The organism is Halopseudomonas pachastrellae (genome assembly GCF_900114765.1).
Taxonomy (GTDB): Bacteria; Pseudomonadota; Gammaproteobacteria; order Pseudomonadales; family Pseudomonadaceae; genus Halopseudomonas; species Halopseudomonas pachastrellae.
This window is the reverse complement of sequence record NZ_FOUD01000002.1, coordinates 54278-109528: the sequence shown is the minus strand read 5'-3', so window position 1 is coordinate 109528 and position 55251 is coordinate 54278. Positions and strand designations below refer to the sequence as shown.

Annotated in this window: 57 protein-coding genes and 1 pseudogene (2 of these 58 only partly in view); 33 read left to right on the top strand and 25 right to left on the bottom strand. The window is 61.1% G+C overall.

Annotation, left to right across the window (positions count from 1 at the left end; translation table 11 throughout):
- The 7 genes from BM116_RS02215 to BM116_RS18770 form a co-directional block, all read right to left on the bottom strand.
- Positions 1 to 112, bottom strand: the 5' portion of a protein-coding gene (locus tag BM116_RS02215; RefSeq protein WP_083728455.1) for a hypothetical protein. It extends 71 nt beyond the left edge of the window; 112 of the gene's 183 nt are visible here — the first part of the coding sequence; its start codon is at positions 110 to 112; its stop codon lies beyond the left edge, outside the window.
- Positions 109 to 1248, bottom strand: coding sequence for a PepSY-associated TM helix domain-containing protein (locus BM116_RS02210; protein WP_083728454.1), 1140 nt, complete (start codon positions 1246 to 1248; stop codon positions 109 to 111). Before BM116_RS02210 ends, BM116_RS02215 begins: the two co-directional genes overlap by 4 nt.
- Before the next feature lie 104 nt (positions 1249 to 1352).
- Positions 1353 to 1919, bottom strand: a complete 567-nt coding sequence (efpL, locus tag BM116_RS02205) for an elongation factor P-like protein EfpL (protein ID WP_083728453.1) — start codon at positions 1917 to 1919, stop codon at positions 1353 to 1355.
- 76 nt (positions 1920 to 1995) lie between these two features.
- On the bottom strand, positions 1996 to 5409 hold the full coding sequence (gene mscK, locus BM116_RS02200) for a mechanosensitive channel MscK (RefSeq protein ID WP_083728452.1): 3414 nt from the start codon (positions 5407 to 5409) through the stop codon (positions 1996 to 1998).
- A 176-nt stretch (positions 5410 to 5585) separates the two neighbouring features.
- Entirely contained in the window at positions 5586 to 7388 is a 1803-nt protein-coding gene (locus tag BM116_RS02195) for an acyl-CoA dehydrogenase (protein WP_083728451.1), read from the bottom strand.
- A gap of 87 nt (positions 7389 to 7475) precedes the next feature.
- Positions 7476 to 8453, bottom strand: coding sequence for a serine/threonine protein kinase (locus BM116_RS02190; RefSeq protein WP_083728450.1), 978 nt, complete (start codon positions 8451 to 8453; stop codon positions 7476 to 7478).
- 69 nt (positions 8454 to 8522) lie between these two features.
- Entirely contained in the window at positions 8523 to 9242 is a 720-nt protein-coding gene (locus BM116_RS18770) for a ComFC family protein (protein ID WP_083728449.1), read from the bottom strand.
- Positions 9243 to 9325: 83 nt separating this feature from the next.
- On the opposite strand from BM116_RS18770, the gene bioB reads away from it, so the two are divergent.
- The 8 genes from bioB (at position 9326) to BM116_RS02145 (ending at position 16920) form a co-directional block, all read left to right on the top strand.
- Entirely contained in the window at positions 9326 to 10375 is a 1050-nt protein-coding gene (gene bioB, locus BM116_RS02180) for a biotin synthase BioB (RefSeq protein WP_090474954.1), read from the top strand.
- Between the two features lie 86 nt (positions 10376 to 10461).
- Positions 10462 to 11628: an 8-amino-7-oxononanoate synthase gene (gene bioF / locus BM116_RS02175; RefSeq protein WP_083728447.1), complete on the top strand. Its 1167-nt coding sequence runs from the start codon at positions 10462 to 10464 to the stop codon at positions 11626 to 11628.
- Positions 11621 to 12334 carry an alpha/beta fold hydrolase gene (locus tag BM116_RS02170; RefSeq protein ID WP_083728446.1) on the top strand — a complete coding sequence of 238 codons (714 nt, stop codon included), beginning with the start codon at positions 11621 to 11623 and terminating at the stop codon, positions 12332 to 12334. Before bioF ends, BM116_RS02170 begins: the two co-directional genes overlap by 8 nt.
- Complete coding sequence (bioC, locus tag BM116_RS02165; RefSeq protein WP_083728445.1) at positions 12331 to 13113, top strand: malonyl-ACP O-methyltransferase BioC; 783 nt, start codon at positions 12331 to 12333, stop codon at positions 13111 to 13113. The genes BM116_RS02170 and bioC overlap by 4 nt, the downstream gene beginning before the upstream one ends.
- Positions 13114 to 13123: 10 nt before the next feature.
- On the top strand, positions 13124 to 13804 hold the full coding sequence (gene bioD / locus BM116_RS02160) for a dethiobiotin synthase (RefSeq protein ID WP_083728444.1): 681 nt from the start codon (positions 13124 to 13126) through the stop codon (positions 13802 to 13804).
- A 74-nt stretch (positions 13805 to 13878) separates the two neighbouring features.
- Positions 13879 to 14187: a hypothetical protein gene (locus tag BM116_RS02155; protein ID WP_083728443.1), complete on the top strand. Its 309-nt coding sequence runs from the start codon at positions 13879 to 13881 to the stop codon at positions 14185 to 14187.
- A 20-nt stretch (positions 14188 to 14207) separates the two neighbouring features.
- A complete protein-coding gene (locus tag BM116_RS02150; RefSeq protein ID WP_083728442.1) occupies positions 14208 to 14942 on the top strand; it encodes a putative metalloprotease CJM1_0395 family protein in 735 nt (244 codons plus the stop codon).
- Positions 14943 to 15114: 172 nt separating this feature from the next.
- On the top strand, positions 15115 to 16920 hold the full coding sequence (locus tag BM116_RS02145) for a phenylacyl-CoA dehydrogenase (RefSeq protein ID WP_083728441.1): 1806 nt from the start codon (positions 15115 to 15117) through the stop codon (positions 16918 to 16920).
- 220 nt (positions 16921 to 17140) lie between these two features.
- Here the strand turns inward: BM116_RS02145 and egtB are convergent, their stop codons facing one another.
- The 3 genes from egtB to yjgA form a co-directional block, all read right to left on the bottom strand.
- The gene (gene egtB, locus BM116_RS02140; protein ID WP_083728440.1) at positions 17141 to 18355 is read right to left on the bottom strand and encodes an ergothioneine biosynthesis protein EgtB; all 1215 of its coding nucleotides are present in this window, start codon (positions 18353 to 18355) and stop codon (positions 17141 to 17143) included.
- Positions 18352 to 19332 (bottom strand): L-histidine N(alpha)-methyltransferase, encoded by a 981-nt coding sequence (gene egtD, locus BM116_RS02135; RefSeq protein ID WP_083728439.1) that lies wholly within the window; start codon positions 19330 to 19332, stop codon positions 18352 to 18354. Before egtD ends, egtB begins: the two co-directional genes overlap by 4 nt.
- Positions 19333 to 19439: 107 nt before the next feature.
- Positions 19440 to 19970: a ribosome biogenesis factor YjgA gene (gene yjgA / locus BM116_RS02130; protein WP_083728473.1), complete on the bottom strand. Its 531-nt coding sequence runs from the start codon at positions 19968 to 19970 to the stop codon at positions 19440 to 19442.
- 133 nt (positions 19971 to 20103) lie between these two features.
- Between yjgA and pmbA the strand changes: the two genes are divergently transcribed.
- Positions 20104 to 21459 carry a metalloprotease PmbA gene (gene pmbA, locus BM116_RS02125; protein WP_083728438.1) on the top strand — a complete coding sequence of 452 codons (1356 nt, stop codon included), beginning with the start codon at positions 20104 to 20106 and terminating at the stop codon, positions 21457 to 21459.
- Positions 21460 to 21649: 190 nt separating this feature from the next.
- Here the strand turns inward: pmbA and BM116_RS02120 are convergent, their stop codons facing one another.
- From BM116_RS02120 to BM116_RS02075, 10 genes are all read right to left on the bottom strand, one after another.
- A complete protein-coding gene (locus tag BM116_RS02120; RefSeq protein ID WP_083728969.1) occupies positions 21650 to 21922 on the bottom strand; it encodes an HPr family phosphocarrier protein in 273 nt (90 codons plus the stop codon).
- Complete coding sequence (gene rapZ / locus BM116_RS02115) at positions 21922 to 22776, bottom strand: RNase adapter RapZ (protein ID WP_083728967.1); 855 nt, start codon at positions 22774 to 22776, stop codon at positions 21922 to 21924. Before rapZ ends, BM116_RS02120 begins: the two co-directional genes overlap by 1 nt.
- A gap of 2 nt (positions 22777 to 22778) precedes the next feature.
- On the bottom strand, positions 22779 to 23237 hold the full coding sequence (gene ptsN, locus BM116_RS02110) for a PTS IIA-like nitrogen regulatory protein PtsN (RefSeq protein WP_083728965.1): 459 nt from the start codon (positions 23235 to 23237) through the stop codon (positions 22779 to 22781).
- A gap of 12 nt (positions 23238 to 23249) precedes the next feature.
- Positions 23250 to 23558 carry a ribosome hibernation promoting factor gene (gene hpf, locus BM116_RS02105; RefSeq protein WP_083728964.1) on the bottom strand — a complete coding sequence of 103 codons (309 nt, stop codon included), beginning with the start codon at positions 23556 to 23558 and terminating at the stop codon, positions 23250 to 23252.
- 112 nt (positions 23559 to 23670) lie between these two features.
- Positions 23671 to 25170: an RNA polymerase factor sigma-54 gene (locus BM116_RS02100; RefSeq protein WP_083728962.1), complete on the bottom strand. Its 1500-nt coding sequence runs from the start codon at positions 25168 to 25170 to the stop codon at positions 23671 to 23673.
- 93 nt (positions 25171 to 25263) lie between these two features.
- Positions 25264 to 25989, bottom strand: coding sequence for an LPS export ABC transporter ATP-binding protein (gene lptB / locus BM116_RS02095; RefSeq protein WP_083728960.1), 726 nt, complete (start codon positions 25987 to 25989; stop codon positions 25264 to 25266).
- Positions 25986 to 26546: a lipopolysaccharide transport periplasmic protein LptA gene (gene lptA / locus BM116_RS02090; RefSeq protein ID WP_083728958.1), complete on the bottom strand. Its 561-nt coding sequence runs from the start codon at positions 26544 to 26546 to the stop codon at positions 25986 to 25988. Before lptA ends, lptB begins: the two co-directional genes overlap by 4 nt.
- The gene (gene lptC / locus BM116_RS02085; RefSeq protein WP_169847319.1) at positions 26533 to 27114 is read right to left on the bottom strand and encodes an LPS export ABC transporter periplasmic protein LptC; all 582 of its coding nucleotides are present in this window, start codon (positions 27112 to 27114) and stop codon (positions 26533 to 26535) included. Before lptC ends, lptA begins: the two co-directional genes overlap by 14 nt.
- On the bottom strand, positions 27111 to 27632 hold the full coding sequence (locus BM116_RS02080) for a KdsC family phosphatase (protein ID WP_083728954.1): 522 nt from the start codon (positions 27630 to 27632) through the stop codon (positions 27111 to 27113). Before BM116_RS02080 ends, lptC begins: the two co-directional genes overlap by 4 nt.
- Positions 27633 to 27640: 8 nt before the next feature.
- On the bottom strand, positions 27641 to 28612 hold the full coding sequence (locus tag BM116_RS02075) for a KpsF/GutQ family sugar-phosphate isomerase (RefSeq protein WP_083728952.1): 972 nt from the start codon (positions 28610 to 28612) through the stop codon (positions 27641 to 27643).
- Between the two features lie 216 nt (positions 28613 to 28828).
- Here BM116_RS02075 and BM116_RS02070 point away from each other — a divergent pair, with 216 nt between their 5' ends.
- The 10 genes from BM116_RS02070 (at position 28829) to hisC (ending at position 36653) form a co-directional block, all read left to right on the top strand.
- Positions 28829 to 29647 carry an ATP-binding cassette domain-containing protein gene (locus tag BM116_RS02070; RefSeq protein WP_083728950.1) on the top strand — a complete coding sequence of 273 codons (819 nt, stop codon included), beginning with the start codon at positions 28829 to 28831 and terminating at the stop codon, positions 29645 to 29647.
- Positions 29644 to 30423, top strand: a complete 780-nt coding sequence (gene mlaE / locus BM116_RS02065; protein ID WP_407920296.1) for a lipid asymmetry maintenance ABC transporter permease subunit MlaE — start codon at positions 29644 to 29646, stop codon at positions 30421 to 30423. The genes BM116_RS02070 and mlaE overlap by 4 nt, the downstream gene beginning before the upstream one ends.
- 18 nt (positions 30424 to 30441) lie before the next feature.
- On the top strand, positions 30442 to 30906 hold the full coding sequence (gene mlaD, locus BM116_RS02060; RefSeq protein WP_083728946.1) for an outer membrane lipid asymmetry maintenance protein MlaD: 465 nt from the start codon (positions 30442 to 30444) through the stop codon (positions 30904 to 30906).
- 30 nt (positions 30907 to 30936) lie between these two features.
- A complete protein-coding gene (locus tag BM116_RS02055) occupies positions 30937 to 31578 on the top strand; it encodes an MlaC/ttg2D family ABC transporter substrate-binding protein (protein WP_083728944.1) in 642 nt (213 codons plus the stop codon).
- Entirely contained in the window at positions 31575 to 31892 is a 318-nt protein-coding gene (locus tag BM116_RS02050) for an STAS domain-containing protein (protein ID WP_235846671.1), read from the top strand. The genes BM116_RS02055 and BM116_RS02050 overlap by 4 nt, the downstream gene beginning before the upstream one ends.
- A 51-nt stretch (positions 31893 to 31943) precedes the next feature.
- Complete coding sequence (locus BM116_RS02045) at positions 31944 to 32183, top strand: BolA family protein (RefSeq protein WP_083728942.1); 240 nt, start codon at positions 31944 to 31946, stop codon at positions 32181 to 32183.
- 21 nt (positions 32184 to 32204) lie between these two features.
- Positions 32205 to 33470 carry a UDP-N-acetylglucosamine 1-carboxyvinyltransferase gene (gene murA / locus BM116_RS02040; RefSeq protein ID WP_083728940.1) on the top strand — a complete coding sequence of 422 codons (1266 nt, stop codon included), beginning with the start codon at positions 32205 to 32207 and terminating at the stop codon, positions 33468 to 33470.
- 12 nt (positions 33471 to 33482) lie between these two features.
- Positions 33483 to 34124, top strand: a complete 642-nt coding sequence (gene hisG / locus BM116_RS02035) for an ATP phosphoribosyltransferase (RefSeq protein WP_083728938.1) — start codon at positions 33483 to 33485, stop codon at positions 34122 to 34124.
- 44 nt (positions 34125 to 34168) lie between these two features.
- Complete coding sequence (gene hisD, locus BM116_RS02030) at positions 34169 to 35479, top strand: histidinol dehydrogenase (RefSeq protein ID WP_083728936.1); 1311 nt, start codon at positions 34169 to 34171, stop codon at positions 35477 to 35479.
- 118 nt (positions 35480 to 35597) lie between these two features.
- Positions 35598 to 36653 carry a histidinol-phosphate transaminase gene (gene hisC / locus BM116_RS02025; RefSeq protein ID WP_083728934.1) on the top strand — a complete coding sequence of 352 codons (1056 nt, stop codon included), beginning with the start codon at positions 35598 to 35600 and terminating at the stop codon, positions 36651 to 36653.
- Between the two features lie 18 nt (positions 36654 to 36671).
- On the opposite strand, the gene BM116_RS02020 is transcribed toward hisC, so the two are convergent.
- On the bottom strand, positions 36672 to 37778 hold the full coding sequence (locus tag BM116_RS02020) for a S1C family serine protease (RefSeq protein ID WP_083728932.1): 1107 nt from the start codon (positions 37776 to 37778) through the stop codon (positions 36672 to 36674).
- Positions 37779 to 37959: 181 nt separating this feature from the next.
- On the opposite strand from BM116_RS02020, the gene BM116_RS02015 reads away from it, so the two are divergent.
- The 5 genes from BM116_RS02015 (at position 37960) to tadA (ending at position 42812) form a co-directional block, all read left to right on the top strand.
- Positions 37960 to 38718, top strand: coding sequence for a Nif3-like dinuclear metal center hexameric protein (locus BM116_RS02015; RefSeq protein ID WP_083728930.1), 759 nt, complete (start codon positions 37960 to 37962; stop codon positions 38716 to 38718).
- A 306-nt stretch (positions 38719 to 39024) separates the two neighbouring features.
- Positions 39025 to 39927: a sulfate adenylyltransferase subunit CysD gene (gene cysD, locus BM116_RS02010; RefSeq protein ID WP_083729065.1), complete on the top strand. Its 903-nt coding sequence runs from the start codon at positions 39025 to 39027 to the stop codon at positions 39925 to 39927.
- Between the two features lie 66 nt (positions 39928 to 39993).
- A complete protein-coding gene (locus tag BM116_RS02005; protein ID WP_083729063.1) occupies positions 39994 to 40359 on the top strand; it encodes a four helix bundle protein in 366 nt (121 codons plus the stop codon).
- Positions 40360 to 40423: 64 nt separating this feature from the next.
- Positions 40424 to 42331 (top strand): sulfate adenylyltransferase subunit CysN, encoded by a 1908-nt coding sequence (gene cysN / locus BM116_RS02000; RefSeq protein ID WP_083729061.1) that lies wholly within the window; start codon positions 40424 to 40426, stop codon positions 42329 to 42331.
- Positions 42332 to 42359: 28 nt separating this feature from the next.
- The gene (tadA, locus tag BM116_RS01995; RefSeq protein WP_235846670.1) at positions 42360 to 42812 is read left to right on the top strand and encodes a tRNA adenosine(34) deaminase TadA; all 453 of its coding nucleotides are present in this window, start codon (positions 42360 to 42362) and stop codon (positions 42810 to 42812) included.
- 182 nt (positions 42813 to 42994) lie between these two features.
- Here the strand turns inward: tadA and mltF are convergent, their stop codons facing one another.
- Positions 42995 to 44437 carry a membrane-bound lytic murein transglycosylase MltF gene (mltF, locus tag BM116_RS01990; protein WP_083729067.1) on the bottom strand — a complete coding sequence of 481 codons (1443 nt, stop codon included), beginning with the start codon at positions 44435 to 44437 and terminating at the stop codon, positions 42995 to 42997.
- Between the two features lie 155 nt (positions 44438 to 44592).
- On the opposite strand from mltF, the gene purL reads away from it, so the two are divergent.
- Positions 44593 to 48489: a phosphoribosylformylglycinamidine synthase gene (gene purL / locus BM116_RS01985; RefSeq protein ID WP_083729058.1), complete on the top strand. Its 3897-nt coding sequence runs from the start codon at positions 44593 to 44595 to the stop codon at positions 48487 to 48489.
- 140 nt (positions 48490 to 48629) lie between these two features.
- On the opposite strand, the gene BM116_RS19055 is transcribed toward purL, so the two are convergent.
- Positions 48630 to 48806 carry a hypothetical protein gene (locus tag BM116_RS19055; RefSeq protein WP_175494022.1) on the bottom strand — a complete coding sequence of 59 codons (177 nt, stop codon included), beginning with the start codon at positions 48804 to 48806 and terminating at the stop codon, positions 48630 to 48632.
- Positions 48807 to 49190: 384 nt separating this feature from the next.
- On the opposite strand from BM116_RS19055, the gene BM116_RS01975 reads away from it, so the two are divergent.
- From BM116_RS01975 to BM116_RS01960, 5 genes and pseudogenes are all read left to right on the top strand, one after another.
- Positions 49191 to 50243: an ankyrin repeat domain-containing protein gene (locus BM116_RS01975; RefSeq protein WP_083729056.1), complete on the top strand. Its 1053-nt coding sequence runs from the start codon at positions 49191 to 49193 to the stop codon at positions 50241 to 50243.
- Positions 50244 to 50659: 416 nt separating this feature from the next.
- Positions 50660 to 51007: a DUF3024 domain-containing protein gene (locus tag BM116_RS01970; protein ID WP_083729054.1), complete on the top strand. Its 348-nt coding sequence runs from the start codon at positions 50660 to 50662 to the stop codon at positions 51005 to 51007.
- A gap of 132 nt (positions 51008 to 51139) precedes the next feature.
- Entirely contained in the window at positions 51140 to 51442 is a 303-nt protein-coding gene (locus BM116_RS01965; protein ID WP_083729052.1) for a putative quinol monooxygenase, read from the top strand.
- Positions 51443 to 51894: 452 nt separating this feature from the next.
- Positions 51895 to 52053: pseudogene (locus tag BM116_RS18760) on the top strand (L,D-transpeptidase family protein); the annotation flags it as partial.
- 37 nt (positions 52054 to 52090) lie between these two features.
- The gene (locus BM116_RS01960) at positions 52091 to 52306 is read left to right on the top strand and encodes a TIGR02450 family Trp-rich protein (protein ID WP_083729050.1); all 216 of its coding nucleotides are present in this window, start codon (positions 52091 to 52093) and stop codon (positions 52304 to 52306) included.
- A 21-nt stretch (positions 52307 to 52327) separates the two neighbouring features.
- Here BM116_RS01960 and BM116_RS01955 read toward each other — a convergent pair whose 3' ends face one another.
- A complete protein-coding gene (locus BM116_RS01955; protein WP_083729048.1) occupies positions 52328 to 52765 on the bottom strand; it encodes a DUF3010 family protein in 438 nt (145 codons plus the stop codon).
- 304 nt (positions 52766 to 53069) lie between these two features.
- Here BM116_RS01955 and BM116_RS19290 point away from each other — a divergent pair, with 304 nt between their 5' ends.
- Positions 53070 to 53423 carry a DUF998 domain-containing protein gene (locus BM116_RS19290; protein WP_328586196.1) on the top strand — a complete coding sequence of 118 codons (354 nt, stop codon included), beginning with the start codon at positions 53070 to 53072 and terminating at the stop codon, positions 53421 to 53423.
- A 242-nt stretch (positions 53424 to 53665) separates the two neighbouring features.
- Here the strand turns inward: BM116_RS19290 and BM116_RS01945 are convergent, their stop codons facing one another.
- Positions 53666 to 54070 carry a hypothetical protein gene (locus BM116_RS01945; RefSeq protein ID WP_083729046.1) on the bottom strand — a complete coding sequence of 135 codons (405 nt, stop codon included), beginning with the start codon at positions 54068 to 54070 and terminating at the stop codon, positions 53666 to 53668.
- 212 nt (positions 54071 to 54282) lie between these two features.
- Between BM116_RS01945 and BM116_RS01940 the strand changes: the two genes are divergently transcribed.
- Together BM116_RS01940 and BM116_RS01935 are read left to right on the top strand one after the other, a co-directional pair.
- The gene (locus BM116_RS01940) at positions 54283 to 54963 is read left to right on the top strand and encodes an epoxyqueuosine reductase QueH (RefSeq protein ID WP_083728007.1); all 681 of its coding nucleotides are present in this window, start codon (positions 54283 to 54285) and stop codon (positions 54961 to 54963) included.
- 174 nt (positions 54964 to 55137) lie between these two features.
- Positions 55138 to 55251: the beginning of a DNA ligase gene (locus BM116_RS01935; protein ID WP_083727955.1), read on the top strand. The gene runs 714 nt beyond the window's last position; 114 of the gene's 828 nt are visible here — the first part of the coding sequence; it begins with the start codon at positions 55138 to 55140; its stop codon lies off the right edge, out of view.

Here is a 55251-nt window from a genome sequence, read left to right as displayed (position 1 = left end):
GGTTCAGCAGGCCGTCGCCGACCAGCGCGGCCACCAGCCCAACCACGCTGAGCAGGGCCAGCAGCAGCGGGGCGCGAAAAACCTGCCAGAGCGTTCGGCGCGAGCGGTTCATGGTTGCGCCTCCTGTCCGCCGTTGTTGATCTCCTCTACCCGGCGGGCGGCGCTAGTGCGACGCCCCAGCCACAGATAGAGGCCGGAGATCAGGACCACGATAGTGACGATGTCCAGCAGCGCCCAGATGATTTTCAGCGGCATGCCGCCGTAATCGCCAAAGTGCAGCGGTTGCGACAGCAGCAGGGTCTGCACGTACCAGGGCAGGGCTTCAGGCTCCAGCGCGTGGCCAGCGCTGGCGTCCACCAGCACCGGCTGCAGCAGTCTGGAGGTCAACGGGGTATCGCCGCGAAAGAACACGCCGTAGTGGTGCGGGCTGCTGAACTGGCTGCCGGGCCAGGCGATCAGGCTCAGGTGCATGCCTTCGGCGTTGGCGCTGGCAGTATCCAGCGCCTGTTGTACCGAGCCGATTTGCTCTGGCGCCGGGCGCCCGGCGTAGTCGGCGGTCATTGCCGCCAACTGGCCCTGCTGCCACAGCCCGACCACGATCGGGCTGAGTGTGTTGATTGCGCCGGTCAGCCCCACAACCAAGGCCCAGACCAGCGTGACCACGCCAAGCAGGTTGTGCAGGTCGAGCCACTTCAGGCGGCTGCTGCGCTCACGGCGCACGGTGCCAAAGTCCAGTTTGCGCATAAAGGGAGCGTAGAGCACCACGCCGGAGATAATGGCGACGACAAACAGCAGCCCCATGAACCCGAGAAACAGCATGCCGGGCAGACCGGCGAACAGGTCTACGTGCAACTTGAACATGATGTACAGAAAGCCGCCGGGCGGGCCGGGCTCGTCCAGCAGGTCGCCGGTCCGTGAGTCCAGCACCAGCGTGCGGGCGTCCTCGGCTTTGGCGTCTTGAGCTGGTGCCAGGGACACAAAGGTCTGATGCGGGTGGTCTTCCTCGTCCCAGAACATGAAGCGAATAACCTCGCCGGGCCGAGCGGCCAGCGCGCTCTGGCTGAGCGCATCGAGGCTGGCCATGGGCGTGTCGGCCGGCATGGCCGGGGCTGCTACCTCATCCTCCAGCAGGTGCTCCAGCTCATGGTGGAAGATCAGCGGCAACCCGGTGATGCAGAGCATGAGCAGAAACAGGGTACAGACCAGGCTGGTCCACTTGTGGATCAGAAACCAGAGTTTGACGTTCATGGCGCGGCGCTTGCGGTGCGTGAAAATGAAAATTCGTCGTATTCTGTTTCAGTGTTCAGGCAAGCGCAACCGCTGCAGGCTCATGCAGCGGTGTTTGGGGGCGATTAGGCGCGGGACATGAATTTGCCGGACTCGGTGTTGATGCGCACCACTTCGCCGGTTTCCAGATACTCGGGAATCTGGATTTCCAGGCCGGTGGCAAAGCGTGCGGTCTTGGTGCGGGCGCTGGCGGAGGAGCCCTTGATGGCGGGCGGGGTTTCTTCGATGGCCATTTCTACCACCGCGGGCAGCTCGATGCCGACCAGGTTGCCTTCGACCAGCAGGCCATACAGGCCCTCGATGCCATCGTGCAGGTAGGGCAACTGCTCTTCCAGTTGCTCGGCGTTCAGGGCGAACTGAGCAAAGTCTTCGTTATCCATGAAGGTGTAGCCGTCGGCGTCCAGATAGAGAAACTGCACTGGGCGCTTCTGGAAGTCGATAAAGGTCAGCACGTCGTCGCCGGTAAAGCTCTGGTCGAGCTTCTGCTTGGTCTGTACGTGATTGAAGCGCACCTTGTACAGCGTAGTGCCGCTGCGCGAGGAGGGGCTTTTGACCTCAATCTGACTGACGATATAGGGCTGGCTGTTGATCTGGACGATATGGCCTTTTTTCAGGTCCGCGGCTTTGGGCATGAGAGCACACTCAGGGTTGAAGAGGCGCTATTGTGCCGGGCGTCGCGATTGGCCGGCAAGCGCCGGCTCGCGGCGCTCAGCGCGGTGACAGATCGTCCGGGCCAGCGGCGCCGTCGCCCTGGTCACCGGGGGTGATCGGGTCCTGTGCGGCTGCCGGGCGAGCCGGTTCTGCGGCAACGTTGGCGCTGCCTTTTTCGTCAATGCGATAGCTCTGCACCAGCTTCTCAAGCCCCTTGCTGGTACGCAGGTTGACGTCCAGCTGACGGAAGGCGATCTCGATGCCGTTTTCCTTGAACAGGCGGTCGATCTCGCGGTTGATCTCGTCAATTGCCATATTGCGGTCGGCCAGTTCCTTGACGTGAATGCGCAGCTCATGGTCCAGCGTGCTTTCGGCAAAGTTTAGGAAGAACACCAGCGGTTCCGGGTCCTTGAGTACGCGGGGGTTGTTCTGGGCGATCTGCATCAACAGCTTGCGCACCAGGGCGACATCCGAACCGTAAGCCACGCCCACCTTGATAATCACGCGGGTAATGGTGTCCTGCAGTGACCAGTTGATGATCTGCTCGGTCACGAAGTTCTTGTTCGGGACGATGATTTCCTTGCGGTCAAAGTCGGTTATGGTGGTCGCGCGAATGCGGATGCGGTTGATGGTGCCCGACAGCGGCCCAATGGTGACCACGTCACCAATACGTACCGGGCGCTCGAACAGAATGATCAGGCCGGAGATGAAGTTGGCGAAGATTTCCTGCAAGCCAAAACCCAGACCAACACCGAGCGCGGCGACCAGCCACTGCAGCTTGTCCCAGCTGACGCCAAGGGTTGACAGTGACGACACCAGGCCAAAGCCGACGATCACATAGCTGAGCAGGGTGGTAATGGCGTAGCTGCTGCCCTGGCGTAGCTCCAGGCGCGATAGCACCAGAATCTCCAGCAGACCCGGCAAGTTGCGAGCCAGCGTCAGCGTCAGAATAACCGTCACCAGCGCGCCAAGAATGTCGCCCACGCTGATAGGCACCGCCTCGCCCGCGTTCAGCCCTGAGCCCTCGTAGTGCCAGAGAGTGACGGATTCCAGATAGGAGGTGGCGCTGATCAGGTCAGCCCAGGTGAAGTAGAGCGCGATGACAAACAGGATCAGCAGCGTCAGTTTGGCCAGACGCAGAGACTGCTGGTTGATCTGTTGCAGGTTCATTTCCGGAATCTCGACCGCGACTTCGCTCTCCTGCTGGCCCTCGCGCGCCTGGGCAGCTTCGCGTTTGGCTACGGCGCGCTGATACGCCAGGCGCCGGCCGGCAACGTTCAGGTTACGTACCACGGTGCCTTCTACCAGCATCCACAGCACGATCAGATACAGGCTGTCGATAAAGCGCTCGGCCAGCTTGACGGCGGTGTAGTGGTAGCCCCAGAGCGTCATGCCCGCTAGCGCCAGCGGGGTGAGAATAAGCAGCGCACTGGCCAGATAGTGAACAATGCGCGAGCTATACAGCGGTTGGCTGCGCAGCATGAAACGGCCAAGCAGAAAGGCCAGCGCCGCCATGCCAACCAGCATGCCCGAGCGCCCCAGTGCGTCACTGCCGACATACTCCGGCATGCTGCCGTGCAGGCCCAAGACCAGCACCAGTGGCAACAACACCCAGGCCAGGTTGCGTACCAGCCGGCGCAGCCGGTGCACCAGATCGGCGTCCCAGTGGAAGTGGCGCGTTGCAATGCCGCGGGGGTCAAATACCCGGTACATCAGATGCAGGGCAAACCAGGCCAATGACAGGTTGAACAGGGCACCACTCAGGATCGGCATGCCACGCTCGCTGTCGAGCTGAATAACCAGCGCAATGGCTGCCAGCAGCAGTGGCACGTTGCATACCCGTATGGCGGTCAACAGCAGTGCCAGCGGGGTGTGCCAGGGCGTGTCACGGCGAAAATGACCGACCTCGTCATGCAGCGTGTTGATACGCTGCAACAGCATGGGCCGGCGCCAGAGATGGATCGCCAGCGCGACGAGCCCGACCAGACACCAGATCAGGTGGGTCTTAAGATTATTGAGCAGGTTGCGGGCTTGTTGGGGCAGATCTAGCCGGTTGAACTGATCGGCGGCGCTGGCCGGCAGCTCCAGCAGCCAGGCCTTGTCGATTGGGCGGCTGCTGGCAACCCAGAACAGTTGATCGTCGATGGTACGGCGCAGGTCGCTGCTCAACTGCTGCAGCTGGCGCTGGTTTATCTGCAGGGTGATGCCCAGATTGATCAGGGTGTTGATGTTGTTGTCCAGTTGCCCGACCAGGTTGACTCGCGCGTTGACCATTTGCTCCAGTGCCGGGCGCAGGGTGTCGCGTTGACGTACCGGTAGTTTCAGCAGCAACTCATTTAGGTAGGCGTCAGGGTTGGCCAGGCTTTGGGTGAGCTGGTTGAGTTCAAACTGACGCAGCCGCAGGTCGGCAATCTGATCGGCCAGGTTCTTGTCGGTCTCTACCCGGGGCAGCTCACTTTTCTGCTGGTGCAAAATACGTGAGAGCAGCAGGCTGCCTTCGAGTACTTCAATCTGCTGCTCCAGCGCCTTGTCGATCTGAGTCAGGTGCTCGGTCTGCTGTTTGGTCTCGATATTGTCGCGCGTCAGAATGCCGATCTGACGGGTAGCGTCGAGCAGCTCCTCGCTCAACTGGCGGTTGATGCTGCTCTGGCCCTGCAACACCTTGTTCTGCCCCAGCTCCTCGGGCAGGGTGGCTTCGCTTACTGCCTTCTCCGACGCGGATTGACGTTTGTCGTTGACCACGCTTTGCAGCAGGCGTATCTCGTCCTCAATCCGGCGAATTTGCAGGTTCAGCAGGTTCTTTTGCTGGCTGGCCAGATCCTGCAGTGCGCTGTTGCCTGCCAGACGCTGTCGCATCAGTTCGCTGTCCGCCGTCAGATAGTCGAGCTCGGCTTGTATTAGATCGATGCGCGCGCGGGTTAGCTGGGTTGGCGATTGGCGTTGCAGGCTGCGCAGTTGCTCGTTGAGCTGTTGGCTGCGGCGCTGGTTTTCCGAGACATTGGCCTGAGTGCGCTCGGGACGCGTTTGCGCCGAGATGAGTTGGCCGTTAACGGCGGTCAGCTCATTTTGCCAGGTAAACATCTGACTGACCTGCTCGCTCAGTCGGGTTTCCAGCTGGCCCAGATCCAGGCGCTCCAGCTGCTCACGGCTGGCATTGCCGTCGGCCTTGGACAGGCGATTGAATTCGGCGCGGATGGATTGCGTTTGCCGCGGGGCATCGGCCAGCTGCTCCTGCAGGTCGGCCTGCTCCTGCACGGTCTGCTGGGTCTGCCGCATGAAGCTCAGGGTGTTCTGGTAGGTTTCACTGAGTTCGCGCTTTTCTGCCTCCGGCAGACTGCTGTTATTGACGCTCTCAATGCTGGCGTTGATATCTTCAATGCGCTTGTCGAGGTCCTCGGCTGAGGGCGCCTGCTGGGCCAGCGCCCAAGAGGACAACAGCAGCCAGTACAACAGCACAAAAAAACGCAGCATATGGGTGTTCCTGACAAGGTAGAGAAGGCGCGGCACATCAGCGCTTCCCAAGGTTAGCTTTCCCGGCTGGGATTGGAAAGCCGACCGCGCAGGCGGTTGCGGGTTCCATAAACGCAACAGGCCACCCGAAGGTGGCCTGTTGAGATGCCGCAAGCGGCGGGGCGGTCACGCGCTGATCAGAACCAGCTGTCCTGCATGTCGAAACAGGTCAGGTCGCGGTTTTCCAGCACGTTCAGGTCGTGGTGGCAGGACGGCACTTCCCAGCGCAGGAAGTAGCGGGCGGCCTGCAACTTGCCCTGATAGAACGCGGTGTCGGCTTGGTTGCCGGCAGCCAGGCCCTGCTGCGCCTTGATAGCCTGCTCCAGCCAGCGCCAGCCGATCACCATGTGGCCGAAGGCCTTCAGATACAGCGCGGAGTTGGCCAGTGCTTCGTTGACCCTGCCCTGACCCATGTCGCCCAAGAGGGCCATGGTGACGCTGCCGATGTGCGCGTGCAGCTTTTCCAGCGGCTCACGCAGCTCGTTCAGCTCGCTGTAATCGGCTGCGCGTTTGCAGCAGCTTTGAATGATGCCAGATAGCTGCTTGAGCGCCGCGCCACCGTTCATGGTGACCTTGCGGGCCAGCAGGTCGAGCGACTGAATGCCGTTGGTACCTTCGTGGATCGGGTTCAGGCGGTTGTCGCGGTAGAACTGCTCGACCGGGTACTCACGGGTATAGCCGTGACCGCCGAGGATCTGGATCGCCAGTTCGTTGGCCTTGAGGCAGTAGTCAGACGGCCAGGCTTTAACGATCGGTGTCAGCAGATCAAGCAGCTGCAGTGCGCTCTTGCGCTCTTCTTCGGTGTCCAGCGTCTCGGTGTCGTCGAACAGGCGAGAGGCGTACAGACCCAAGTCAAACGCGCCCTCAACATACGCTTTCTGCGCCAGCAGCATGCGCTTGACGTCGGCGTGCTCGATGATCGAGACCTGCGGCGCGCTGGGGTTCTTGCCGTCGGGCAGACGACCCTGCGGACGCTCGCGGGCGTAGTTCAGTGAGTACAGGTAGCCGGCGTAGCCGAGCATGACCGCGCCCATGCCAACGCCGATACGTGCTTCGTTCATCATCTGGAACATGTACGACAGGCCGTGGTGCGGCTTGCCGACCAGATAGCCGACGCAGTTGTCCTTGTCGCCGAAGTTCAGTGCGGTCGAGGTAGTGCCGCGCCAGCCCATCTTGTGGAACAGGCCGGCCAGAGTCACGTCGTTGCGCTCACCGAGGGAGCCGTCGTCGTTGACCAGGAACTTGGGCACGATAAACAGCGAGATGCCTTTGACGCCGGGCGGCGCGTCGGGCAGCTTGGCCAGCACCATGTGCACGATGTTCTCCGACAGCGGGTGATCGCCAGCGGAGATGAAAATCTTGTTGCCCTTCAGGCGGTAGGTGCCGTCACCGGCCGGTTCGGCCTTGGTGCGGATGTCGGACAGCGAGGAGCCCGCATGCGGTTCCGTCAGCGCCATGGTGCCGAAGAAGCGGCCGTCGATCATCGGCTGCAGGTAGCGCTCTTTCTGCTCTTCGGTGCCGAAGCTTTCGATCAGGTTGGCGGCGCCCATGGTCAGCATCGCGTAGGACGAGGTCCCGGCGTTGGCAGACTGGAAGTGCGCAAAGCAGGCCTGCGACAGCAGGTTGGGCATCTGCATGCCGCCCTGCTCGAAGCTGCGGGTTGCGTTCAGAAAGCCGGCTTCAAGGAAAGCATCAACCGCCGGTTTGACTTCCGGGATCAGCTCTGCCGCGCCGTTGACGTACTTGGGCTCGTTCTCGTCATTCTTGCGGTTGTGCGGGGCAAACAGTTTTTCGGCGATGGTGCGGGCTGTGCCGATGGCCGCGTCAAAGGTTTCGCGGTTGTGATCGGCAAAGCGCGGGCGCTGGGTCAGCGCCTCGGCGTCCAGCACCTCATACAGTTCAAACGCCAGGTTACGTTGGTCAATCAGCAGTTCGGACATGTCGGTCACCTCAGAAGTAATCGCCGGGCAGTGTATTGAGTCGGTTTCACTCAGGGAACGGCCATTGATGCCCTTGATAGGCGCAAATCAGAACAGGCGAAGCGCCGGCTCATCCAATGCGGCGCGTTGCTCGCGCAGGGTCAGGATCTGATCCGCCCAGTAGCGCTCCTGGGCAAACCAGGGGAAGTGCATCGGGAACGCCGGGTCTTCCCAGCGCCGTGCCAGCCAGGCGCTGTAGTGCACCAGACGCAGGCTGCGCAGGGGTTCGATCAGGGCGAGTTCGGTCGGGTTGAAGTCGTGAAACTCGTTGTAACCGTCGATCAGCTCGGACAACTGCGCCTGACGCTGATCGCGCTCGCCGGACAGCATCATCCACAGATCCTGCACTGCCGGGCCCATGCGGCAGTCATCCAGGTCCACCATGTACAGGCTGTCATCGCGCCACAGCAGGTTGCCGACGTGCAGGTCTCCATGCAGGCGGATCTGTTTGGCCGGATGGGCTTCCAGCCGTTCCTTGACGACCTGCAGCAGGTCTTCGGCAACGGAGAAATAGGCCGGTTGCAGACTGCTGGGGACCACCTCGGCGCTGCGCAGGTAATCCACACTGTCACGCCCGAAACTCTGCCAGTCCAGCGTTGGGCGGTGCTTGAACGGATGCATGGAGCCGACCGCGTGCAGGCGGCCGAGCAGGCGGCCAAGCATCAGCAGGTGGTCCGGGTCGTCCAGTTCCGGAGCATGGCCGCCAAAGCGACGAAACAGACTGAAGCGAAAGCCGGCGTGCTCGAACAGGGTCTGGCCGTCGATCTGTTCCGGGGCGATCACCGGAATATCCCGTTCTGCCAGCTCCAGGCTGAAGGTGTGCTCTTCAATGATGGCCGCGTCGCTCCAGCGGCCCGGGCGATAGAACTTGGCGATCAGCGGCTGGGCGTCTTCGATACCAACCTGAAAGACCCGGTTTTCATAGCTGTTCAGCGTCAGGATGCGGGCATCGGACAGGTAGCCAAGCGACTCTACCGCGTCCAGCACGGTGTCGGGGGTGAGGGTGGCAAACGGGTGGCTGGACATGGTGCGGGCTCGATATTGACGATTGAGCCGACAAGGGTAGCAGGAGGTTGGCTGCCGGCGTAGCGCCGATCAGGGCGTGCGCGCCACACACCAGACCTGTACCGAGGCGGCGCCGGCTGCCAGTAAGGTGCGGCTGGCCTCGTCCAGGGTGGCGCCGGTGGTCATGACATCGTCAATCAGCGCCAGGTGCAGGCCCTCCAACTGCGCAGGGTGCGGGCAGGTGAAGGCACCGCGCAGGTTGCGCCGACGGGCGGCGGCGTCCAGCCCCTCCTGGGCTGCGGTCTGACGTGCCCGCAGCAGCAGGCCGGCGCGACAGGGCAGATGCAGCGCGCCGGCCAGATCACGTGTCAGCTCGAACGCCTGGTTGTAGCCGCGCTGTGCCTGCCTTTTCGGGTGCATGGGGACTGGCACCAGTAGTTCAGGTATCAGGGCCTCGGGCTCTGCCAGGTGTTGCTGCAGGTGGTCTGCCAGCAATCGAGCCAGCAGCAAGCCATAACGGTTGTGGCGGCGATATTTGAAGGCGGGAATCAGCGCATCTAACGGAAAGCGGTAGAGCAGCGGCACCACCGCATGACAGAAGGCTGGCGGTGTTGCCAGGCAACGACCGCAGCGGGTGCTGGCGTGTGGCAGCGGCAATGCGCAACGTGCGCAGCAGGCTTGCTGCCAGGGCAGATCAGCCAGGCAGGCGTGACAAATATTGGACTGCGCTTCATCTGGCGCTGCCAGGCAAAGCAGGCAGCTATTCGAGAGGTTGTTTTTTATCCAGTTGTAAACCGGTGTAATTTTCAATGGTTGACAGCCTCCGTGCTGCCGTTATGATTCCCTGCAGACCCTAGGACCGCTACGCGGTTTTCAGACAGATAACAGGGACAATACCCATGATCGCTTCCGTGACCCGCCACGATTGGACCCCGGCCGAGGTGCTGGCGCTGTTCAAGCTGCCGTTCAACGACCTGCTGTTTCAGGCCCAGAGCGTGCATCGCCAGTACTTTGAACCTAACCGTGTGCAGGTCTCCACCCTGCTGTCCATCAAGACCGGTGCCTGCCCGGAGGACTGCAAGTACTGTCCGCAATCGGGCCATTACAACACCGGCCTGGACAAAGAAAAACTGATGGAAGTTGAAAAGGTGCTCCAGGCCGCAGCAGACGCCAAAGCCATCGGTTCTACCCGCTTTTGCATGGGCGCAGCCTGGAAACACCCTTCTGCCAAGGACATGCCTTACGTGCTGAAGATGGTCGAGGGCGTCAAGGCGCTCGGCCTGGAAACCTGCATGACCCTGGGCAAGCTGACCCAGGAGCAGACCGAGGCGCTGGCGCAGGCCGGTCTGGATTACTACAACCACAACCTGGATACCTCGCCCGAGTTCTACGGCAACATCATTACCACCCGCACCTACAGCGAGCGCCTGCAGACGCTGGCCTACGTACGCGACGCCGGTATGAAGATCTGTTCCGGCGGCATTCTCGGCATGGGCGAGTCCGTTGAGGACCGTGCGGGCCTGCTGATTCAGCTGGCCAACTTGCCGGAGCACCCGGAGAGCGTGCCGATCAACATGCTGGTCAAGGTCAAGGGCACGCCCCTGGCTGAAGAAGAGGACGTGGACCCCTTCGACTTTATTCGCATGCTCGCAGTGGCGCGCATCATGATGCCCGAGTCCCATGTGCGCCTGTCCGCCGGCCGCGAACAGATGAACGAACAGATGCAGGCCCTGGCCTTTCTGGCCGGCGCCAACTCCATCTTCTACGGCGAAAAACTGCTGACCACCGGCAACCCGCAGGCGGACAAGGACATGCGCCTTTTTGCACGCCTCGGCATTCAGCCCGAAGCCCGGGAAGAACACGCCGACGAAGTGCACCAGGCGGCTATCGAGCAGGCGCTGATTGAGCAGCGCGATAGCAAACTGTTTTATTCGGCCGTTTAACGACGGCAGCCTCAAGCCATAAGCTGCAAGCCGCACGTTGACCTGCTGTGGCTTGACGCTTGCTGCTTGTCGCTTGGAGCTTTCTGATGTCCTTCAACCTTTCCTCCCGCCTCGCCGAGCGCCGTGCTGCGCACCTGTATCGTCAGCGTCCATTGCTGCAAACGCCGCAGGGCGTTGAGGTGCAGGTGGATGGTGAGCGGTTGCTGAGTTTTTGCAGCAACGACTACCTCGGGTTGGCCAACGACCCGCGTGTCAACGACGCTTTTGTCGAGGGTGTACAGCGTTGGGGCACTGGCGGTGGTGCGTCGCACCTGGTTACCGGTCACAGCGGCGCTCACCATGCGCTGGAAGAGGCGTTGGCCGAGTTCACTGGCCGGCCTCGCGCGCTGCTGTTGTCCAGCGGTTACATGGCCAATATGGGAACAGTAACCGCGCTGGTGGGGCAGGGCGACACTGTCCTGCAGGACCGCCTCAATCACGCCTCGCTGCTTGATGCAGGGCTGCTTGCCGGTGCGCGTTTCTCGCGCTACCTGCACAACGACGCAGACAGCCTGCGCGGCCGGCTGGGCAAGGCGCAGGGCAATACGTTGGTCGTGACGGACGGCGTGTTCAGCATGGATGGCGACCTGGCTGACCTGCCGGCGGTGTGCGCCGAGGCGTCCGGTGCCGGAGCCTGGGTCATGGTTGATGACGCCCATGGCTTTGGTTGCCTGGGTGATCAGGGCGGCGGCATCGTCGAGCACTATGGCCTGTCCATGGAGCAGGTGCCGGTGCTGGTGGGCACTCTCGGCAAGGCATTTGGCACGGCAGGGGCCTTTGTCGCCGGCAGCGAGGAGCTGATCGAAACCCTGATCCAGTTTGCCCGGCCCTACATCTATACCACCAGCCAGCCGCCTGCCGTTGCCCATGCCACGCTTACCAGCCTGCATCTGCTGCGTGAAGAGCGCTGGCGCCGGGAGCACCTTGCTGCGCTGATACGCCGCTTTCGCACAGGCGTCGACGCGCTGGGGCTGGAACTGATGGACAGCCCAACGCCGATCCAGCCGATTGTGGTCGGCAGCAGTGAACGAGCCCTGGCGCTCTCGGCTGCGCTGCGTCAACGCGGCATACTGGTCACCGCGATTCGCCCGCCCACGGTGCCCAAGGGGACCGCGCGTCTGCGGGTGACGCTGAGTGCCACCCATACCGAACAACAGGTTGACCGTCTGCTTGAGGCATTGGCGCAGGCGCAACAGGAGCTGATTCATGAGTAATTTCACCCTGCTGTCTGGCTGGGCGCTGGCGGCGAGCAATCTGCTGCCGCTTCAGCAGGCCCTGCAGGAGCGTTTGCCTGCGCTGAACGTCAAGGTGGCAGAGTTGCCGCCGGATTTGCAGATGTCCACGCTGGAGCCGAACCTCAGTGCCTTGGCCGATGCCCTGCCGGCGGGCTGGCTGGGTGGCTGGTCGCTGGGCGGTGTGTTGGCGGTGCAGCTGCAGCGACGCTATCCCGAGCGGTTTCCGGGCGTAGTGACCATTGCCAGCAATGCCTGCTTCTCGGCGCGCGAGGGTTGGCCTGAGGCGATGGCGCCGGAGACCTTCAAGGGCTTTATCAGCGACGCCCGCGAACAGCCGGAACGCGCACTCAAGCGCTTTGGACTGCTGGTTACCCAGGGCGCCGAGCGTGCGCGCGAGTTGAGTCGGCAACTGGTCTGGAGCGATCTGGACCCGCTGCAGCGGCTCAATCATCTTGCCCTGCTCGGCGTGCTGGATAACCGCGTTGCGTTGCAGCGCTGTCAGCAGCCGGTGCTGCACTGCCTGGCTGGCGCCGATGCTCTGGTGCCGGCTGGCGCGGCGCAGGCACTGGCGCAGCTGAACGAGCAGGCCGAGGTGTGTGTGCTGCCCCAGGCCAGTCACGCGCTGCCGCTGGAGGCGCCCATCTGGCTGGCTGGCGAGATCGGCGACTGGCTGGAGCGGCAATGAGCGCTGTTGCCATCGACAAGCGTGCGGTTGCTGCGTCGTTCAGCCGAGCGTCCAGCACCTATGATCAGGTGGCCGAGCTGCAGCGGCAGGTTGGCAGTAATCTCCTGGCGCGACTGCCTGAGTCGCTGCAGCCGCGCGCGCTGGTTGATCTTGGCTGCGGTACCGGCTTCTTCACGCGGGCGCTGAACGCGCGCTTTGGGCGCGCGGTGCTGGGTCTTGATATCGCCGAGGGCATGTTGCGTTATGCGCGTGCCCAGGGGCCTGAGCAGGCGGCCTGGATCACCGCCGATGCAGAGGCGCTGCCACTGCGAGATAGCTCCCAAGACCTGCTGTTCTCCAGTCTGGCGTTGCAGTGGTGCCCCGATCTTGGTCGCGCCCTGAACGAGGCCCGGCGGGTGCTGAGGCCGGGCGGGTGCATGGCCTTCAATACCTTGGTGGAAGGCACGCTTGGCGAGTTGCGTGGTGCCTGGGAGCAGGTGGACGGCTATATCCACGTCAATCGCTTCATGCCGCTTGCGCAACTGCAGGCTGTGCTGGCAGGCGCCGGCTTTGCGCGCTGGCACTGTGAGGTGGAAGCCCATGTGCTGCATTACCCGCAGCTCAGTGCCCTGACCCATGAGCTCAAGGCGCTCGGTGCCCACAACCTGAATGCAGGCCGTCCGGGCGGCTTGACCGGGCGCGCCCGCCTGAAAGCCCTGACCGCCGCCTATGAAGGCTATCGCCAGGACGCCGGCCTGCCGGCGACCTATCAGGTGGCTCAGATTATTCTGTACAAATAGGTAATTTGTCATGAGCAAGCGCTACTTCATCACCGGTACCGATACCGAGATTGGCAAGACCACAGTTGCCGCCGGCCTGCTGCGCGCCGCGCGCGTGCGCGGACTGACCACTGCGGGCGTCAAGCCGGTGGCCGCAGGTTGCGAGCGCACCCCCGAGGGGCTACGCAATGAAGATGCGCTGGCGCTGCAGGCCGAATGCGAACCACCGCTGGCCTATGACCTGATCAATCCGGTGACACTGGAGGCCGCCATTGCGCCGCATATTGCTGCGCGCGAAGAAAACGTACCGCTGACGGCGCAGGCGCTGGCGGGCGCCTGTCGGCAGGTGTTCGACCGGCAGGCGGATCTGACCCTGGTCGAAGGGGCCGGTGGTTGGTGCGTGCCGCTCAACCACCAGGAACTGCTCAGCGATGTGGCAATCGCGTTGAGACTGCCGGTGGTGCTGGTGGTAGGCATGCGCCTGGGATGCATCAATCACGCGCTGCTCAGCTGCCGCGCGATTGCAGCAGACGGGCTGCAACTGGCCGGCTGGGTGGCCAACCATGTGGACCCGGACATGGGCCGGCAGGCCGAGAACCTGGCCACGTTGCGGCAGCTTATCCAGGCGCCCTGCCTGGGCGTGGTGCCCCGGCTGGCAAAGGCTGACGCAGCAGCCGTGGCAGCCCATCTTGAGGTGTCGCCACTGGTCTGATGCGACCAGCGGTGTTGGGCCGTTTGCCCATTTGTGCTTGAATGACGGGGAACCTAATGTGAGAGGTGGTGCCCATGCCTACCCTTGACCTTATCTCATCCGGTTTGACCTCGGTACGCCAGGGTCAGAACCGCATCAACGCAGCGGCTTCCGATATCGCCAGCGCCGGCCTGCCCGCCGATCCTGCACTTAATGCGGCGCAACCTGCCCAGCCGGCCACCGGTCAGGCTGCTTCCTCTACCGCCGTGGAAACCAATCGCCCGGTCAATCTGGTCGACAGTCTGGTTGAGCTGCAGCAAGGCCGTCAGGAAGCAGAAGTCGGCGCGTCGGTAATCGACACCGCTGACGAGGTGCTTGGCACCCTGCTGGACGTTACTGTCTAGGCCAGCCCCGGACACCTGCCATGGTCAGTGTCGGTAGCAGTCTGCCCCCCGCATACCAGCCTTCGGCGCTGACCACGTTCACTGCCCGCAGTATGTCGATCAGTGAGCAAACGCCCCCCGGCCAGTCGGCCACCCGTTTTCCACCTGTTGACGAGTCGGATTCCGCCGTCGCCCCCGGTACCGAGGGCGAACAGGCGGCTGTCGCGGCCGAGCAAAGCAAGCGTGAGCAGCTGAGCAAGGCAGAAGCCGAGCTGGCGCTGGTCGAGCAGCAGGAGATTTCAGAGTTGGCTGCTCGCGACCGGGAGGTGCGCGCGCACGAGCAGGCGCATGCCGCCGTCGGTGGGCAGCATGCTGGCACTGCCAGCTATACCTACGAGCGGGGGCCCGACGGGCGGCAATATGCCGTGGGTGGCGAGGTGCCTATCTCCACATCGCCTGTTGCCGGTGACCCGCAGGCGACTATCAACAAGATGGAACAGGTGCGCCGCGCCGCGTTGGCGCCGGCTGAGCCATCCTCTGCTGATCGCTCAATTGCTGCCCAGGCAGCGCAGTTGATTGCTCAGGCCCGGGTAGAGCTGGCCACCGCCGAGGCGGAAGACGGTGAGCGGCCTGCTGCTGCGTCTCGGACAGGCGATAAAGACCCGGTAGATGATCAGTCCAGTGCTGAGGGCGAGGGCGTTGCCGTCGCCGACCTTAGTTTGTATCGCAATATTGCTGCTGATTCCGGCACGCCGTCGCTTCAGGCTTCTGCCTGACCACATCCTGCTACTCTCAATTTCAATGATGTCTTGGCATTCATGCCGGGGTTGACAACGCCTCGGCGTAAACGTATGTTTCAAACGTCTGTTTGAATCGGCTGCCGCGCAGCCACCACAACCGCAGCCTCGGCTGCCCGTGCATACTGATAAACACTTGAGGTCCAGTACCATGCCCGAATACAAGGCTCCCCTGCGTGACATTCGCTTCGTCCGCGATGAACTTCTGGGTTATGAAGAACACTATCAGAGCCTGCCCGGCTGCGAAGAAGCCACGCCGGATATGGTCAATGCCATCCTGGAAGAAGGCGCTAAATTCTGCGAGCAGGTGATTGCCCCGCTGAACCGCGTTGGTGATACCGAAGGCTGCACCTGGAGCCCAGAGGGTGTAACGACCCCGACCGGTTTCAAGGAAGCCTACCAGCAGTATGTTGAAGGTGGCTGGCCGAGTCTGGCACACAGCGTTGATCATGGCGGCCAAGGCCTGCCTGAGTCGCTGGGTCTGGCAATCAGCGAGATGGTCGGTCAGGCCAACTGGTCCTGGGGCATGTACCCGGGTCTGTCGCATGGTTGCATGAACACCCTGGATGCCCACGGTACCGATGAGCAGAAACACACCTATCTGCCCAAGCTGGTATCTGGCGAATGGACTGGCACCATGTGCCTGACTGAGCCGCACTGCGGTACCGACCTGGGCATGCTGCGTACCAAGGCTGAGCCGCAGGCGGACGGCACCTACCAGGTATCCGGCACCAAGATTTTCATCTCTTCCGGCGAGCACGACATGTCGGAGAACATCATCCACATCGTGCTGGCGCGCCTGCCCGATGCACCTGCCGGCACCAAGGGCATCTCCCTGTTCATCGTGCCCAAGTTCCTGGTTAACGCCGATGGCGAGAAGGGTGAGCGCAACGGTGTCACCTGTGGTTCGCTCGAGCACAAGATGGGCATCCACGGCAACGCTACCTGCGTGATGAACTTCGACGGCGCCACTGGCTACCTGATCGGTGAGCCGAACAAGGGCCTGAATGCCATGTTCACCTTTATGAACACCGCGCGTCTGGGTACTGCACTGCAGGGCCTGGCACACAGTGAAATCGCTTTCCAGGGCGGTATCCAGTACGCCCGTGAGCGCCTGCAGATGCGTTCGCTGACCGGCAACAAGGCGCCGGAGAAGCCGGCTGATCCGATCATCGTCCATCCGGACGTGCGTCGTATGCTGCTGACCATGAAGGCGTTTACCGAAGGTAACCGCGCCATGGTCTACTTCACTGCCAAGCAGGTCGATATCCTGAAGAACAGCCAGGATGCCGAGCAGAAGAAGCAGGCTGATGCGATGCTGGCGTTCCTGACGCCGATCGCCAAGGCGTTCATGACCGAAGTCGGTTTTGAGGCAGCCAACCACGGCGTACAGATCTATGGCGGCCACGGCTTTATCGCCGAGTGGGGTATGGAGCAGAACGTGCGTGATGCCCGTATCTCCATGCTGTACGAAGGCACCACCGGTATTCAGGCACTCGACCTGCTGGGTCGCAAGGTTCTGATGACTCAGGGCGAAGCGCTGAAAGGCTTCACCAAGATCGTCCACAAGTTCTGCCAGAACAATGAAGGCAACGAAGCCATCGCCGAGTTCGTCGCGCCGCTGGCTGCGCTGAACAAGGAGTGGGGCGAGCTGACTATGAAGATCGGCATGGCCGCGATGAAGGACCGTGAAATGGTCGGCGCCGCGTCTGTGGACTATCTGATGTACAGCGGCTACGCCTGCCTGGCTTACTTCTGGGCTGACATGGCACGTCTTGCTGCCGAGAAGCTGGCCGCTGGTACTGCGGAAGAGGGCTTCTACAAGGCCAAGCTGCAGACCGCCCGCTTCTACTATCAGCGTATTCTGCCGCGCGTTCGCACTCACGTTGAGGCGATCCTGTCCGGCGCAGACAACCTGATGGAAATGGACGCTGACAACTTCGCACTGGGCTACTGATGTAGTCTGGCGTTGTTGCCAGTATCGAGGCCGCCCCGGTAACGGGGCGGCTTTTTTGTGTCTGCTCGCACGCCTTTGTGGTGTCGTGTGCCAAGGCAGAAAAGGGGCTTACTCCACCTTGCAAGGGCGGGGCGCGCTGCAGGGTGGTCATCGCGCAGCGTTGGCCACCGGAGCCTGATGTGTGTTGTATACGTCGAGGCTCAATTAAATAGCGCGTTGTTCAGACGTCGCGCGCCAGACGCAGTCCGCTGAATTGCCACTGTGCAGCCGGGGGAAAAAAGTTGCGGTATGAGGGTCTGCTATGGCCCGCCGGTGTAGCACAGGAACTGCCGCGCAGGACCATCTGGTTGATCATGAATTTGCCGTTGTATTCGCCCACGGCGCCCGCGGCCCGCTGGTAACCGGGGTAGGGCAGATAGGCGCTGTTGGTCCACTGCCAGACCTGGTTGAACAGCCCGGGAAGATCCGGTGCGGTACGCGCTGCGTGTTCCCACTCTGCCTCGGTCGGCAGCCGCGCTCCTGCCCAGCGTGCATAGGCGTCAGCCTCATACAGGCTAAGATGGCACACCGCTGCGTCCAGATTCAGTGGTTGCAGCCCCGCCAGGGTGAAGGCGTGCCAGCGTTGCTCGTGGTCTTGTTGCCAGTACAGCGGTGCCTGCGCCTGCCGTTGGCTTGCCCAGTCCCAGCCGTCGGATAGCCACAGCTCGGGGCGCTGGTATCCGCCGTCGTTGATGAAGGCAATAAAGTCGCCATTGCTGACGTTGCGCTCACCAAGCAGAAAGGGCTCCAGCCAGACCCGGTGGCGTGGGCCCTCATTGTCATAGCTGAAAGGGGCATCGCTTGCGCCGGTGTCGCACAAGCCGCCTGCAAAGCGGCGGTAGGCATACACCTGAGCTGTGCTCGCGCTGGACTGCTGCTCAGGTGCCTCGGCTCGCCAGGCTGGTAGCAGCGGGTTGCAGGCAAAGTGGTGCTTCAGGTCTGTCAGCATCAATTCCTGATGCTGTTGTTCGTGCTGCAGGCCAAGGGTCACCAAGGTTGCAAGGGTGCTGCCCTGGGGGATGTCGGCCAACGCCTGTTGCATGTACTGGTCGACCTGTTTGCGGTAGTGCAGTACCTCGTCCAGTGTGGGGCGCGACAGCAGGCCGCGCTCGGCTCGCAGGTGGCGCTCGCCAACGCCGACGTAGTAGGAGTTGAACAGCACCTTGTAGCTTGGATCGACCACCTTGGGCGGCTGCGGCAATGCGGCGAGTACAAAGGTTTCAAAGAACCAGGTGGTGTGCGCCAGGTGCCACTTCAGCGGGCTGGCGTCTGGCATGGACTGCAGTTGGCAGTCTTCGGCACTGAGTCCGCGTACCAGCTCCAGTGAGTACGCGCGAACCCGCGCGTACTCAAGCTGCAGACGGCTGGCTGCTGGCTGATTGGCTGGCCGGCTCATACCGGCTCTGCCAGAAAAACGCCAAACCAGTCTTGCGGGTCGGCCCAGTAATGGCTGCAATGCAGGCCGCTGGCGGCGAGCAGGGCGCGGAACTCATCCACACTGTATTTGTGCGAGTACTCCGTCACTATGCGCTCTCCGGCGCCAAAGTAGCGGTGGGTGTGTCGGGCCAGACGAACACTGTGACGCTCGCGGGCAACCAGGTGCATCTCGATACGCCGATGCGCTTCATCAAAGTGGGCCTGGTGGCGAAAAAGCTCGGGCTGGAATTCGGCGCCCAGCTCGCGATTGACGACATTGAGGATGTTCAGGTTGAACGCTGCGGTGACGCCGCTGGCATCGTCATAAGCGGCCTCCAGGATGGCGCGTGGCTTGAGCAGGTCGGCGCCAATCAGCAGACGCCCGTGCTCGCCGCTAAGTGCGCGTATGCGTCTTAGAAAGCGCATGGCGTCGCGGGGCTCGAAGTTGCCGATTGATGAGCCCGGGTAAAAGAACACTGGCGGGTTGGTGGGGCGCTCTGCCAGTAGCTCCTGCAGCTCAAGGTGCTGGGTGAAGTCGCAAACCACGCCGACACACTCAAGCTCCGGGTTGGCTCGGGCGACGGCGGCCATTGAGCTGTGCAGAAACTCCCCGGCGATATCCACGCCGATCACGCGTGCCGGCTGCACGGCATCCAGCCAGGTCAGCGTCTTGCTGCAATCACCACAGCCCAGGTCGATCCATTGTGGGGTGTCTGGCAGCTGTGCGGCGATGGCGTCGCGGTGGTCGGAGAATATGTGCGCCTCGGTACGTGTGGGGTAGTACTCGTCGAGGCGACAGATGTCGGTGAACAGCTCGCAGCCTCGGTCATCGTAGAGGTACTTCGAGTCGATGCGGGCACTTGGCTGCAGTAGTCCCTGCAGAAGTTGTTGCAGCTCGTCCTGTGCCGGCAGGCGCAGGGTGGTTTCGAGTCGAGGCAGATCAAGGGCAAGGCTCACGTAGCATCATCCTCTGCAGGTTAAAGTTAAAACCTAGCAGCGGTTGGCGCGTAGCGCCAAGATGACGGCTGTATGTGAGCCTGAGCTGTGACCCAGTACCGACCCGCTCAGAGCCCCTTGGCGTCGTCGGCGAGGATGCGGATGGCCTTGAACAGCTTGCGCGCGGCTGCTGGCGGCTTGTTCTGCTCGGTCTCGCGGTTGGCCTGGCGTACCAGTTGGCGCAGGTGCTGACGGTCGGCGTCGGGGTAGGCGAGCATGAACAGTTCCAGCTCATCGGCGCGGCCGGTCAGCAGGCGGTCACGCCAGCGCTCAATCTGGTGGAAGTGCTGGTTGTGGGCCTGGCTGCCGCTGTCCAGCAGGTCAACGTACTGCTGAATGCGCTCTACATCCTGATCGCGCATGAGTTTGCCGACATAGCTCATGTGGCGCTTGAGCGCGCCGCGGGCGGTGTGGCGATGGGCTTCGGCCAGCGCCAGGCGCAGCTTGTCGGTCAGCTCCAGCTTGGCCAACTGGTCGGGCTTGAGGGCGATCAGGCGCTTGCCCAGATCCTGCAGGGCATCCATTTCCCGTTTTATCTGGGTTTTGCTTTTACCCTCGTCTTCGGGTTCGAGCGCGTCGTCTTCGTAAAATTCGGTCATGGTGTTCCTGTCGGCGGCGCCGTACAGCTGGCTGTCGGGCCGCATATGATACTCCTTTGTGGTGTTGCGCGACTAATGCGAGGTGGTTTCCGCCAGTAACCTCGCTACAATGGCCCTCTGCTTTGGAGGTGAGATGAGCGCGAATACAACCAGCGTAGCCGAAAGTCCGCAGGCGCTGCGCGAGATGCTGGAACAGCGGGTGGCCTTTATCGTTGAGCAAGCCCGACGTCAGGGCGCGACGGCCAGCGAGGTCGGCGTCAGCCAGAACACCGGGCTGTCGGTCAGCGTGCGCAACCGCGAGGTGGAGACGGTCGAGTTCAATCGTGATCAGGGTTTTGCCATCACGCTGTATGACGGCCAGCGCAAGGGCAGTGTGAGTACCTCAGACACCTCTGATGAGGCCATCATCAAAGCGGTAGAGACCGCTCTGGTGATTGCCCGTCACGCCAGTGAAGACCCGTGCGCCGGCCTTGCGGATGCGCAGCTGATGGCCACCGATCTGCCTGATCTGGATTTGTTTCATCCCTGGCAGTTGAGCGCTGATGATGCCATCGAGCGCGCGCTGCTGCTGGAGGCCTCCGCGCTGGATGTCGACCCGCGTCTGGTCAGCGACAGTGCGCAGATCAGCACCCAGCAGGGCTGCCGGGTGTACGGCAACAGCCATGGTTTTATCGGCAGTGCGTTGAGCAGCCGACACAGTAGCGCAGCCATTCTTATTGCCTCCTCGGAGCAGGGCATGCAGCGCGATTACTGGTACGCCGTAGATCGGGTGCCCGAGCGGCTGGCCAGCGAGGAGTCGGTGGGGCGCAAGGCGGCCCAGCGCACACTCGCACGCCTGCAGCCACGCTCGGTGAAAACCGCCAAGGTGCCGGTGCTGTTCGCCGCGGACCAGGCCGCCGGTCTGGTTGGACACCTGTTTGGCGCTATTTCCGGCGGCGCGGTCTACCGCGAGTCGACCTTCCTGCTGGACGCCATGGGACAGCCGGTATTTCCCGAGTGGATGCGCATGCACGAGACGCCCTATCTGCGCCAGGGTCTGGGCAGCTCGGCGTTTGACGGCGACGGATTGCAAACCCGTGAGCAGGCATTTATCGATCAGGGGCGGCTGACCAGTTGGCTGCTCAGCACCTACTCGGGCCGCAAGCTGGGCTTGCCCAGTACCGCCAACGCTGGCGGCGTGCATAACCTGCAAGTCAGCAGCAACGCGGGCGACCTGCAGGCCCTGCTAAAGGAAATGGGCACCGGCCTGCTGGTGACCGAGCTGATGGGGCAGGGCGTGAATGGCGTCACCGGCGATTACTCACGGGGCGCCGGTGGCTTCTGGGTCGAGAACGGCGAAATCCAGTACCCGGTCAGCGAAGTGACCATCGCCGGCAACCTGCGCGACATGTACACCAACCTGCGCTGCGTCGGCTCCGATATCGAGCGCCGCGGCAACTATCTGACCGGTAGTTGGTTGGTGGATGGGATGACAGTAGGGGGAAGCTAGCGGCGAAAGCCGCTAGGGCTGGAAGCTTGAAGCTTGAAGCAGTCCGAGTTGTTGCGGGTATTGGCTTTTTGTTTATATCCCGCCAATCCGGCTTGACGGGTATTGATCCGGGTTTATCCTGATTAAGCTTCCAGCTTCCAGCTTCCAGCTTCCAGCTTCCAGCTTCCAGCTTCCAGCTTCCAGCTTCCAGCTATTCCCCTTCCCCAAAATAATCGTTAATCAGCTCAAGCAACGCGTTCATGGCGTCGTCGGCCTGCTCGCCTTCGCAGCTGATGCAGATTTCGGTGCCTTTGCTGGCGGCCAGCATCATTACTTGCATGATGCTTTTGCCGTCTACCTGACTCTCTTCATCCAGTCCGACACCCACCTTGCAGCCGTATTGATTGGCTACGCTGACAAATTTGGCGGCGGCGCGGGCGTGCAAGCCGAGCTTGTTGATGATGAGGACGCGGGTGTTGGGCATCAGGGCAAGTCGCGGTGACGGATCAGAAGGTTGGGGGTGGTGCGGCTAAGGGCTTCGACCAGGCGCTCGGCGATATAGACCGAGCGGTGATGACCGCCGGTGCAGCCAATGGCGATGGTCATGTAGCTACGCTCGCTGGCAGCGTAGCGCGGCAGCCACTTGCGCAGATAGTAGACGATATCCTGAAACATGTCTTCGACTTCTGGCTGTGCGGCCAGATAGTCGCGTACCGGCTCATCACGGCCAGAGTAGGCGCGCAGATCGGGCATCCAGTAGGGGTTGGGCAGGCAACGCACGTCGAACACCAGATCGGCATCGGTGGGTACGCCGCGCTTGAAGCCGAAAGACTGGATCAGCACCGACGGCTGGCTGCCCTGGGCGCCGAGCAGGCGTTGCTTCAGCTGATCGCGCAGCTGATAGAGATTCAGGTGGCTGGTATCGACCTTGAGCGTTGCCAGGTCGATGATCGGCTCGAGGATCTTCAGTTCCTGAGCCAGCGCCTCGCCCAGCGACAGTTGGTCATCGGTCAGCGGGTGTTTGCGGCGGGTCTCGGAAAAACGCTTGATCAGCACCTCGTCCCTGGCGGCGAGAAACAGAATGTCGCACTGCACACCGGCGGCGCGGACTTCTTTCAGCAACTGGGGGAAGCGAGCGAGGTCATTGGGCAGGTTGCGGGCGTCGATACTGATGGCGACATCCGGCACGCTGAAATCGTTCAGGCTGGCCTGGCGAGCCAATTCCGGCAACAGGCCTGCGGGGAGATTGTCGATGCAGTAGAAGCCATTGTCTTCCAGCAGATGCAGGGCGGTACTTTTGCCCGAGCCGGAACGGCCGCTGACGACAATCAAACGCATGGTCAGCCTCCGTCGCCGTCGTTGACCATGACGCGGTAAAGGGCGTCGGCGTCTGGTGCTGCGCGTAGAGCGTCGCGCAGGTCTGCCCGGTCCAGCTTGCCGGCCAGCATCTTGAGGATCTGCAGGTGCTGTTCGGTGGCTTCCTGAGGGACCAGCAGGACGAAGATCAGGTCTACGGGCTGGCCATCAAGGGCATCAAAATCGATCTTGCCGTCGAGCTGCAGCAGGGCGCCAATGGCCTGATGGCAGTCTTCAAGACGACAGTGAGGAATGGCGATACCGTTGCCAAAGCCGGTTGAGCCGAGCTTTTCGCGGGCAATCAGGTTTTCATAGATGGCGTCGGGATCCAGGTTGGTGTGCCGAGCAACCAGTTTGCCGATCAGCTCCAGCACACGTTTTTTGGATCCCCCCTGAACGCCGGAGAAAGTGCGTTCAGGGGTCAGGATGTGGTCAATTTGCATGTTGGCGCGATGTTATCGGACGTTTGCGCCTTGCTGGCGGTCAATGTGCTTTTCCTTGTGCTTGATCAGTTGGCGATCAAGCTTGTCGGTCAGCATGTCAATGGCGGCGTACATGTCGGTATGCTCGGCCAGTGCAACAACTTCGCCCCCTGCGATGTGCAGGGTGGCTTCGGCCTTCTGCCGGAGCTTTTCAACTTCAAGGGTGACTTGTACGTTGGTGATCTTGTCGAAATGCCGCTCCAGACGGGCCATTTTCTCAGTGACGTAATCGCGCAGTGCGTCAGTGATGTCGAGTTGGTGACCGCTAATGTTCAGTTGCATACGGCGTCTCCTGATTGGCTTGTTGTTGCAGGGTGATCTTCCGTCACCCGGTGGTGCCACTGCATGATCCCTGAACTGGATCTTCGCCCTGACCGCTATCGGCCAGAGGACGCTAGACCAGTCTCTTGCGTTCGCTCGATGGCGCGATATTGAGCGACTCGCGATACTTTGCGATGGTCCGGCGGGCTACTTCGATGCCCTGCTCTTCCAGTAAACCAGCGATCTTGCTGTCACTCAATGGTTTCTTTGGGTTTTCTGCTGCAACCAGCTTTTTGATCAGTGCGCGGATGGCGGTAGATGAGAATTCTCCACCCTCGCTGGTCCCGACGTGACTGGAGAAGAAGTACTTGAGCTCGAAAATGCCGCGCGGGGTGTGCATGTACTTTTGCGTGGTAACCCGCGAGATGGTCGACTCGTGCATGCCAACGGCTTCGGCGATGTCATGCAGTACCAGTGGCTTCATGGCTTCTTCGCCATGCTCAAGAAAGCCGCGCTGATGCTCGACGATCTGGGTGGCTACCTTCATCAGTGTTTCGTTGCGGCTTTGCAGGCTCTTGATGAACCAGCGGGCCTCCTGCAGGTTGTTGCGCAGGTAGGTGTTGTCTTCGCTGGAGTCGGCGCGGCGGACCATGGAGGCGTAGTGGCCGTTGACGCGCACCTTGGGCACAGCGTCCTGATTCAGCTCGACGATCCAGCGGTGGCTGTCGCGGCGCACGATCACGTCGGGAATGACGTACTCGGCTTCGCCTGAGGCGATCTCGGAGCCGGGGCGCGGGTTGAGCGTCTGGATCAGGCTGATCGCATCACGCAGCTGGTCTTCCTTCAGCTTGCTGCGGCGCATCAACTGGCTGAAGTCGCGGTTGCCGAGCAGCTCCAGATGATCGCGAATTACCCGGGTTGCCTGCTCCAGCATCGGCGTGTCGTCCGGCAACTGGCGAATCTGCAACAGAAGGCATTCGCGCAGGTCACGTGCGCCTACGCCCACGGGTTCGAATTGCTGGATGCGGTGCAGCACCATTTCCACTTCGTCGAGCTCGGCTTCCAGCTCTTCGGGCAGCGACGCGAGGATGTCTTCCAGCGACTCTTCGAGGTAGCCGTCGGCGTTGATGCCGTCGATCAGAGCGGTGGCGATCTGGTAGTCGGTTTCGGACATCGGCAGCAGGTTGAGCTGCCACTCCAGGTGGCTTTGCAGCGTTTCACCGGTGCCGGTGCGTGAGGTGTAGTCCCAGTCTTCGTCATCCTGGCTGGGCAGGGAGCTGGCAGAGGTCTGGTAGACGTCTTCCCACTGGGTGTCGACCGGCAGCTCGTTGGGGATCGCCTCGTTCCAGTTGCCTTCCTGATCACCCTGGGTGTGCTGGTCGATGGAGTCCATGGAGACCGGCTCGGGCAGGGTTACCGCCGGGGCGTCGTCATCGCCGCTGTCCTGGCTGGCGTTGCTGCTGTAGTCATCGTCACCCTCGTCGGCCATTTCCAGCATGGGATTGGCCTCCAGTGCCTCCTGCACCTCCTGCTGGAGGTCGAGACTGGACAGCTGAAGCAGTCTGATGGCCTGCTGCAGCTGAGGTGTCATGGTCAGCTGCTGCCCCATCTTGAGGACGAGCGAGGGTTTCATTGTGTTGCGAAATACCTTGTGCGCTGGTTCAAACCGTTGGTTTGGACATGCTGATGTCCATTTGCCGGTAGCATGCCTGAAATACGGGTGCTTTTATAGCCGGAAGGCATGGCCCAGGTATACATCTTTCACCGTCTGGTCTGCCAGTACGGTGTCGGCATCACCTTCGGCAATGATGTGGCCATCGTTGACGATATAGGCCTTGTCACAGATATCCAGGGTTTCGCGTACGTTGTGATCGGTGATCAGCACGCCAATGCCCTTGTCTTTCAGGTGCTGGATGATCTGCTTGATGTCGCCGACCGAAATCGGGTCGACGCCGGCAAAGGGCTCGTCCAGCAGAATGAAGCTGGGGTCGGTGGCCAGTGCCCGGGCAATCTCGGCGCGGCGACGCTCGCCGCCGGACAGGCTCATGCCCAGGCTGTCGCTCAGGTGATGGATATGAAATTCGCGCAGCAGCGATTCCAGTTTGCCTTCGCGGGCCTGGCGATTCAGATCCTTGCGGGTTTCCAGAATCGCCATGATGTTTTCGGCGACCGTCAGCTTGCGGAAAATCGATGCTTCCTGCGGCAGATAGCCGATACCTTCGCGGGCGCGGCCGTGCATGGGCAGGCGGGTGACGTCCTTGCCGTTGACGGTTACCGTGCCCTGATCGGCCTTGACCAGGCCAACAATCATGTAAAAGCAGGTGGTCTTGCCGGCGCCGTTGGGGCCAAGCAGGCCGACTACCTGGCCGCTGTCGATAGAGACCGACACGTCGCGCACAACCTTGCGCGCCTTATAGGCCTTGGCCAGGTGCTGGGCGTGCAGGGTGGTCATGGTGTGGCTGGCTCTTCGTTGCTGCTGTCGTTGCTGCGGCTGCGCGGCTGAATCACGATCTCGATGCGTCCGCCGCCACCGTTCTGGCCGCCGTTGGCACTTTCGCTGCCGCGGCCGGCATCAACCACCTGGCGTGGTATGTCATAGCTGACATAGTCGCCCTGGAAGGTGTTGCCGGACTGCTCCAGAAAGGCTTCCTGAATCAGCACAATGGTTTCGCGGTCAGCGTGATACTCGATGGTCTGCGCCCGCGCCTTGACCGGCGCCTTGTTGGCCTCCGGTGTTTGCTGGTAGGTAGCCGGGCTGCCATAGGTCACCATGGTGTTCAGCTCGCCGTTGGCATTGGTGCTCAGCGTCACGCGGCCACCGGTCAGGCGCATGCTGCCCTGGGTGATGATCACGTTGCCGGTGTACACGGCGGTGTTGCGCTTGTCATCCAGCGTAGCGGAATCCGCCTGGATGCGGATCGGCTGGCTGCTGTCGCTCGGCAGTGCAAGGGCGTGGGTGGCGCAGCCAGCCAGCAGGGTCAGGGCAAGGAGGGAGTTAACGCACCTCATATTGGCCTCTTACTGTGGACAGCAGCTGCAAGCGGCCGTCATTGAGAAATAGTTTCATGCCCTCGGCAGTGGTGACACTGCGAGCGGCCTCGATTCTAACGCTTTGATCGGTTTCGGCGTAGTCACGACGCGGATAAAGGGTGAGCGCCGATGTTGTCAGCTGCCGTTGGGGCTGGCCGTCGGGTTGTTGCTGCAGCAGTACGTCGGTGTGCAGGTCGACCCGGTCGCCCTTTTCCGTCACCAGCCCCTGATTCGCTTTGAGCAGCCAGGGCGTGGGGTTTTCGCCGCGGAAGAACAGCAGCTCGGGTTGCTCAAGGCGGGTGCTGCCATCTTCGATCTGGTGCACGGCATGTTCTGCGGTCAGGCGATAGGCAACCTTGCCTTGCTCGTCGAGCATCTGAATGCGCGCGTTGTCGATATAAAAGTCGGGGCGGGCGTTGTCGCGCTCTACGGTCGCCGGGGCGAAACTGCCCGGGCTGATGTTCCAGTAGCCGACCGCCAATGCCAGTGCGGCGCCGGCCGCCAACAGCAGGCCCAGGGTCAGGTAGCGCGGCAGGCCGAGTTTCACAGGTAGGCTGCCTGTGCCTGTTCGAGGGTGCCCTGCGCGCGCATGATGAGTTCGCAGAACTCGCGCGCCGCACCGGCGCCGCCCACAGCCTGAGTAACGCCGTGGGCGTGCTCGCGGACAAAGGCGTCGGCACTGGCAACGGCCATACCCAGGCCAACCCGGCGCATTACCGGCAGGTCTGGCAGGTCATCGCCCAGGTGGGCAATTTCGTGCATCTCGACCGGGATGATCTGGCGCAGCTCGCTCAATGCCGTCAGCTTGTCCTCGCGGCCCTGGATCAGATGCTTGATACCCAGGTTGGCGGCGCGGCGCTCGACCAGTGGTGACTTGCGGCCGCTGATGATGGCGGTTTCGACGCCGGAGGCCATCAGCATCTTGATGCCATGGCCATCCAGTGTGTTGAAGGACTTGAACTCGGTGCCGTCAGGCATGAAGTACAGGCGCCCGTCGGTCAGTACGCCATCAACGTCAAAGATTGCCAGGCGAATGGCCCGGGCACGTTCATGCAGCTTGTCCATGGTTTGGCTCACACTACCCCCGCGCGCAGCAGGTCATGCATGTTGAGAGCGCCCACCGGACGGCCAGTGCTGTCGACGACGAACAGGCCGTTGATGCGCGCATCTTCCATTATCTTCAGTGCTTCGGCGGCCAGCATGCCGGCGCGGGCGGTCTTGCAGCCGCGGGTCATGAGCTCGCCAATGCGCACGCTCTGAAAGTCGAGATTCTGGTCCAGCGTGCGGCGCAGGTCGCCATCGGTAAAGATGCCGACCAGTGCGCCCTGCTCGTCCTGAATGCCGGTCAGGCCCAGGCCCTTGCGGGTCATTTCCAGCAGCGCATCGCGCAGCGGTACCTCGGGCTTGACCAGCGGCATGCTGTCGCCACTGTGCATGATGTCGTCGACCAGCAGCAGCAGGCGGCGGCCCAGACTGCCACCCGGGTGAGAGAAGGCAAAGTCTTCGGCGCTGAAGCCGCGGGCCTCAAGCAGGGCAATTGCCAGGGCATCGCCCATCACCAGAGCAGTGGTGGTGCTGGAGGTCGGGGCCAGATTGAGCGGGCAGGCTTCTTGCTCGACACCTGTGTCCAGATTGGCAACCGCTGCCTGGGCCAGGGTGGATTCGGCGTTGCCGGTCAAGCTGATCAGGGGCGCACCAAGGCGTTTGATCAGCGGCAGCAAGGTGACGACTTCTGCGGTGTTGCCGGAGTTGGACAGTGCGATTACCACGTCTTCGGCGGTGATCATGCCCATGTCGCCATGGCTGGCTTCGCCCGGGTGAACAAAGAAGGCGGGTGTGCCGGTGCTGGCGAGTGTGGCGGCCAGCTTGCGCCCGACATGACCGGATTTGCCCATGCCGGTGACCACAACGCGGCCGCGGCAGGCGAGCAGGGTGTCACAGGCAATGCTGAAGGGGGCGGCCAGGCGCTGGAGCAGGGAGTCGACGGCGTCGCGCTCCATGCTGATGGTGCGGCGAGCGGAGGCTATGTAGTCAAAATCGGCCATGGGGTGTCTGTCGTTAATCGCTGAGCCGGCAAGTATAGCGGTTTGTCCTCGTCAACTCACCCATGGACAACACAGGTTGCGGGATTATCCCCGGTTCAGGGTATGGCGGAGGTGCATACCTTATTCGTGGCTTGGGCTGCCCTCGGCGCTCTGCTATATTACGCGGCTTGATTTTGCCCTAGGACTGGGCATGACCGTTAAAGGCCCAGGCATCCCATGAATGACGCGTCCGATTATATAGTTGACCTGCGGAATATTACCTTTCGGCGCGGTAGCCGGGTGATTTTCGATAACGTGGATATTCGCATTCCACGTGGCAAGGTGACCGGTATCATGGGCCCTTCAGGCTGCGGCAAGACCACCTTGTTGCGTTTGATCGGCGCTCAGCTGCGCCCCGACAGCGGGTCGATCTGGGTCAATGGTCAGAACATTCCCGAGCTGGGGCGTGAGCAATTGTTCGCCGCGCGTCAGCACATGGGCATGCTGTTTCAAAGTGGTGCCCTGTTTACCGATCTGGACGTTTTCGAGAACGTTGCCTTCCCTCTGCGGGTGCACACCGACCTGCCCGAGGACATGATTCGTGACATTGTGTTGCTGAAACTGCAGGCCGTTGGGCTGCGCGGTGCGCGCAAGCTGATGCCGGATGAGCTGTCCGGCGGTATGAAACGACGCGTGGCGCTGGCCCGTGCCATCGCCCTGGACCCGGCGCTGATGATGTACGACGAGCCCTTCGTCGGGCAGGACCCGATTTCCATGGGCGTGCTGGTGCGCCTGATCCGCTTGCTCAACGACGCAATGGGGCTGACCAGTATCGTGGTATCCCACGATCTGGCCGAGACCGCCAGCATTGCCGACTACCTGTTTGTGGTGGGTGACGGCCAGGTGTTGGGGCAGGGCACGCCGGATGAACTGATGAACTCCGATAACCCGCGTATTCGCCAGTTCATGCAGGGCGAGCCCGACGGGCCGGTGCCATTCCATTATCCGGCGCAGGACTATGTGCAGGATTTGATGCAGACGGAGAAAGACGCGTGAGCCTGGTCGACAGGGTGGTACTGCTCGGACGGGCAGGTCTGGATACGCTGGCCGCGCTCGGCCGTTCGGGCCTGTTTCTGGTCAATGTGCTGTTCGGGCGTGCGCGCTTTGGCAACGGCTGGGCGCTGCTGGTCAAGCAGCTGCACGCCGTCGGTGTGCTGTCGTTGGCCATTATTGTGGTGTCGGGCCTGTTTATCGGCATGGTGCTGGCGCTGCAGGGATACAACATTCTGGTGGGCTACGGCTCGGAGCAGGCGGTTGGCCAGATGGTGGCGCTGACCCTGCTGCGTGAGCTGGGGCCGGTGGTGACCGCGCTGCTGTTTGCCGGTCGGGCCGGTTCTGCGCTGACTGCCGAGATCGGCCTGATGAAGGCCACCGAGCAGTTGTCGAGCATGGAAATGATCGGCGTCGACCCCCTCAAATACGTGATTGCGCCGCGCCTGTGGGCGGGCTTTATTTCCATGCCACTGCTGGCCATGGTGTTCTGCGTGGTGGGCATCTGGGGCGGCGCGATGGTCGCGGTCGACTGGTTGGGTGTGTACTCCGGCTCCTACTGGTCGAACATGCAGAACTCCGTCGAGTTCTCTGAAGATGTGTTCAACGGCCTGATCAAGGCCGTGGTCTTTGCCTTTGTTGTGACCTGGATCGCCGTGTTCCAGGGTTACGACTGTGAGCCAACCTCCGAGGGCATCAGCCGGGCTACCACGCGAACCGTGGTCTATGCCTCGCTGGCCGTGCTGGGGCTGGACTTTATTCTGACTGCACTGATGTTTTGATTAGCCAAGGAACCTGTCATGCGTACCCGTAACCTGGAACTGATTGTCGGCGTCTTTATTCTTGCCGGCCTGCTTGCGCTGGCGGTATTGGCGGTGCGTGTCAGCGGTCTGACGGCCACCAGCACCGGCAGCACCTACAGCGTGCATGCCTACTTCGATAATGTGGCAGGCCTCACTCCGCGTGCCAAGGTCACCATGTCGGGCGTGACCATTGGTCAGGTGACGGCCATCAGTTTCGACAAGAACCGCTACAGCGCGCGGGTTGATCTGGCGATCGACAGCAAGGTCGACACCCTGCCGGCCGACAGCACCGCCTCAATCCTGACCGCCGGGTTGCTGGGCGAGAAGTATGTCGGCATCTCGGTTGGTGGCGATGACGACCTGCTGGTTGACGGCAGCGAGCTTTACGACACCCAGTCGGCATTGGTGCTGGAGGAACTGATCGGACGGTTCCTGCTCAATACGGTAAGCAAGGACGACTGATCCCGGTCGGCCTTTCAGGAGAGACAAGTTATGCGTTCATTTATCCGTTTCATTGCTGCCATGGGCCTGTTGCTGCCTGCGCTGGCGCACGCCAATGCCACCCCTCAGGACATTGTCGAGGATACGTCCAACAAGGTCATGGCGGTGCTGGACGCCAACCGTGAAACCTACCGTAATGATGTCGAAGCCTTCACCCAGGGGCTGAACGAGGTGCTGGAGCCGGTCGTCGATTTTGATGGCATCGCGCGCAGCGTGATGACTGTGCGCTACAGCCGCAGCGCCACCGACGAGCAGATGCAGCGTTTTATCGACACCTTCAAGCGCAGTATGGTGCAGTTCTACGGCAATGCCCTGCTGGACTTCCAGAGTGGTGAAATCACCGTGCTGCCGGCCAACAACCGCGAGCCGCGCCCGGATCGCGCCAGTGTGGATATGCAGGTCAAGGCCGGCGATGGTCAGGTCTATTCTGCTACCTATACCATGTCGCTGGTGGGCGAGCAGTGGAAGGTGCGCAACGTGATCGTTGAAGGTATCAACATTGGTCTGCTGTTCCGTGACCAGTTTGCCCAGGCGATGAAAACCCATCGCAATGATCTGGATGCGGTGATCGACAACTGGGGCAGCGTTGTTGCCCAGTCCCGTGAGACCGTCAAGCAAGAGACCGAGCGGTGAGCCAGGCGACTCTGCAGGTCGATGCCGAAGGCGTTGTACTGCTGTCCGGTGAGCTGGACTTTGCCAGCGCGCCGGCGCTGCGCGAGCAACTGCTGGACGCCGCCGGGCGTGGTCAGGGCCCGCTGGTGTTGGATTTTGCCCAGGTAACCCAGGCCAACAGCGTCGCGTTGTCGCTGCTGTTGCGCGCCGCCGAGCAGGCGCAGCGCGCCGGGCGCTCGCTGCAGGTACGCTCGCTGCCGGCGGGTTTGCAGAGCATGGCGCAGGTCTGCGGCCTGGAAGACTGGCTGCAGCAAGGCGCCCAGGCGCCAACCTAATCGAACAGGGCTTGGCGCATGCGCGCCAGGCCGCAAGGAGTACCTAGTAAGATGCAATCTACCGAAGTCAAAACGCTGATCGAAACCAGCCTGACCGATACCCAGGTCGAGGTTGAAGGCGAGGGCTGCAACTTTCAGCTCAACCTGATCAGCGACTCGCTGGCGGCACTGTCGCCGGTCAAGCGTCAGCAGCAGGTCTATGCACTGCTCAACCCCTACATTGCCGACGGTCGTATCCACGCCGTTACCATGAAGTTCTACACCCAAGAGGCCTGGGCGTCGCGCGCCTGAGGTCTGGAGTACGTACCGCAAATGGACAAACTGATCATCACCGGCGGCAATCGCCTGGACGGGGAAATCTGGATTTCCGGAGCCAAGAACTCGGCTCTGCCGATCCTCGCTGCCACGCTGCTGGCGGATGAGCCTGTCACCATCTCCAACCTGCCGCATCTGCACGACATCACCACCATGATCGAACTGTTCGGTCGCATGGGCGTGTTGCCGGTCATTGATGAGCGCCTGGGCGTCGAGGTAGACCCCACCCGCATCACCACCCTGGTTGCACCCTATGAGCTGGTGAAGACCATGCGCGCCTCGATTCTGGTGCTGGGTCCGATGGTGGCGCATTTTGGTGAAGCCGAAGTGGCATTGCCCGGCGGCTGCGCCATCGGCTCGCGCCCGGTTGATCTGCATATCCGCGGGCTTGAAGCCATGGGTGCAACCATCACCGTGGATGGCGGCTATATCAAGGCCAAGGCGCCGGAAGGCGGTTTGCGCGGTGCGCACTTCCTGTTCGATACCGTGAGTGTGACCGGTACCGAGAACATCCTGATGGCCGCCACCCTGGCCAAGGGCAAATCTGTCATTGAAAACGCCGCGCGTGAGCCTGAAGTGGTTGATCTGGCTGAATGCCTGATTGCCATGGGCGCGCAGATCAGCGGGCACGGCACCGACACCATCACCGTGCACGGTGTTGAGCGTCTGCACGGGGCACGCTACTCGGTCATGCCCGATCGCATCGAAACCGGTACCTTCCTGGTGGCTGCGGCCGCCACCCGTGGCCGCGTCAAGCTCAAGGGTACCGACGCCGGTATTCTCGACTCGGTGCTGCTCAAGCTGGAAGAGGCGGGGGCGTACATCGACGCTGGCAAAAACTGGATCGAGCTGGACATGAAGGGCAACCGCCCGCGTGCGGTCAACCTGAAAACCGCTCCGTATCCGGCCTTTCCGACCGACATGCAGGCGCAGTTTGTTGCCATGAACGCGGTTGCTGAAGGCACCGGTACCGTGATTGAAACCATCTTTGAAAACCGCTTTATGCACGTTCAGGAAATGAACCGCATGGGCGCGCGTATTCTGGTGGAAGGTAACACTGCGGTGGTGACCGGTGTTGAGAAACTGAAGGCCGCGCCGGTAATGGCTACCGACCTGCGTGCCTCGGCCAGCTTGGTGATCGCCGGCCTGGTGGCAGAAGGCGATACCATGGTGGATCGCATCTACCACATTGATCGCGGTTACGAATGTATTGAAGAAAAGCTGCAGGCCCTGGGTGGAATCATCCGCCGGGTCCCGGCCTAACAGAGAGTTCTCATGAGCCAGACCCTGACCATTGCCCTGTCCAAGGGGCGCATCCTTGACGATACCCTGCCGCTGCTCAAAGAGGCCGGGATCGAGCCGACCGAGGATCTGGAAAAGAGCCGCAAGCTGATTTTTCCGACCACCGACCCGAACGTCCGCCTGCTGATTGTGCGCGCCACCGATGTGCCGACCTATGTCGAGCATGGCGCCGCCGATCTGGGTGTGGCCGGCAAGGACGTGCTGATGGAGTATGGCAGTCAGGGCCTGTACGAGCCGCTGGACCTGAAAATTGCCAACTGCAAGCTGATGACTGCGGGCCCGGTGGATGCGCCGGAGCCGGCTGGGCGCCTGAAAGTGGCAACCAAGTTCGTAAACGTTGCGCGCCGCTATTATGCCGAGCAGGGCCGTCAGGTCGACGTCATCAAGCTGTACGGCTCCATGGAGCTAGCTCCGCTGGTGGGCCTGGCCGACAAGATCATCGATGTGGTCGACACCGGCAATACGCTCAAAGCCAATGGTCTGGAGCCGCAGGAACTGATCGCACACATCAGTTCGCGCTTGATCGTTAACAAGGCTTCGATGAAGATGAAGCATGCGCGTATCAAGAGCCTGATCGATCTGCTGGCCGAGGCTGTTGAACGCCGCAGTGCTTGAGTCTGATCCGACCCCCGTTTCCCTGTTTCCGTGAAGGTATCCCTATGAGTACGCCGTTGAAAATCGCCCGTCTGAACGCCAATCAGAGCGATTTTGCCGAGCATCTGGATGCCTTGCTGGCCTGGGAAGGCGTGTCCGACAAGGCGGTCAATGACCGCGTTGAAGAAATCATTGCCGCCGTGCGCGCCAACGGCGACGCGGCGCTGGTTGAGTACACCGAGCGTTTTGACGGCCTGTCTGTGGACAGCATGGCCGGCCTGATTCTCGACCGTGCGCGCCTCGAACTGGCGCTCGAGCGTATTACCCCAGAGCAGCGCGAGGCTCTGTCCGTTGCCGCCGAACGGGTGCGCAGCTACCACGAACACCAGCGTCAGGACTCCTGGCGCTACACCGAGGCCGATGGCACCTTGCTGGGTCAGCAGATCACGCCGCTGGATCGCGTCGGTTTGTATGTGCCGGGCGGCAAGGCCTCTTACCCGTCTTCGGTACTGATGAATGCGATTCCGGCCAAGGTTGCAGGCGTGCCGGAAGTGGTCATGGTGGTGCCGACCCCGCGTGGTGAAATCAACGAACTGGTGTTGGCCGCGGCCTGTCTGGCCGGTGTTGACCACGTGTTTACCATCGGCGGCGCGCAGGCTGTCGCGGCGTTGGCCTACGGCACTGAAAGCGTGCCGCAGGTCGATAAAATCGTCGGCCCCGGCAACATCTATGTTGCCACCGCCAAGCGCGCGGTGTTCGGTCAGGTGGGCATCGACATGATTGCCGGCCCGTCCGAAATTCTGGTGGTGTGTGACGGCCAGACCGATCCGGACTGGATTGCCATGGACCTGTTCTCCCAGGCCGAGCACGACGAAGACGCCCAATCCATTCTGCTCTCGCCTGATGCCGCGTTTCTCGACGCTGTGGAAGCCAGCCTCAATCGTCTGATCGGCGACCTTGAGCGTGACGCCATTGTGCGTGTGTCGCTGGAAACCCGCGGCGCGCTGATCAAGGTGGACGACCTGGAGCAGGCCTGTGTGCTGACCAACCGCATTGCCCCGGAGCACCTGGAGTTGTCGGTCGCAGACCCGGAAGCCCTGCTGCCACAGGTACGCCACGCCGGCGCCATCTTCATGGGGCGCTATACTCCGGAAGCGCTGGGCGACTACTGCGCAGGCCCCAACCACGTACTGCCGACCTCCGGCACCGCACGCTTCTCGTCGCCGCTGGGAGTCTATGATTTCCAGAAGCGCTCATCGCTGATCTTCTGCTCACCGGACGGCGCGTCCGAACTGGGCAAAACCGCATCAGTGCTGGCCCGCGGCGAAAGCCTGACTGCCCACGCGCGCAGCGCGGAATACCGAATCAAACCCTGATAGCTGGAAGTCGAAAGCTGGAAGCTGGAAGTTGCTAGTGCAGCCCCGTACCGCAGGGACTGCTTCAAGCTTCAAGCTTCAAGCTTCAAGCTTCAAGCCTCATTTATGAGGATTTTCCGTGAGTCGTTTCTGGAGTCCCTTTGTCAACGACCTGGTGCCCTATGTGCCGGGTGAGCAGCCCAAGGTCGAGAACCTGGTCAAGCTCAATACCAACGAGAACCCCTATGGACCGTCGCCGCGGGTGGTGGATGCCATTCAGACGGAACTCAATGACAGCCTGCGTCTGTATCCGGCGCCCAATGCCGATGCGCTGAAAGACGAGATTGCCAGTTACTACGGCGTGGACACCGCGCAGGTTTTTGTTGGTAACGGCTCGGATGAGGTGCTGGCGCACATCTTTCACGGGTTGTTCCAGCATGGTCGGCCGGTGCTGTACCCGGACATTACCTACAGCTTCTACCCGGTGTACTGCGGCCTGTACGGTATCGAGGCCGCTCCGCAGCCGCTGCGTGACGATTTCAGCATCGACCCGGCGGACTACCGCAAGGCCAATGGCGGCATCATCTTCCCCAACCCGAACGCACCGACCGGTGTCGCGCTGGGGCTGGAGCAGATCGAGCAGATCCTCGATGCCAATCCGGATTCGGTTGTGGTGGTTGATGAGGCCTATGTCGATTTTGGCGCCGAAACGGCCATCACCCTGGTCGACCGTTATCCCAACCTGCTGGTCACCCAGACCCTGTCCAAGTCTCGCTCGCTGGCCGGCCTGCGTGTGGGGCTGGCAGTCGGGCATGCGGACCTGATCGAGGCGCTGGAGCGCATCAAGAACAGCTTCAACTCCTACCCGCTGGATCGCCTGGCGATTGTCGGTGCGGTTGCGGCGTTTCAGGATCAGAGCTGGTTCAACCAGACGCGTCAGGCGGTCATGCGCAGCCGCGAGAGTCTGGCCGAGGCGCTCACCGAGCGTGGGTTCGAGGTGCTGCCGTCGCAGGCCAACTTCGTGTTCGCGCGTCACACCCAGCGCGATGCTGCCGAACTGGCCCAGGGGCTGCGTGAGCGACGGGTCATCGTGCGGCACTTCCGTCTGCCGCGTATCGATCAGTTTTTGCGTATCACCATTGGCACCGAGGCGCAGAACAAGGCATTACTGGCGGCTCTGGACGAGGTGCTCTAAGCAGCTTTGCTGCGCCCGTCAGTTCTGGAAGGACGGGCGTACGGCCACTTCGGCCTTCAGGTTGACTGGCTGGCCGCTGCGCAGCACCTCCAGTTCAATGCTGTCACCCGGCTTGGCGCGCGCCACCTGATTCATGGCTTGCCGGCCGCTGGTGGTCGGCTGGTCATTGATACGCAGGATCACATCGCCGGGCAGCAGGCCCGCGTTCCAGGCCGGGCCGTTACGGTATAGGCTGGTCACCACAATGCCCTGGCTGACGTCCAGCCCGAAAGACTCCGCGAGCTCCGGCGTCATCGGTTGAACCGCCACACCCAGCCAGCCGCGAATGACATGGCCGTGCTGAATGATCGCCTGCATCACCTCAACCGCCAGCTGCACCGGAATCGCAAAGCCGATGCCTTGCGCAGCGCCAGCCTGGGAAAAGATGGCCGTGTTGATGCCGATCAGGTTGCCCTCGGCGTCAATCAGCGCGCCGCCGGAGTTGCCCTGGTTAATCGCCGCATCGGTCTGAATAAAGTCTTCATAGGTATTGAGCCCCAACTGGTTGCGGCCAGTGGCGCTGATAATGCCCATGGTCACGGTTTGCCCAAGGCCAAAGGGGTTACCGATGGCCATAACCACGTCACCAATGCGCTGCTGGTCGCGCGAGTCGATGGTGATGGAGGGCAGGTTGGGCAGGTCGATCTTGAGCACCGCCAGATCGGTTTCCGGGTCGGCGCCAATCACCGTGGCCAGGGCTTCACGGCCGTCTTTGAGTGCTACCTGAATTTCATCCGCGCCGGCAATCACGTGGTTGTTGGTCAGTAGGTAGCCTTCGGGGTTGAGGATCACCGCCGAGCCCAGGCTGGACTGCGTCGGGTTGGGGCTGCTGAGGCTGTCGGAGTAGTCGCGCATTGCACCATCGGCAGCCTTGCTGGTGTAAATGTTGGCAACGGCGGGGGAGGCGCGCTCTACGCCGCGGCTGTAGGACACCAGGCCCATGTTCGAGCGGGGTTCTGATACCTCGCGAAGCACAATGTCGTGCGCCGGCAGGCCAAGCCATTCAGGGAACTGTTGAATGATCAATACGGCCATCAGGATGCCGCAGACCACAGGCCAACCCATAGTGCGTAACAGTTCTTTCATGAAAATCCTGCCCGTCGTCTGTGCTGGCCGCTCAGGGCCGAATCCTGCGGCATTATACGGACTCGGGACAGATAATGCAGGGTTGTGGTACGCACTGCGGTGGTCGATCACCCCCGCCTTGTAACCGCTCGTCGGACACCGGACAATGAGCCGCTCATTACCCGTCCAACTGGAGGCCCCCATGGTCGAACGCGACACGCTGCTGCGCTACTGCAATGAACTGCTCGACAGCGACAGCTTTCAGGACTATTGCCCCAACGGCCTGCAGGTAGAAGGTAGCCGCGAGATACGCCGTATCGTCAGTGGCGTGACCGCCAGTCAGACGCTGGTGGACGCGGCGGTAGCGGCCGAGGCTGACCTGCTGCTGGTGCATCATGGTTACTTCTGGCGCGGCGAGGCTGCGGCTGTGGTGGGTATCAAGCAGCGCCGCTTGAAGGCCCTGCTGCAGAGCGACATCAACCTTATGGCCTACCACCTGCCGCTTGATGTGCACGCCGAGCTGGGCAATAACGTGCAGCTGGCAAAGCTGATGGGCTGGCAGATCAGCGGCGGCCTGGAGCCGCACAACCCGCGCTCCGTGGGGCTCAGCGGCGAGCTGCCGGAGCCCTGCAACGGTGAAGCCCTGGCCGCGCAGCTAGCTGAGCGCCTGCAACGCGAACCGCTGTTTATTGCCGGCCACGACCGCCCGGTCAAACGCATCGCCTGGTGCACCGGCGCCGCCCAGGGCTATATCGACAAGGCTGTTGCGCTGGGCGTCGATGCCTTCATCACCGGCGAAGTGTCCGAGCCCACCGTGCACGCCGCCCGCGAAAACGGCATCCACTTCTACGCCGCCGGCCACCATGCCACCGAACGCTACGGCGCCAAAGCGCTCGGCGAACACCTGGCGGCCACCTTTGGCATCGAGCATCAGTTTATCGACATCGATAATCCGGTGTGAAATAGGCTGGAGGCCTGAAGCTGGAAGCTTGAAGCAGTCCGAGCTGTCGCGGGTATTGGCTTTTTATTTATATTCCGGAAGCTTCAGCTTGACAGGCATTGAGACGGATTCATCCTGATTAAGCTTCCAGCTTCCAGCTTCCAGCTTCCAGCTTCCAGCTTCCAGCTTCCAGCTTCCAGCTTGTTTTTTATATGCTTATAGCCGATGGTTCTTGATCGGCTGCTTATTATAAAAAATAGCCTTTGATACAATGCGCGGCAGTCGAATTGGGCCGCAGGGCCGTTACCCATTCAACGCGAGTACACCATGCTGGAAAAACTGACTCACCTGAAACAACTGGAAGCCGAAAGCATTCACATCATTCGTGAAGTGGCGGCCGAGTTCCAGAACCCGGTCATGCTCTATTCGATCGGTAAAGACTCCGCAGTCATGCTGCACCTGGCGCGCAAGGCCTTCTACCCGGGCCGTTTGCCGTTCCCGGTGCTGCACGTGGACACCGGCTGGAAGTTTCAGGCGATGTACGAGTTCCGCGAAAAGATGGTCAAGGAGATGGACCTTGATCTGCTGGTACACAAGAACCCGGAAGGCGTGGCGCAGGGTATCAACCCCTTCACCCACGGCAGCGCGGTGCACACCGACGTGATGAAAACCCAGGGCCTGAAGCAGGCACTGGACAAGTACGGGTTTGACGCAGCCTTTGGCGGCGCCCGCCGTGACGAAGAGAAGTCCCGCGCTAAAGAGCGTGTTTACTCCTTCCGCGACAAGCACCACCGCTGGGACCCGAAAAACCAGCGCCCGGAGCTGTGGAACATCTACAACGGCAAGGTTCACAAGGGCGAAAGCATCCGCGTGTTCCCGTTGTCCAACTGGACCGAGCTGGACATCTGGCAATACATCTACCTGGAAAGCATCCCGATTGTGCCGCTGTACTTCGCAGCTGAGCGTCCGGTAGTCGAGTACAACGGCTCGCAGATCATGGTCGACGACGACCGTATGCCGCTGGACGGCAAGACGCCAGAAATGAAGATGGTGCGCTTCCGTACCCTGGGCTGCTACCCGCTGACCGGCGCCGTCGAATCCAGCGCCGCCACCCTGCCGGAAATCATCCAGGAAATGCTGCTCACCCGCACCTCCGAGCGCCAGGGCCGCGTCATCGACCACGACTCGGCCGGGTCGATGGAGGAGAAGAAGAGGCAAGGTTATTTCTAGCCGCAGGCTAGAAGTAACCCTAGCTTGAAGCAGGAAGCTTTAAGCTGAAAGCAGCATGGAGGTTGCGTGGACTTTGAAAAACTTGAGGTGTGGCGCCGCTCAGCTCGCTTGTCAGCCAATCTGTATAAAGCGATGGCTGGTCATAGGGACTGGAGCTTTCGAGACCAGATAACGCGCTCAGGGCTGTCGATCCCGAGCAATATCGCCGAAGGCATGAGCCGCACCGGGGCTCGCGACAAGGTTCGCTTTTTGCTGATTGCCAAGGGGGCGTGCGCAGAGTTGCGCACCCAGCTTTATATTGGTCGAGAAGCTGATTTGCTCGAGGCGGCGTTTGCCGTGCCGGCAGTCAAAGAGACGCGCGAAATTGCCGCTATGCTCGCCAGTTTGATTAACACTATCCGCGCTCAGGCTGCGGTGGATAAAGCGAAATAAACGACTGGGTTTGCTTCAAGCTTCAAGCTTCAAGCTTCCAGCCTTACAAAGTTGAGAACAGGCTATGTCTCACCAATCCGATCTGATCAGCCAGGACATCCTGGCTTACCTGGCCCAGCACGAACGCAAGGAACTGCTGCGCTTTCTGACCTGCGGCAACGTCGATGACGGCAAGAGCACCTTGATCGGGCGTTTGCTGCATGACTCCAAGATGATCTATGAAGATCACATGGAAGCCATCACCCGTGACTCCAAGAAGTCGGGTACCACTGGCGAAGAGGTGGATCTGGCGCTGTTGGTGGATGGCCTGCAGGCTGAGCGTGAGCAGGGTATTACCATCGACGTAGCCTACCGCTACTTCTCGACCGCCAAGCGCAAGTTCATCATCGCCGATACCCCCGGCCATGAGCAGTACACCCGTAACATGGCGACCGGTGCTTCTACCTGTGACCTGGCGATCATCCTGATTGACGCCCGTTACGGCGTGCAGACCCAGACCAAGCGTCACAGCTTTATTGCATCCCTGCTGGGCATCAAGCACATCGTGGTTGCGGTCAACAAGATGGACCTGATGGACTTTGATCAGACCGTCTTTGACAAGATCCGCGAGGACTACCTGCAGTTTGCCAAGGGCCTGGATCTGCTGGACGGCGACAAGGTGCAGTTTGTGCCCATGTCGGCGCTGAAAGGCGACAACGTGGTCAACCACAGCGAGCGCAGCCCGTGGTACACCGGCCCCTCGCTGATGGAGATCCTCGAGACCGTCGAGATCGCCAGCGACCGCAATACCACCGATCTGCGCTTCCCGGTGCAGCTGGTTACCCGCCCCAACCTGAACTTCCGCGGCTTTGCCGGCACCATCGCCTCTGGCGTTGTGCGTAAGGGCGACGAGCTGACCGTACTGCCGTCGGGCAAGGGCAGTCGCGTCAAATCCATCGTCACCTTTGACGGCGAGCTGGAGGAGGCAGGCCCAGGTCAGGCGGTTACCCTGACGCTGGAAGACGAGATCGATATCTCCCGTGGCGACATGCTGTGCCACGCCGATAACCTGCCGCTGATCGGCGATCAGTTTGAGGCGACCTTGGTGTGGATGGCCGAGCAGCCGATGCAGCCTGGCCGCAAATACGACATCAAGCGTGCCACCAGCTACAGCCCGGCATCCTTTACCCGTATTCAGCACCGTATCGACGTCAACACGCTGGAGCAGCAGCCTGCTGCCGAGCTGGCGCTGAACGAAATCGGCCGTGTACAGGTCGCCCTGGAGCGTCCGATTGCCTTTGATGACTATCAGAGCAACCACACCTCCGGCGCCTTTATCGTCATCGACCGCATGACCAACGGCACCGTAGGCGCAGGCATGATCGTCGCCAAGGCCCAGGGCAACCAGAACAGCAGCGGCAGCCAGCACGGCCGTTTTGCTCACGTCACGCCGCAGGAGCGCGCCGAGCGCTTTGGTCAGGAGCCCGTGACCCTGCTGTTCACCGGTCTGTCCGGCTCCGGCAAGAGCAGCATCGCCTACGCTCTGGAGCGCAAGCTGTTCGACGGTGGCCGTGCCTGCTACGTGCTGGATGGCAAGGTCATGCGTCAGGATCTGAGCAAAGGCCTGGCCATGGATGCCGCCGGCCGTGCCGAGAACCTGCACAAGGGCGCGCGCATCGCTCGCCAGATGAACGAAGCGGGTCTGATTGCCATTGGTGCCTTTGTCGCACCGACCGAAGAAAGCCGCGCGACTGCGCGTCATATCCTCGGCAACCGCTGCCTGCTGGTGCACCTGGATACGCCGCTGGATGTCTGTCAGCAGCGTGACCCCTCTGGCATCTACGCGGCCAATGTCGAAGGCACCATTCCGGGCATCTCGTTCCCGTATGAGGCGCCGAGCGATGCTGATCTGGTGCTCAACACCGCCGAGCTGGATCTGGAAGGCTGCGTCGAGAAAGTGGTTGGTCTGCTGCGCGAGCGCAAGCTGATCTGATCTGCCTGCCTGTTGAGAAGGACACGCCATGACGCCAGCTGACATCGACTTCATGCGGCTGGCGCTGGCGCAGGCGCGGCTGGCGGCCGAGCGGGGCGAAGTCCCGGTGGGCGCCGTGCTGGTGCAAGATGGCAAGGTGATTGGCGAAGGGTTCAACCAGCCGATCACCAGTCTCGACCCCAGCGCCCATGCCGAGATGGTCGCCATTCGCCAGGCCGCAACGGCCTTGAAGAACTACCGCCTGCCCGGCACCACCCTGTACGTCACCCTTGAACCCTGCACCATGTGCTCCGGCCTGCTGATCCACAGCCGTATCGGGCGTCTGGTCTACGGCGCCAGCGAACCCCGCTCCGGCGCCGTCGCCAGCCGCAGCCAAGTCCTGGACCAGCCCTGGATGAATCACCGGGTGCAGGTGGAGGGCGGGGTATTGGCCGAGGAGTGTGGGGCGTTGTTATCTGGGTTTTTTAGGGAGAGGCGTTGAGTGTAGCGGCAAGCTGCAAGCAAAACCCGTGCGGTGTGGAATCGCGCGGGTTTTTTATTGGCTCGGAGAGGTAGATCAAGTCTTCGAAATAAAGCCCAGAAGGCTCTGCTCGCTGGGGCGAGGTTTTGCTTTTGGTTTTAGCTTGCGGCTTGCGGCTGTTTAGCGCAGCGCGATGCGCTGCGCTAAACCCCATCCGGCAACTGCTCCAGAATCCCCGGCGCGTGGTACTGCTCGGCTGGTTGCTGGCGGGATTCGGATTGGGGTTGGGTGACCCATTGCAGGATGTCGTAGTAACGGCGGATGTTCTGCACGTAGTGCACCGGCTCTGAGCCGCGGGCGTAGCCGTAGCGTGTTTTGCTGTACCACTCCTTCTTCTGCAGAAGCGGCAGAAAATCCTTTACGTCGACCCAGCGGTTGGGGTCGCGGCCGCCGTCGGCGGTCAGCTTGCGGGCGTCGTCCAAATGGCCCAGGCCTACGTTGTAGGCCGCCAGCGCAAACCAGGTACGGTCGGGCTCGGGGATGTCGGTCGGGATCTGGTCGCGCACCCAGATCAGATAGCGCGCGCCGCCGTTGATGCTCTGCTGTGGGTCAACGCGGTTGGTTACGCCGACAAATTTGGCGGTTGGCAGGGTCAGCATCATCAGCCCGCGTACGCCGGTGGCCGAGCGCGCGTTCGGGTCCCAGAGCGATTCCTGATAACTCATGGCGGCCAGCAGGCGCCAGTCCAGCCCGTTCTGGTCGCCGGCCTGGCGCAGAAAGGTTTCAAAGCGCGGCAGGCGATTCTGCATATGGGTAGCAAAGGCGCGGGCGCCCACGTAGTCCAGTACGTCGGAGTGGCCGTAAAAACGCTCGATCAGCTGATCCAGTGTGCCGTCGGCCTTGATGCGCGAGAAGAAGCCATTAACCGCATCCAGCAGCGTGCTGTCGGCGTACTGGCGCAGCGCCCACGCCATCGGCTGGCCGTCGCCCAGGTCAAAGGCAACGCTCACGGCCGGGTAAAACGCTTGGTTGACCACCAGCTCGTTGGAATACACCACCGCGCTGTCGATCTCGCCGTCGTTGACCAGACGCAGCAGGTCAACCACCTCAACGCTGTCCGACTCCTCAAAGGTCAGCTCCGGGTGGCTTTGCTGCAAGGTGCGCAGTTCGTCAGCCAAGGTGCTGCCCTTGAGTACCATCAGGCGCTGGTCGTAGAGGTCTTCAATGCTGCGGGGTTTGCGGCTGCCGCGTCGATAGACTACCTGCGGTATTACGTCGAGATAGGGCACGGCAAAACGAATCTGCTCGCTGCGCGCCGGGTTGACGGTCAGGCCAGCCGCTGCCACGTGCGGACCATCGGCTTCGCCAAGCTGGTGGTAGAGGCTGTCGACGGTGTCGGCGGCCTGCATGTCCAGGCCCACACCCAGGCTGTCGGCAAAGCGCTTGGCCAGCTCGTATTCCAGCCCGGTATCACCGTTGCGGTCCTGATAGAAGGTGGTCGGCGTGTTGCGGGTGATCACGCGCAGGGTGCCGTCCTCCTGAATCTGTTCCAGTTGGGTGCTTTGCTCACAGGCTGCCAGCAACACGGCGCACAGGGCGGTGGCCAGAGCCTTGAAACGGGGAAGGCGGGGGGCTGGTCGATGCATGGCGCCAGTATAGGCAAAAGCGCGCTGCGGCAATAGCCGCTGGCGCAATGACAGTGGGTTGCCGCTGACCAGCTCGGCATGGCTCCAACGCCCCGCTTGGGGTATCCTATGCGCCTTCTTTTTCCCACTGTTCGCATCCCGAGGCCGATACCGACATGCATATCCTGCGTGGAGCCCCAGCCCTTTCTGATTTTCGTCGTACCAAGTTGCTCGCCAAGCTGCAAAGCCGTCTTGCCGGAGTGACCGGGGTGTACGCCGAGTTCATGCATTTCGCCGAGCTGAGCAGCGAGCTGGACGAGCAATCCGCGCAGGTGCTTGACCGCCTGCTGCGCTATGGTCCGTCCGTGCCGGTAGAGGAGCCCGTTGGCGAACTGGTGCTGGTTGTGCCGCGGTTTGGCACCATTTCCCCCTGGTCCAGTAAGGCGACCGACATCGCCCGCAACTGTGGCTTGAGCCAGGTGCTGCGCCTGGAGCGCGGTATTGTCTATTACGTCAGTGGCGAGCTGTCGGCAGATGAGCGCGCGATGCTGAAAGCCGAATTGCACGACCGCATGACCGAGCTGGCGCTGGATGATCTGAATGCGGCAGCAGCGCTGTTCGCGCATACCGAGCCCAAGCCGTTCCAGCGTGTCGACATCCTGGCCGGTGGCCGTGATGCGCTGGTTGAAGCCAACAGCAGCCTGGGTCTGGCGCTGGCCGAAGACGAGATCGACTATCTGGTTGAAAGCTTCACCGGCCTTGGCCGCAACCCGAGCGACGTTGAACTGATGATGTTCGCCCAGGCCAACTCCGAGCATTGCCGCCACAAGATCTTCAACGCCAGCTGGGACATCGACGGCCAAGCGCAGGACAAAAGCCTGTTCGGCATGATCAAGAACACCTACCAGATGCACAGCGATGGCGTGCTGTCTGCCTATAAAGACAACGCCGCTGTGATCGAAGGTTTCACCGCAGGCCGTTTCTTCCCGGTGCCGGGCAGCAATGAGTACCGCGCCCATGAAGAGCCGGTGCATATCCTGATGAAGGTGGAAACCCACAACCACCCGACCGCGATTGCGCCGTTCCCGGGCGCGTCTACCGGTTCCGGTGGCGAAATTCGTGACGAAGGCGCAACCGGTATCGGCGGCAAGCCCAAGGCTGGCCTGACCGGTTTTACCGTCTCTAACCTGCGCATTCCGGGCTTCGTCCAACCGTGGGAAGAAGACAACGGCAAGCCGTCGCGCATTGTTACCCCGCTGCAGATCATGATCGAAGGCCCGCTCGGCGGCGCCGCGTTCAACAACGAGTTTGGTCGTCCGAACCTGAACGGTTACTTCCGTACCTTCGAAACTACTATCGACTCGCCCCGTGGCCCGGAAACCCGTGGTTACCACAAGCCGATCATGATCGCCGGTGGCATGGGCAACATCCGTGCAACCCACGTCGAGAAGTCCGACATCCCGGTTGGCGCCAAGCTGATCGTGCTGGGTGGCCCGGCGATGCTGATCGGTCTGGGCGGCGGCGCGGCGTCCTCGATGGCCACAGGTGCCAGCGCCGAGGACCTGGACTTTGCCTCCGTGCAGCGTGAAAACCCGGAAATGGAGCGCCGCTGCCAAGAGGTCATCGACCGCTGCTGGCAGCTGGGGGACAAGAACCCGATCGCCTTTATCCACGACGTGGGCGCGGGCGGTCTGTCCAACGCCTTCCCGGAGCTGGTTAACGACGGTGGCCGCGGCGGTCGTTTCGAGCTGCGTAACGTGCCGAATGACGAGCCGGGCATGAGCCCGCTGGAAATCTGGTCCAACGAATCCCAGGAACGCTACGTCATGGCCGTGCCGAACGCCGATTTCGAGCGTTTCGAAGCCATCTGCCAGCGTGAGCGTTGCCCCTTCGCTGTGGTGGGTGAAGCCACCGAAGAGCAACTGCTGGTACTCAACGACACGCACTTCGACAATCAGCCGGTCGACATGCCGCTGTCGGTTCTGCTCGGCAAGCCGCCGCGCATGCATCGCAGTGTCGAGCGCGAAGCCGAGCAGGGCGACGACTTCAGCGCCAATGAACTGAACCTGAGCGACGCTGCCGAACGCGTACTGCGCCTACCGGCCGTTGCCAGCAAACAGTTCCTGATCACCATTGGTGACCGCAGCATCACCGGTATGGTCACCCGTGACCAGATGGTTGGCCCATGGCAGGTGCCGGTTGCCGACTGCGCCGTCACCTCTACCAGCTTCGACGTTAACACCGGTGAAGCCATGGCCATGGGTGAGCGCACGCCGCTGGCGCTGCTCAACGCCCCGGCCTCCGGCCGCATGGCGGTGGCAGAAACCGTGACCAACCTGGCTGCTGCCCGCATCGACAAGCTGTCGGACATCAAGCTGTCGGCCAACTGGATGTCGGCTGCCGGTCACCCGGGTGAAGACGCTCGCCTGTACGACACCGTCAAGGCGGTCGGCATGGAATTGTGTCCTGAGCTGGGCATCACCATTCCGGTCGGCAAGGACTCCATGTCCATGAAGACCCGCTGGGACGAGTCCGGCAAAGAGAAGTCGGTTACCTCGCCGCTGTCGCTGATCGTCACTGGCTTTGCACCGGTACAGGATGTGCGCGCGACCCTGACCCCGCAGCTGCGTCTGGATCACGGTTCAACCGATCTGATCTTGATCGATCTGGGCCGTGGTCAGAACCGTCTGGGCGGTTCGGCGCTGGCGCAGGTCTACAACAAGATCGGCCAGCAGGTGCCGGATCTGGACGACGCTGAAGACCTCAAAGCCTTCTTCGCCGTGATCCAGGGCCTGAACCAGGACGAGCTGCTGCTCGCCTATCACGACCGCTCCGACGGTGGCCTGTTCACCACGCTGACCGAGATGGCCTTTGCCGCCCGCTGCGGCCTGAACATCAACCTCGACGTACTGGCGCAAGACGCCAGCACACTGGCCGACGTACTGTTCAACGAAGAGCTGGGTGCGGTTATTCAGGTTGCCCAGAGCGACACCGAAGAAGTGCTGGCACAGCTGTCTGCCGCTGGCCTGGGTGATTGCAGCGCGGTGATCGGTCAGCCCGCCAGCGAGCAGGCGATTCGCTTCGAGTTTAACGGCAAGCCGGTGCTGGGAAGCACCCGCGCCATCTGGCAGCAAGCCTGGAGCGAAACCAGCTGGCAGATTCAGCGCCTGCGCGACAACGCCGAATGCGCGGATCAGGAGTTTGAAGGCATTGCCGACGACGCCAACCCGGGCCTGCACGCGCTGCTCAGCTTTGATATCAACGAAGACGTTGCCGCACCGGCCATCAGCAAGGGCTCGCGCCCACGCGTTGCCATTCTGCGTGAGCAGGGCGTCAATGGTCAGGTTGAAATGGCCGCCGCCTTCAACCGCGCCGGCTTCAGCGCGGTCGACGTACACATGAGCGACATTCTCAGTGGCCGCGTTGAGCTGGAAGACTTCCGTGGTCTGGTCGCCTGTGGCGGCTTCTCCTACGGTGACGTGCTGGGCGCTGGTGAGGGGTGGGCCAAATCGATCCTGTTCAACCAGGTTGCCCGTGAAGCCTTTACAGCCTTCTTTGCTCGCCCTGATACCTTCGCTCTTGGCGTATGTAATGGCTGTCAGATGCTCTCCAACCTGCGTGAGCTGATTCCTGGCAGCGACCACTGGCCGCGCTTTGTGCGTAACCGCTCCGAGCAGTTCGAAGCGCGTGTTGCCATGGTTGAAGTGCAGCCTTCGCCGTCGATCTTCCTCAGCGGCATGGTTGGCAGCCGTCTACCGATTGCCATCGCCCACGGTGAAGGCCACGCCGAGTTTGCCAGCAGCGCCGCTGTTGACGCCTGTGAGGCCGCCAACGCCGTTGCCCTGCGTTATGTCGACAACCGCGGTCGCATGACCGAACGCTATCCGGCCAACCCGAACGGCTCGCCGCGCGGCATTACCGGCCTGACCACCCGCGACGGTCGCGTCACCATCATGATGCCGCACCCCGAGCGCGTGTTCCGCGCCGTACAGAACTCCTGGCACCCGGATGACTGGAGCGAAGACGGCGGCTGGATGCGCATGTTCCGTAACGCCCGCGTGTGGGTCGGCTAAACGCCAGCGCAGCACACAACAACCCCGGCCACGCGCCGGGGTTGTTGTTTAAAGGTGGTGGACAGCGCCTTGCTCGCTGGAATAGTCAGCAAGGCGTTCGCGCAGTTTAAGCGCACACAGGGATGGCACGGCGGGCACATTCAGCCGAGCGGACTTTGCACCCCGGCAAAGGCGTTACCAAGGACATGGGTATAAATCTGCGTAGTACGCACATCAGCATGCCCCAGCAGCGTGGCGCGGCCCCTAGGGCTCTTGCCGCTGCGCCCCGTGATGATCTGGCGGTCGATGTCTTTGAGGCACAGCCGACAGGTTTCCACAACACCCAGCCCCGTACCCTACATCAGCAAAGCAACCAGTTTGTGAGGCTCAGGCAGCAATCCAATGATCTGGGTTGCGTCGCTGTGCGTCGGCACTGTCGGAATGCGTGCAGGGCGTTTGGCCCGGACGATATCGCCCAGCGAGCGATCCAGCACCTAAGCATTGAACAGCGTGCACAGCATGCCGTTCGAATGCTTAGGTGTTAGGTGGATATCAGGTCACGCCAGCGTACTTGAATACAGTTTGACCCGAGCGACTTTGGGCTAAAAGATAAGCAAGGAGATGGCTGGAGTGAGCCCGGAATGGATTTTCTACAGCCTCGCTAAGTGCCCAGGCACATTAATTCTCTTAGAGGGATATTTAAGTCACAAGGAGTTCAATCGATGATCAAAAAAAACATTAGCTTAGCGTTTATTTCGGCCGCAGCCTTAGCTGGCTGCGCTTCTACCCCTACAGGAGACCTATACTGGAAGTACGATTTGGGTGCTGACTTCAATGAGATGAAAGCTCTGATGGACTCGCCTGAATTTAGAGCACAGGTGAACGATAGCACACATTATACAATTCCTATTTGTGGATTCGCTGATGAAGAAAACACCACTGAAATTATTGAGTACTTGATAAAAGTTGGGGGTGATGTAACTTCTTGCCGCGAACGCGGTTATTTCACAACCCCTCTGCATGTGGCTGTAAAAGGGAACTCAACTGAAAATGCATCCATTCTATTAGCAAACGGCGCTGACCCGAATGTTGAAAATTACGATGGCGAAACGCCTTTAGGTATAGCAGAAAAAGAAGGGTATTACAAAATTGAAAAAATGATTAATTCGTATGAAGAAGATTGGCAGAAAGCTAATTCGGAAGGCGAGGTAAATGCTTTCGAAGAATATCTAGAGCAATACCCCAACGCGATGCACTCTGCTGAGGCTAAGTTAAAGCTGGCATTGTTAGAGTCAATGAGTGATCCTGAGGCAAATGCAGGATCTGTTGTGGCTGAAACGGAAACAAGAGAGCTTTTCCAAGAAGGACTGGCAACTGACATGAACCAGGTCCCGAAATTAGAAAAGCCTGATGAGTCTGTGTCGAGTAATACGGCGAGCAACGCTCAAGCAGTTTCTTTGGAAGAAAACAAGACAGAAGATAGCGAAAAACAAATATCCACACACGTCGCCACATCGTCACCTAGTATTGATTTTGCGTGTGCTTTTTACTCTAGAGAGCAGTGTGATGAGTACATAGTGGATGATAAAAGTCAGGTGGATGATATGAAAACACTGTGTTTCCAGTCATTTGGTAATGTAGAGGCATCCTGTAGGGGAGGTGCTCCAAGTTGCTCCTATAGGACTTCTTGGGGTTTAAATATTTCTTACAATTATAGCTCGGACAGTTTTTACTTTAAGCAGTCATGTATAGAAGGTGGGGGAGAGCTGCGTTAAGATAGGATCGTCGCAAGCTGCTATTTCGATATTGGTGAATTAAAATAATTCGCATGTGATTTGACATGGCAACACCTTACACTAGATGTTGCACTTGGTCATTGAGACCGCCGAGTCCCAACTATGATGAGAAAGCGCAGAATATGAAATTGACAGGCCTCTGCTCGTCGTCAACCCTTAAGGCCAACAGGTCGCCGATAAGCAAGGGGATGAATTGCTATACCGGACGGCCAGTTGGTCTTAAGGTAAAGCCGATCCCTGCAATTGCTTACTTTCCTCGCTCGCCAGCAAGTAACAAGGTGTTAGTGTCGGATGCTTCCGCAGATGTCACCCTGCTTGCGAAGCAAGCAGTCCGCCAAATGCGGGGTCACCGCACAACAGACCGTTATGTGCCCGCCGGGCATCAGTGAAATAGTATGGCTATAAGTGAATTTGAAATTAAGAAGATTGAGAAAGAACTCGAGGCCTTCATGAAAGTGCAGCGCCCACCAGCGCACATCCGAAATGAACTGGACCTCGGCTACAGAATTGAAGGTCAAAGTGTCGAAATCTTTGAAGTAAGACCACAGTGGCGAGACCCTTCACAGAAGACGGAAACCCCCGTGGCAAAGGCTACTTTCGTCAAGGCGCAGAACTGCTGGAAGATATTCTGGCAACGGTCGGATTTGAAGTGGCACGGGTACGAGCCAGCCCCCAAAGCAAAGTCGCTTACTGACTTTCTCAACGTAGTGGCTGAGGACAAGTACGCATGCTTTTTTGGATAGCATATAACAAAGTGCAGCAGTTCGCGCCCAGCGGCGCCGGACGTCAGCTGACCTGCTGCCGCTGTGCACGGCGTTAGACTTGCAAGAGAACATTGCGTATCGTGATTTCGTCTTAACAACAGGAGGCATCCCATGGTCAAAGTAGCCTTGTTCGTTCGCCTTGAAGCTAAACCCGGAAAAGAGAAAGAGGTTGAGAGCTTCCTTCTGAGTGGCCTTCCCATCGTCAATGAGGAGCCTGCCACCACTGCGTGGTTTGGCATTCGCCTTGGACCAAGCACTTTCGGAATCTTTGATGCTTTCCCGGATGAAGCGGGTCGGCAGGCCCATCTCTCCGGCAAGGTCGCAGCCGCGTTGATGGAAAAGGCAGGTGAGTTGTTCTCCGAGCCCCCGTCCATCGAAAACGTTGATGTACTTGCGGCAAAGCTACCTGGCTAGCAAGTCTAACAATACGTTCAAGCCGAGACCGCTTCGCGGCCTCGGCTTGGTGCCGTGGTATCGTTGCATACGCCTTGGCCGAGTGCGCGGTCCGGCTTAACTCAGGTGTTAGACCGAAGCCTGAACTACAACGTGGGCTGCCATGCACTTGGTGTTCTCGGCAAAGCCCAGCTTCCAGATCTCTTCTCGCTAGAACGCCGCGCTGCGCTCCGGCGTTCACCAAGATTCTCCATCAAGTTCATCGGCTTGCGCGCTCGCCTTCGGCCAACGCGCATCTGGCAATGGTCCGCGGAGTCGCACGCAGCCGCGCACGCCCCGCCCTGCGGTTCGCCACGCGCCTGCGTGCAGTCGGGCTTCGCCGGCATACTTTGGCGGGCGCTGACTTGTTCTTTCAACAACAGGCTGGTGTGGTCTAACAACTCGTTCAAGCCGACTGTAGTAGCCCCGGCGGTTTTATCATGGTCCACGGGCAGCGCAACGGCTTTGGCTGGCTCGCGCCGGTGCTGCAGCACTTTGACTGGACTGATGGCAGTATTGCGATCACCAACGCGGAGATGGACGAGTTTATGTCGCTGGTGTCGCCGGGTACGCCTATCGACATTCGTTGGTAACGGGGTGGGCCTGCCGCAGCCCAGATGAGGAAAGAGCATGAATCGAATCAACCCGGCAAAACTGCTGCACAGCAAGTGGACGGCCGTTGCCCCTCAAAAGCGGGAAAAGCACTTTATGGTGGTTGAGGTGGAGTACGACGAGGAAGGCGCGGTGCTGTCTTGCCTGCTGGAGGCAGTGCTCACCAAGAGTCAGTACCCGATTGACTGGCGCGAGCTGAAAAACACCGAGCGCTGGCGCCAGGGCTGGAAGTAGCCTGGCGCCAGCAAGCAGAGGTCAGTCTGCGTATTTCGCCTGCATCAGATAGGCATAGGCGGTATTGAAGGCGGTTTCTTGATAGGCCTTGAGGCCGGTCTCAGCGAAGGGGACGGCAATCGGGTTGCGCTTGATGGATTCCTTGATATCGGCTGGCGACAGGATAATCACATCAAGGCCCGCAATCAGCTCGATAGCCGCTTCCAGTTTGAAGCCCACCGCGCCGCCAGCAAACTTGCCCTTCATCGGCCGCTGGCGAATCACGACCTTGTTCACCTTGTAATCCTGCATCAGCTTGGCAAAGGTCTGCTGGAAATAGCGCAGGTCACTGGCGCTGTGGGTGCCCGGCAAGGTCAGGCGGCGCGAGCGAAAATCCGGCAGCTGAAACAGCTCATCCTCCAGCGACAGCAAGCAGAGATTTGCATCGTTACTGTTGAGGTCAACACCGCACACTTTCATAAAAAGCCCAATTCTGTGATTTCGGCGCAGTATAGCGCAGGGCGTTGGTACGAGCTGCGCTTGCTGAGCGGAGGGCTTGGCCAGAAGGCTTGCGCCAGAGCTGCCGGTTCTGTTTTTGCTTGGTATAGTGTTGGCCGCCGCCGAAGGCCGCATGATGTTCGCTGCGGCCTCGCCTCTTTGTCTGCACAGGATGTGATGAAGAAGTACGCGTTGTTCTCCGGGATGCTGATCCCCGTCCAGCTGTTCTGCGGTGTGCTGATCGCAGGTTCCCTGTACCCCCGGCTATAGCCATGTTGACCAGACCATGAGCGAGCTGGGGGCGTTAGAGGCACCAACGCATCAGCTGTCTCCCATCATCAATAACGTCCCGCTGGGCGTGCTGTTTCTGCTGTTTGGCGGCGCGGTGGTCGGCCTGTTCTGGGGCGTGCGTCTGGCTCAGTTCTCCGGCCTGTTGCTGATGCTGCATGGTCTGGCAAGCATCGGCGCCGGCCTGTTTGCCTGCGACCCGGGTTGCAACCCGGTTGAGCCCTCGCGCGATCAGGTGCTGCATAACCTGTCGGGGCTCGTGATGTTCGCCTCGCTGACCTTGGCCAACTTGCTGTGGGTGTACCTGGCGCGCAAACGCCTGGGGTCTGCCGGTTTTAGCTGGTTTGCCTGATTGTGTCGCTGGCGGTGATGCCGATGATGGCAGCGGCGGTGGAGTCGGGTGAAGCGTTTGGGCTGTATCAGCGCATCAACTACGGCGTATAGGTCATCTGGCTGGGTACGCTGGCGTGGATGCTGATACGCATGCAGCGGGCCCCTCTGGCGGTTCTTTGACCGCAGCACAAGGGCGGGGTGCCGAAGCGCGGTATTCAGCAACCGGCCCTGTGCGAGCCGGTGCGCGGGCTTTTGGGTTGCTCAGTTGCGCGTACCGCAGAATGCTTGGTCGCACCGGTTTACGTAGCAGTTGACCATGGCATCTACAGTGCACAGGTATTGGTTTGCACTGCTGCTTGATGCCTCGCAGCTTGGATCGCCCCAGCGAATTTCGGCTTTGTAGCTGCTTTCGCAGAAGGCCGCTGCCTGATTGCGCAGGTTGAATTGCTTGCCCCATTCCGGCTCTATCGAGTCCGAGGCCATGGCCATGGCGCGCATGCGGGCTTCCAGGTCGCGCAATATGGACGCCTTGATCAACGGGTTGGGACCGTAGTTGCGCAGGTCTGCAGCGTAGTCATTATTGGATTCGATTGCTGTTGTGGCGCAGCCACTGAGCAGTAGCTGGCTGGCAATGAGGGCGCTGGCGGCCAGATAAGTCCGTTTCATGCGTGCTCCCGTGTGCGGGCCGCCCTGGCCGGTGCCCTGGGAGGGCATTGTCGCAGCGCTTGGTTAGTGTCTTCTGGCCACCATGCGGGGTGAGGGTGCTGGTGCAACCCTAAAATTGGGTGCGCGGATGAAGGGGGCGGCGGGTGGGTTGGTGGTCGCTGGCTTAAGCTTCTGCCAGAATGGCCGGCCTGTTTTCTGTTGCCGAGACGGCCATGACCAGCGCTACCTTTGAACGCATCCCCTTGCCGCTGCCGCGCGACTTTGACGCGCAGAAGGATCGGTTGCTGCTGCACTCGTGCTGCGCGCCGTGCTCAGGCGAGGTGATGGAAGCGATCCACGCCACCGGTATCGACTACGCGATCTTCTTTTACAACCCCAATATTCATCCGGCCAAGGAATACGAAATCCGCAAGCAGGAAAATATTCGCTTTGCCGAGCAGCACGGTGTGCCCTTTATCGATGCCGACTACGACACCGATAACTGGTTTGCGCGGGCCAAGGGCATGGAGCACGAGCCCGAACGCGGCGTGCGCTGCACCATGTGTTTTGACATGCGCTTTGAACGTACCGCGCTGTATGCCCATGAGCACGGCTACTCGCTGATCAGCAGCTCGCTGGGCATCTCGCGCTGGAAGAACATGGCGCAGATCAACGACTGCGGTCATCGCGCCGCCAAGCCCTATCCGGCCCTGCGTTACTGGGATTACAACTGGCGCAAGGGCGGTGGCAGCGCGCGCATGATCGAGATCAGCAAGCGCGAGCGCTTCTATCAGCAGGAGTACTGCGGCTGCATCTATTCGCTGCGCGACAGCAACCTGCATCGCCGCTCCCAGGGCCGGGATCTGATCCGTATTGGTGTGCAGTATTACGGTGATGACGACGCCAGCACCTGAACGCCCCGTCTGTTAGCCCTGCAGCACCGGCCTTGAGCCGGTGTTGTGCGTTTAGGTGCTTGTTTTCCAGGCGAATGCGCGCTGGCCCGCATCTGCAACGCTGTTTGCTTGACCCGTACGCCCTGTGCCGTTGGTGTAGCAGGCGAATGGGATGTCAGGGCAAAGGATGACGAGATGCGTGCATGGATGTGGACGGGCTTGGCAATGTTGCTGCTGGTGCAGGGGCTCTGTGCCCAGCAGGCGCCGCTGCAGTTGGCTGAAAGCTATCAGGGCGAGGTGCAGGTTGAA

Bases quoted from the DNA above. Each gene is read 5' to 3' on its own strand.
- BM116_RS01960 (WP_083729050.1), top strand. From the start codon at position 52,091: ATGAATCGAATCAACCCGGCAAAACTGCTGCACAGCAAGTGGACGGCC.
- BM116_RS01965 (WP_083729052.1), top strand. From the start codon at position 51,140: ATGGTCAAAGTAGCCTTGTTCGTTCGCCTTGAAGCTAAACCCGGAAAA.
- hpf (WP_083728964.1), bottom strand. From the start codon at position 23,558: ATGCAACTGAACATTAGCGGTCACCAACTCGACATCACTGACGCACTG.
- BM116_RS02075 (WP_083728952.1), bottom strand. From the start codon at position 28,612: ATGGCCGATTTTGACTACATAGCCTCCGCTCGCCGCACCATCAGCATG.
- BM116_RS01970 (WP_083729054.1), top strand. From the start codon at position 50,660: ATGGCTATAAGTGAATTTGAAATTAAGAAGATTGAGAAAGAACTCGAG.
- BM116_RS02155 (WP_083728443.1), top strand. From the start codon at position 13,879: ATGCCTACCCTTGACCTTATCTCATCCGGTTTGACCTCGGTACGCCAG.
- cysD (WP_083729065.1), top strand. From the start codon at position 39,025: ATGCTGGAAAAACTGACTCACCTGAAACAACTGGAAGCCGAAAGCATT.
- BM116_RS02020 (WP_083728932.1), bottom strand. From the start codon at position 37,778: ATGAAAGAACTGTTACGCACTATGGGTTGGCCTGTGGTCTGCGGCATC.
- BM116_RS01940 (WP_083728007.1), top strand. From the start codon at position 54,283: ATGACCAGCGCTACCTTTGAACGCATCCCCTTGCCGCTGCCGCGCGAC.
- mscK (WP_083728452.1), bottom strand. From the start codon at position 5,409: ATGCTGCGTTTTTTTGTGCTGTTGTACTGGCTGCTGTTGTCCTCTTGG.
- hisD (WP_083728936.1), top strand. From the start codon at position 34,169: ATGAGTACGCCGTTGAAAATCGCCCGTCTGAACGCCAATCAGAGCGAT.
- BM116_RS01975 (WP_083729056.1), top strand. From the start codon at position 49,191: ATGATCAAAAAAAACATTAGCTTAGCGTTTATTTCGGCCGCAGCCTTA.
- rapZ (WP_083728967.1), bottom strand. From the start codon at position 22,776: ATGCGTTTGATTGTCGTCAGCGGCCGTTCCGGCTCGGGCAAAAGTACC.
- BM116_RS02150 (WP_083728442.1), top strand. From the start codon at position 14,208: ATGGTCAGTGTCGGTAGCAGTCTGCCCCCCGCATACCAGCCTTCGGCG.
- ptsN (WP_083728965.1), bottom strand. From the start codon at position 23,237: ATGCAAATTGACCACATCCTGACCCCTGAACGCACTTTCTCCGGCGTT.
- lptA (WP_083728958.1), bottom strand. From the start codon at position 26,546: ATGAGGTGCGTTAACTCCCTCCTTGCCCTGACCCTGCTGGCTGGCTGC.
- BM116_RS02045 (WP_083728942.1), top strand. From the start codon at position 31,944: ATGCAATCTACCGAAGTCAAAACGCTGATCGAAACCAGCCTGACCGAT.
- efpL (WP_083728453.1), bottom strand. From the start codon at position 1,919: ATGCCCAAAGCCGCGGACCTGAAAAAAGGCCATATCGTCCAGATCAAC.
- lptB (WP_083728960.1), bottom strand. From the start codon at position 25,989: ATGACCACCCTGCACGCCCAGCACCTGGCCAAGGCCTATAAGGCGCGC.
- BM116_RS02170 (WP_083728446.1), top strand. From the start codon at position 11,621: ATGAGTAATTTCACCCTGCTGTCTGGCTGGGCGCTGGCGGCGAGCAAT.
- BM116_RS02055 (WP_083728944.1), top strand. From the start codon at position 30,937: ATGCGTTCATTTATCCGTTTCATTGCTGCCATGGGCCTGTTGCTGCCT.
- BM116_RS02190 (WP_083728450.1), bottom strand. From the start codon at position 8,453: ATGTCCAGCCACCCGTTTGCCACCCTCACCCCCGACACCGTGCTGGAC.
- bioF (WP_083728447.1), top strand. From the start codon at position 10,462: ATGTCCTTCAACCTTTCCTCCCGCCTCGCCGAGCGCCGTGCTGCGCAC.
- BM116_RS01955 (WP_083729048.1), bottom strand. From the start codon at position 52,765: ATGAAAGTGTGCGGTGTTGACCTCAACAGTAACGATGCAAATCTCTGC.
- BM116_RS02195 (WP_083728451.1), bottom strand. From the start codon at position 7,388: ATGTCCGAACTGCTGATTGACCAACGTAACCTGGCGTTTGAACTGTAT.
- yjgA (WP_083728473.1), bottom strand. From the start codon at position 19,970: ATGACCGAATTTTACGAAGACGACGCGCTCGAACCCGAAGACGAGGGT.
- hisG (WP_083728938.1), top strand. From the start codon at position 33,483: ATGAGCCAGACCCTGACCATTGCCCTGTCCAAGGGGCGCATCCTTGAC.
- tadA (WP_235846670.1), top strand. From the start codon at position 42,360: ATGACGCCAGCTGACATCGACTTCATGCGGCTGGCGCTGGCGCAGGCG.
- bioD (WP_083728444.1), top strand. From the start codon at position 13,124: ATGAGCAAGCGCTACTTCATCACCGGTACCGATACCGAGATTGGCAAG.
- cysN (WP_083729061.1), top strand. From the start codon at position 40,424: ATGTCTCACCAATCCGATCTGATCAGCCAGGACATCCTGGCTTACCTG.
- BM116_RS02070 (WP_083728950.1), top strand. From the start codon at position 28,829: ATGAATGACGCGTCCGATTATATAGTTGACCTGCGGAATATTACCTTT.
- bioC (WP_083728445.1), top strand. From the start codon at position 12,331: ATGAGCGCTGTTGCCATCGACAAGCGTGCGGTTGCTGCGTCGTTCAGC.
- BM116_RS02080 (WP_083728954.1), bottom strand. From the start codon at position 27,632: ATGGACAAGCTGCATGAACGTGCCCGGGCCATTCGCCTGGCAATCTTT.
- mltF (WP_083729067.1), bottom strand. From the start codon at position 44,437: ATGCATCGACCAGCCCCCCGCCTTCCCCGTTTCAAGGCTCTGGCCACC.
- pmbA (WP_083728438.1), top strand. From the start codon at position 20,104: ATGAGCGCGAATACAACCAGCGTAGCCGAAAGTCCGCAGGCGCTGCGC.
- egtB (WP_083728440.1), bottom strand. From the start codon at position 18,355: ATGAGCCGGCCAGCCAATCAGCCAGCAGCCAGCCGTCTGCAGCTTGAG.
- BM116_RS01945 (WP_083729046.1), bottom strand. From the start codon at position 54,070: ATGAAACGGACTTATCTGGCCGCCAGCGCCCTCATTGCCAGCCAGCTA.
- murA (WP_083728940.1), top strand. From the start codon at position 32,205: ATGGACAAACTGATCATCACCGGCGGCAATCGCCTGGACGGGGAAATC.
- purL (WP_083729058.1), top strand. From the start codon at position 44,593: ATGCATATCCTGCGTGGAGCCCCAGCCCTTTCTGATTTTCGTCGTACC.
- BM116_RS02120 (WP_083728969.1), bottom strand. From the start codon at position 21,922: ATGCCCAACACCCGCGTCCTCATCATCAACAAGCTCGGCTTGCACGCC.
- BM116_RS02015 (WP_083728930.1), top strand. From the start codon at position 37,960: ATGGTCGAACGCGACACGCTGCTGCGCTACTGCAATGAACTGCTCGAC.
- mlaD (WP_083728946.1), top strand. From the start codon at position 30,442: ATGCGTACCCGTAACCTGGAACTGATTGTCGGCGTCTTTATTCTTGCC.
- BM116_RS02210 (WP_083728454.1), bottom strand. From the start codon at position 1,248: ATGAACGTCAAACTCTGGTTTCTGATCCACAAGTGGACCAGCCTGGTC.
- BM116_RS02100 (WP_083728962.1), bottom strand. From the start codon at position 25,170: ATGAAACCCTCGCTCGTCCTCAAGATGGGGCAGCAGCTGACCATGACA.
- BM116_RS19290 (WP_328586196.1), top strand. From the start codon at position 53,070: ATGAGCGAGCTGGGGGCGTTAGAGGCACCAACGCATCAGCTGTCTCCC.
- BM116_RS02145 (WP_083728441.1), top strand. From the start codon at position 15,115: ATGCCCGAATACAAGGCTCCCCTGCGTGACATTCGCTTCGTCCGCGAT.